Origin of the sequence: Roseofilum capinflatum BLCC-M114 (genome assembly GCF_030068505.1) — a bacterium.
Lineage (GTDB): Bacteria > Cyanobacteriota > Cyanobacteriia > Cyanobacteriales > Desertifilaceae > Roseofilum > Roseofilum capinflatum.
The window spans coordinates 1-57671 of the sequence record NZ_JAQOSO010000120.1; the positions used below are offsets into that span (position 1 = coordinate 1).

Consider the following 57671-nt stretch of genomic DNA (forward strand, 5'->3'; position numbering starts at 1 on the left):
TGTTATCCCCAAACTTGGACGGGAACGAATCGCACGCAATGACATACTATAACTGATCCAACGGACTTGATATAACGTGGCAACAGTAGTTTTAGAAAATGTTTATAAGCACTTTGATCGGGCTGTTTCATCAGCTCCATCTGAGATTGAGGGTAAAAATGCTCAGAACCAGAAGGCTCCGGTTTTGCGGAATGTTAATTTGACGGTGGAGGATGGGGAGTTTTTGGTGCTGGTGGGGCCGTCGGGGTGCGGGAAGAGTACCCTGTTGCGGATTATTTCGGGTTTGGAGAGTTTGACGGGGGGACAGGTTTGGATTGACGATCGCCAAGTCAATACCTTACCCCCCAAAGCTCGCAATACCGCTATGGTGTTCCAAAATTATGCTCTCTATCCCCACATGACGGTTTATGAGAACATTGCCTTTGGCTTGAGACGGGGCAATCCAGAGCGATCGCTGGAACACTGGATGAAACGCGGGGGAGTGGCGCTGACGCGATCGCTCCCTCCCGGTTTGCGCTATCTTTCCCCAGAAGAGCGCCAAATTCAAGCACAAGTGCAACAGGTGGCGCGATTATTGGAAATTGAGACGCTTTTGGAGCGCTTACCGAAGCAGTTGTCTGGGGGACAGAAGCAACGGGTGGCTCTGGGACGGGCGATCGCCCGAAATCCCCAAGTTTTCCTCATGGATGAGCCATTATCCAATCTAGATGCTCAGTTACGGATGCAAACGCGATCGCAAATTGTGCAACTTCAGCGCCAAGTGGGAGTAACCACCATCTATGTCACCCACGATCAGGTCGAAGCCATGACTATGGGCGATCGCATCGCCGTCATGAATCAAGGAGAACTGCAACAGGTAGCTCCCCCCTTAGACCTCTATCATCGCCCCGCCAATCAGTTTGTCGCCCAATTCATCGGTTCCCCACCCATGAATTTTATCCCCGTCGAGCTGTCTGCCCCCCTCTTATTGCGCCATTCCCAATTTCGCTTGACCTTACCCGAAGCCTGGAAATACCCCTTACAGAAATTAGGTGAAACCGCTCTCATCTTAGGCATTCGCCCCGAACACCTTCAAGAAAGTGCCCCCGCGCCTAAAAATTTACCCATTCAGGTGCAAGCCGTAGAGCAACTCGGCCATGAAACCCTAATTTCGGGAACTCTCCCAGAAGACTCCACAAGGCTTAATCTCCGATTAGATCAACCGCGCTCCCTGGAGGTCGGTGAAACCCTCTGGTTCTCCATGATTCCTGAGCAGATCCATGTATTTTCTGCCCAGACAGGATTGGCCATTTTCCCCATTGACAATCAAAACCATAAGAAGTTCTGAACAGTAATCAAAACTACAGCCAAGTCTCTCTCATTTTGTTAATATTTATTTACACTAACAAATTGACTATGAGGGTTTCAATCCATGGACGATCGGGAAACTTTACCAAACCGTAACGCTTGGAAGGTGGGATTCACCCCCCAAGCAGAAATCTGGAATGGCCGTTTAGCGATGGTCGGCTTTGTGGTTGCTCTAGGGATTCAAGTCGCTTCTAGTGATGGATTTCTAGGTGTTTTTGGATTTTAACCAAAAGACGGCAGTTGATTACAGCAGTTTTGATAATCGCTTATATATATCCCGATCCCCCTTGACTTCCTAAAAAAGGTCAATTTTCCGCAAGCGGATATCAAAGGGGGATCGGAATGAAGCGCAGATCGGCAAACCAAGCTGTCAGTGTGCCGTCTATTAGGGTTTTAGATTTAACTCAGTATCAAGTCAATCTTTAGCCGATATATTCCCGTAAAATGCTATTGCGATTGGGATGACGCAGTTTACGCAGGGCTTTCGCCTCAATCTGCCTGATCCGCTCCCGCGTAACATTAAAGATTTGCCCAATTTCCTCTAGGGTTTTCATCCGTCCATCATCTAAGCCATAGCGCAGACGCAAAACATCCCGTTCGCGAGGACTGAGGGTTCCCAAAACGCCTTCTAAGTCTTCCCGCAGCAAACTCTTAGACACATCGTCTTCTGGGGTTTCGCCATCGGATTCAATGAAGTCTCCTAAGCGGGAGTCTTCTTCCTTACCAATGGGGGTTTCTAGGGAGATGGGCAGTTGGGCAGATTTAGCGATGAACCGCAGTTTTTCGATGGTCATTTCCATCCGTTCTGCAATTTCTTCCTCAGTAGGTTTGCGTCCCATTTCTTGGGAGAGCAGTTTAGTGGTCTTTTTAATCCGAGAAATGGTTTCGTACAGGTGAACCGGAAGGCGAATGGTACGAGATTGATCGGCGATCGCCCGCGTAATCGCTTGACGAATCCACCACGTGGCATAAGTTGAGAACTTATAGCCTTTCTCGTGATCGAATTTCTCGGCTGCCCGAATTAAGCCTAAGCTACCTTCCTGAATCAAATCTTGGAAGGATAAGCCCCGATTCATATATTTTTTGGCGATCGAAACGACCAGACGTAAGTTGGACTGCACCATTTTGTCCTTAGCCCGTCTTCCCAGATGCAGACGATAGCGAAACTGGGGTAAAGGCATTCCCACAGACTCCGCCCATTCTGCATCACTAGGCTCTCGTTCTAGCCCTTCTTCTAAATCGTCTCTTAGACGCTCTAATTCTAATAAATCAGCAATTTTACGAGCCAGTTCGATTTCTTCGTCAGCCCTTAACAGTCGAATCCGACCAATCTCTTGTAAATACAGACGAATAGAGTCTTCTGTATAATGCTTTTTCTTGACTTGGGTCTTCCGACGTATCGCACGAACTTTGCCAGACTTACCGCCGTCCTCATCAGGAGTTGTGCCTAGATAATCCTCTAGTTCTTCCTCCTCTATTGCGTACAGTGCCTCTTCAAGTTCGGGGGGTTCGAGGGTTGGGAGTAGGTTTTTAGCCTGGGTCATGCCGCGTTCCTCATGCTCCTTTAAATATCTTAAGAAATCAAGTTGAGAAATTGTCTTGGTGAGTATTTCTTCACCATTCTCTACCAACAAACCTTTCAAGTTTAACAATACTTGAGAGATCTGTGGGCCAGATTTTAGAAAATTCCAGGGTTCTCTCTAGTTTCTCTCCTCCAGGAAGTCTGGGGGAGAGACCCTAAACTTTTCTGAGAGGGTTCACTGACCCCTACTCTATAAAGGCTCCCCCGATCCGGCTACACCAGCATACTCAAAAATCAAGATACTCTGGGTCTTTGGCTAAATTAGCCATTTGGGTACTGGAGTTTTACCAGGGAGTTAAATACAAGGGGAGTAAAAGTTAGGGTTGGCTTTGTCGTACTACAAAAACACGAAAATGTAGTGGTTTTTGTAGATGGACGCTACTAGGGTAGAACCTTACGGTTAACCAGCAATTGAATTGCCCTAGGGATTTCAATTGCCGCCTATTTTCTGTTAAGTTAACTCACTTTTACCCAAAATGGGGGGGGCAATTAGGTTAAGTTAATTGACAAATTTAACGTTTTAGCGGCAAGGTCTGGCTCTCTGGATTCTAAGATGGGGGCAGGACATCTGGCCAGTCGCCGTCTTTGAGAGGACTAGGCAGATCTAAAACTTGGCCATCAATGAGAACGGCTTTAACGATGGGGTCTCGTAAGCTCACCCACAAACTGCAATGCTGGTTGGTAATACTAATGACGACTAGGGTTCCATTTTGAGTGAGTTTACAGCCAAACTGATAGAGTTGGGCCCGGAATTGGGGCGCAACGGTGTATAACCGACAAAACATTTCCTGTTGGTAGTTCATTCCCTCTTGAATCTGGTCATTCAACCAGAATTTAAAGGTAAAAAGGGTGGTTTCTTTGACGACCAGAGGTAACACAATAGTTTGGCTGTAAAATCAACATGCTAAAAGTAAGGCTCCGAGATTTAGGATACAGACATTGTGTCCTAATTGGATCGATGGGTAAGATTAAACACAAACTTGAGTGGGAGAGCGGACATGCTCCACAAAGTTAGAGAGGATTTGTAATCCGGCACGGTCGGATTTTTCGGGATGGAATTGAACAGCCATGAGGTTGTTGTGGGCGATCGCCGCAGCGACCCTTTGAGTTCCATGGGTCACGGTAGCCGCGCAGACCCCTTTATCCTGGGGATCGACATAGTACGAGTGGACAAAATACATCCAAGACGCAGTTGATAGGTGCTTCCATAAGGGGATATGGGGTTGGGTAAAGTGGAGATGATTCCATCCCATGTGAGGAATAGTAATTCCCGGTTCCCCGTGGAAACGACGCACTGCTCCAGGGAGAATGCCAAGACCCGGTTGCTGTCCTTCTTCGCTATAGTCAAACAGGATTTGTAATCCTAAACAAATACCGAGAAAGGGCTTACCACTGGCGATCGCCTCCTTAATTGGATCTTCTAAGTGGCGCGATCGAATATGCTCCACGGCTGGATCGAAGGCCCCTACCCCTGGCAAAACCACAGCGTCTGCTTGCTGGATTTCTGTGGCCAGGTCGGTTACTTTGGGGGTTGCACCGGCTTTTTCCAAACCTTTACAGACCGAGTGCAAGTTACCCATATCGTAATCGATGACGGCGATAACTGACATGGTGTTTTATCCTTACTCAATTGGCGAATACGACCCTATTGTAGGTTATTTTCTCGGTAAAGTAATGTAACTATTTCCGAGAATTTGCACAAATTAGGTGAATTCTAAGAAGTAACCCTATAGGCAAAAACCCTAAGTTGAGCAGCCTATCGGTGAACCCTGTCTCCTGTTGTCACTACACTCAGACTTGACAATGACTCTTCAATTTTTACTCGTTTTTCCCAATATGTTTGGCTTCAAAGGCGGAATCCAAGTTTATTCAGCCTTTCTACTCCAGGCTTGGCAACAGCTCTACCCCCAAGGCCACTATGATGTGTTGCTCAAATACGATCGAGAGATTCCCCCATCCCATAGTTTTCTCCCTCAAACTCGATTTTGGGGTTTTGGCTACTTTCCTCGCTGGGTGCAAAGCCTACTTTTGGCCTTCACCTTGCTGAAACTGAGTTTACAAAAGCCTCCCCAGCTTATGATTTGTACCCATGTGAACTACAGTGTGGTCTTCCATTGGATTAAGCGGTGGTTGGGGATTCCCTATTGGGTTGTGGCTCATGGCACTGAGGTTTGGGAGATCTCGGAACCTGGATTACAGAAAGCTCTGTATCATGCCGATCGCGTGGTAGCGGTGAGTGAGTATACGCGATCGCGTCTTTTGAAAGAACAGGATCTCAGAACAGAACAGGTTGTCGTCTTACCCAATACGTTTGATCCGGGACGATTTGAGATTAAACCTAAACCCCAGTATTTACTCGAACGCTATGGACTCTCTCCAGAGCAGCCCGTTATTTTAACCGTTAGTCGTCTCGGACGTTCCGCTCGCTATAAAGGGTATGGCATCCTCTTAGATGCTCTGGTGCTACTGCGCCAAAGAATTCCCAATATTCATTATGTGTTGGTGGGAAAAGGGGACGATCGCCCCTGGATTGAGGCTAAAATTGATGCCCTCGATCTGAGTTCATCCGTAACTCTAACGGGTTTAATTCCCGATGAAGAACTCTGCGACCATTATAATCTCTGCGATGTCTTTGCTCTGCCCAGTCAAGGGGAAGGATTTGGAATTGTCTATTTAGAAGCAATGGCTTGCGGAAAACCCGCATTAGGAGGAAATCAGGATGGGGCGATCGATCCCTTAGCGGGAGGGGAATGGGGTAGTTTAGTCGATCCCGAAGATGTGGAGGCGATCGCCGATACTCTTTACCAAATTTTACAAAAAAAACACCCCAACCCTCGATTCTATGAACCTGAAGCGCTCCGGAATTATGTGATACAAACCTACAGTCCTGACCAATTTCGCCATCAACTCAATAGCTTACTGTCTTTGCAAGGTCTATGAAGTCATGAAACCCTCTTCGGTTAACCTCAATCAAGGATTCCTGCTTCTCCTGTTGATCTCCTCTCTCCTGTCACGCCTTAAAATTCCGGGTCTGGGGATTGGTATTCATTTTATCCTCATGGGAACCATTGGATTAGCTGCCATTCTCTACAATAGACAGTCTTTTATACGAGTAGTCCAGTGCTATCCCCAGTTAGGGATAATACTAAGCCTTTTCTATAGTTGGATATGGATTTCTGCCTTCTGTAGTGATTGGAGGGCGATCGCCATCCACTATACCTTAAAATACTCAATTTATGGAATCGTGTTATGTGCTTTAGTCGCTTTGCTGGGGTCAAAACTCCAGATCTCAACTGCGGATAAAATTGTTTTATCGCTACTGATGATCATTGGTATCGGAGGATTTCTAGAGCAAACCTTTCCCAATAATGGACTCATTAACCTGTTGAGCTACCCAGACTCCTATCCCCGTATCCGCTCCATCATACAAAATCCCAATCCCTTTGGCGTGCTAATGGCCATCAGTGCTATCATCACCTTGTTATGGAATCGCGATCGCTCCTATCTGCCTCGGCAGTATTGGGTATATCCCTTCATTATCCTCATCGCCTTATCCGGAAGTCGTAATGGCTGGCTCGTCTTGTTCATTGGATTTGTTTTGGTTCAGATCACTCACCAAATTTCAGTTCGATTAGTCACCCATATTTTCCTATTTTTCATTATTTGTTTACTCGTCATTCAACCCTCCTCTGAGCGTCTTGTTCCCCAAATCTGGGCGAATCTAAGTGCCCCTCAAGCCGCCATTGCCCAGACTTCTTCCCTGCCATCCGCAAACTCAGCGATTCTTTCTCCCCCACCCATCCCCCATAGCTCCATAGATGACCGATTAATTTTATGGAAACAAGCCACTAAAACCGCCTTAGAACATCCCATTTCTGGGGTAGGAGTTGGTGTATTTCAAGAAGTCTTTTGCCGTCAAATCTATGGTCACTCTCGCTTTAATACCCACAACCTCTTCTTGAGTATCTGGGTTGAACTAGGCATCGTCGGTGTTTTTTTCTTCCTATTGACTTTAGGGATAGTCCTGAAAATAGCAATTCAAGGCCATCAAACCCTACTTCACTTTATCCCCTTTATTCTATTCTTATCCTCTCAAATGGTTGATTACTTTATTTATGAATATGCAGTAACCACCATAGCCCTTTACTTGTTCGTCCGTCCCCTCATTCTAATTCAGGATCGCACGAAAATAGCATCCGATCCGCTTCAATAATGATAAACTACCCTATAATTGGATACTTATCTAACTCGTCATTTATGCTTAATGAACTCTCTTGGATTTACCTAGCGGCTCCCTTATTTACACAAGCCGAGCAAGAATTTAATACTAAGTTAGCCCAACGGTTACAGTCTGCTGGCAACACTGTTTTTTTACCCCAAGAAGAAGCAAAAAACCTGACTCAAACTGAAGAAATATTTAAGCGTTGTTTATATGGACTCGATCGCGCCCATCTCGTCTTAGTGATATTAGATGGTGCAGACGCAGATTCTGGGACTTGTTTTGAAGTTGGATATGCTTACGCCAAGAAAATACCCGCGATCGGCTTGCGAACAGATTTTAGAGGAACCGGAGATGACTGGGGATTGAATTTAATGCTGCTTCAAAGCTGCAACCATTTACTCCTAGCTCAACGGAAACCACCCCAAAAAATTCCCTCTAATATTACCATTATTTCTCCTGGAGAAGATTATTTTCCCATTTTGCAGAAAATTATTGAATAATTCTCTATATATCATAAGACTGAGCATCTAAATTTTCGAGTTCCATATATTTGAAGTCTTCTTCCAATATGAGGGAAGGATTTTGGATTAAAAACGGTAATCCAGCACCCTCTAATCCACGTTTGATCCGTTCGGGAGTTTCTGGAAAGAGAATAAAAATGGGCAAAATTTTCTCGGAACCTTCGCTAATGATATGAGAATAATTTCGAGGCATCACCCACTGATAATCTCCATCTAACCAAACTTGAGTTTGTCGCCATCGTCCCAAGAGATCAGACACATCTTCACCCGGCCGATGAATAAAGACAAAAATTTCAACTCCAGTTTTAATTTTCCACTCTGGATCGCACATTAAGAAACCTAGATCGCAGGGGAGCCGGGTTAATCCAACCGGAGGCTGATGAATCCCTTCAGAGATGATTTCCCTCGGTTTTAAGTCCACAATGGGTAAGGGGATAGAAATTAAGCTTTCTTCAGGTCGTCTCAGACTGGGCAGAAATTCCACATAGGGGCGATATTGGCGCAATAAGGCGATCGCCGACTTCAGATTACTGTATTCTGCTAATAGCGCTTCATAATGGGATTTTTTGATCGTCATAGTCTTAACTTAAGAATTCAGCATAGCCAGAAACGGAGAATCAATCCCCGATCAGATTACCTTCTCCGTTATCCTTCCAGAGGTTACATGGTCTCAAACACCTTAAACATCGGCAGGTACATCGCCAGCAAAATCGAACCCACCATACCCCCGATGACCACAATCATCACCGGTTCGAGCATACTGGTTAACCCTTTTACCGCTTGTTCTACCTCATCTTCATAGAAGTCAGCCACCTTCATCAGCATCTGGTCAATTTGTCCTGTTTCTTCCCCAATACTAATCATCGAAATCGCCAGGGCAGGAAAAACTTGATACCGGTCAAGAGCCGCGCTAATCATCCCCCCTCCTTGGATTTCTTGGCGGGAAGCTTCTACCGCATCCGCAATCGTCTGATTTCCAGACGTATCCCGGACAATTTCCAAAGAAGTAAGAATGGGAACCCCTGCACGGGATAGGGTTCCGAAAGTCCGGCAAAACCGAGCCGTTGCCGTTTTTTTAATCAAATCCCCAAACAAAGGCACTTTCAGGAACTGTTTATCCATGATTTTCTTACCTTGAGGGGTTTTGTACCAGCGATCGTAGACAAACTTGAGAACAATCAACACCACTACAACAGGAACTGATTGCTGGAAATTTGTCAAAAACCCACTAATTTTCAGCATCATTTGGGTAAACAGGGGTAACTCTACCCCAATATCAGCAAAGATATCAGCAAAAGTGGGAATCAGAAACACCGTTAAGGCAACGAAAATAATCACCGCCAAAGTCCCCACCGTAGTGGGATAAGACATGGCTGATTTAATTTGGTTTTCCAGTCTGGCCGAATCTTCCAGCAACTTCGCGAGACGGTTGAGTACATCATCGAGTACCCCCCCAACTTCTCCGGCTGAAACCATCGCTACATACAGGTCATCATAACAATCCGGGTGTTTACCCATTGACTCAGATAAACTTGACCCCTCTTGCACTTCTGCCGAAATTGCTTTGAGCGCTTTCTTCAGTTTAGGATTTTCACACTGTTCAGTTAAAACCCCTAGACAGCGCACCATTCCCACCCCAGCATTAACCATCGCAGCAAACTGGCGAGAAAAGATGGCTTTATCTTTTACAGTGACACTAGCAGTCGCCGCCGCAAAGTTTTCATTTAGCTCGTCCATGTCAATGTTGGCAAAGTCAAACAGGGGTGCTTTTTTGACTGTGCCTACCTCTAAGCCTCGACTGAGTAACTCAGCACGAGCTGCACCAAGGGAGTCCGCTTTAACGGTTTCTCGCTTGGCATTTCCCATGGAATCTCGAACATCAGCAACAAAGTTAGGCATGGTTCATTACTTCATCAAATAATTGGGGTGAGTAAATGGGTTAAGTGGGTTAAGTTTACAGTTTTTGCTTGGCAGGTTGAACCAGACGCATCAACTCATCGACCTTATTGCATTTACCGATCGCATCTTCATAGGAGACTTTGCCATCATTGACCAATTTCGCCAAGGCCATCTCCATCGTCTGCATTCCCATTTTCCCACCGGTTTGAATCGCGGAGTAAATTTGAGTGGTTTTTCCTTCCCGAATCAAGTTGGCAATAGCTGGCGTATTCACCATAATCTCCTGAGCTGCACAGCGTCCGCCACCAATTTTCTGAACCAAGTTTTGGGAACAAACCCCCACCATAGAGCCAGACATTTGCGCCCGAATTTGGGGCTGTTGAATGGGAGGGAACACATCGAGCAGTCGGTCAATGGTTCCTGCGGCATTATTCGTGTGCATGGTTCCAAAGACCAAGTGACCCGTTTCCGCCGCCGATACCGCCAGACCAATGGTTTCCAAGTCCCGCATTTCCCCGACTAGAATGATATCCGGATCTTCCCGCAGAGCCGCTTTCAAAGCATTAGAGAAGCTCTTGGTATCTTCTCCCCGTTGCCGTTGGTGAAACAAACTTTTAATATTGGGGAAAACATACTCAATTGGGTCTTCCACCGTCAGAATATGTTCTGCACGAGTGCGATTAATCAAGTCCAGAATCGCCGCCATGGTTGTCGTTTTACCCGACCCGGTTTGTCCGGTAACTAAGACCATTCCCCGTGGACGCTCGGACATTTCCCGCATGATTTCCGGAACTCCTAACTTCTCAAAGTTAGGAATTTTAGAAGCCAAGGCTCGCAAGCAAGCCGCATAACACCCCCGTTCCCGATACACATTCACCCGGAAGCGAGAGAGTCCTTTGACCCCATAAGCGCAGTCCAATTCCCAGTTTTGTTCTAGATCTTTACGCTGGTTATTGTTAAGCATCCCAAAGATCAGGCGCTGACAATCTTGAGGGTCAAGCATTTCCCCAAACTGGGGCTGGGGGGTTAATTTACCACTGAGGCGAAAATAGATCGGCGCACCGGCTTGAATGTGCATATCCGATCCTCCTTGTTCAACCAAGGATTCCATCACATCTTCGATCATGTAGTCCATAGGGGTTTCTCCTCCAATCAGTTACACAACAGTTAATCCATTTAAAACCAATACATCTAGATAGAAAAAGGTGATATTAATCACTAAATCTAGGGGTCATACAATAGGGGCAATCGATCCATTCTTGCTGGAGACCCGCTCCACAGACGCGACAGGTCAAGCCCACTTTTCGTTTGGCCTTGAGTTCTGCCTCTAAACCACTATCGGTAAAGGTTACCCGCTCTACTTCTTCCAGGGTAGTCGATCCTTCCCGCACCAGGTTTAAGCTGTAGGCTAACAGGGTAACCATGCCTTCTTCCACGGCTGCTTCTTTAATCCGTTCGGTGGGTGCGCCTTGGTTAATCAGGACTTGTAGATTTTCAGTAATCCGCAGCAGTTCATAGACCCCACAGCGTCCTTTGTAGCCCACACCGTTACATTTCGGACAGAGTTCTCCTTTTTCTTTCAGGGCTGCCCGTTCATCGGGGGCGATGGTGTTGGCTTTATAAAGGGTTAAGTTTCCTTCTTTGGCAGCCGATAATCCAAAGCGAGAGAGTTCCTCTGGAGCGGGGGTATAGGGAATGCGACATTCACTACAAACTCGTCGCATCAGCCGTTGGGCAACGACTCCTAGGAGCGCCCCAGAGACCATGAAGGGTTCTACGCCCATTTCATCTAAGCGGGCGATCGCACCTGATGCATCATTGGTATGCAAGGTCGTCAATACCAAGTGTCCCGTGAGCGCCGCTTCAATCGCCGTTTTTGCCGTCTCCTTATCCCGCGTTTCCCCCACCAGAATCACATCCGGGTCTTGCCGCAAGAACGCCCGCAGAATGGAGGAAAAGTCCATATTTTTTTCCCGAATCACCTGCACCTGGTTAATTCCTGGCAGGGCATATTCAATCGGGTCTTCAGCCGTGGAGATATTGATACCTGGATCGTTCCGTTCAGCTAAGATTGAATACAAGGTCGTCGATTTCCCCGAACCCGTGGGCCCCGTCACCAGAATCAGTCCAAAGGGGCGAGAAGCCATCTCCCGCACCATTTCCAGGGTTTCTGGATCGGTAATTAATTTATCCAAACCCAACTGCGTCGAGGAGTTATCCAAGATCCGCAGTACAATTTTTTCACCATAACGGGCTGGCAGGGTATTTACCCGAAAGTCTACCTTGCGTCCTTGGAAAACCCGGCGAATCCGACCATCTTGGGGTTTGCGTCGTTCGGCAATATCGAGATCCGAGATAATTTTAAACCGGGACGTGATGGCGGGAACAATTTTTTTCGGGAAGGGAGGAAAAGGCTGTTGCAAGACCCCATCCTTACGAAATCGAACCCGCATGTCATTTTCTTGGGGTTCCACATGAATATCGGAGACTCCCTCAGATAACGCTTTCGCCAGAATTTGGTTAACGGCCTTAATCACTGGGGCGCTTTCAGCCTGTCCCAAGGCATCATCCAGGTTAGCATCATCATCATCCTGTGCCTCTCCAAGCTCATCGCCCCCACCAAATTGACTAATATCAATTTCGCCTATCTCTACCTTTTTCGGATCGGGTGCTTTTTTAACTTGTTCGTCTAGATACTTGGAGATAATCGCCTGAAAATCTTCTGTGGTGATCACCATCCGGTTCATGGTTAGCCCCTGGGGACGCAAGACGCGATTGAGGTCATCCTGAGCCGCTAAGTTATCGGGGTCAACCAAGGCCACCAATACGGCTGGAGGATTCGCATCATTTTTTGACAGGGGAACCAGTTGGTAACGGCGACAGAGATCCAACGGAATCAAGGTATCAATGAGTTCACTGACTTGATTTGTATCAATTTCATTAATTTCCGGATCGAGGGAATCGACACCGTATAGAATTTTGAGTTCAAAAAGTTGCTGCTTTTTGTACTGGCGAATCAGGTCTGGGGAAAGTTGCTTACCGGTGAGTTGTTCAAGTACATCAGTAAGCGATCGCTTACTTTTCCGGCTTTCCACCAGAGCCTTTTCCATCTCATCTCGTTCAATAAACCCAGACTGAACCAGTTTATTGCCAAAGGGAGAGAGATTATTAGCCACAGCAATCAAGGCTTTAGACTGCTGTCGGCGTTGCATGGGCGATTTTGTCATAAGGGGTGAAGATCTCCTCTAATATGAATTAATTTAGATATCCTCGGAAGAAACTAGCTCCTGGTTTAGCAGTAGCCTAGAGAGCGCTTGCAGCTAATCCTTCCATGCTACTATTATGCATGTTAGCCAATGGTGAAAGGAAACGACCAGATAAAGACCGACATCTGGAACAAAACTTAAGCCAAAATTTTATGCCATCCTCCCGTCAAACCGTCAAAAGACAGGATAAGCTAAAAAACTAGAGCTACCGTGATGGGTGAAGATCCAGAGCCTTTAGCGGAGTGAAATGATTGTAGATATAGCGAATCAGATTAGGTGACCCCCAATGATGGATGAGTCCAAGCCAGTAGAAAATCCTCAGAGTCCTACCCCCGAAGACCCCTTGCATCAGGCAGAACAAGAAGCCAATGCTTCTGGTGTCGATCTAGAAACTCCCAGAGATCGCATTCCCAGCGATCGCATGGAGAAGGACGCAGATCCAGTTGAAGTCGTGGAAGACGAAGCAGCTCAAGCCACCCAAGACGCAACTTCGGCCCCTTCACCGACTCCCGATCCGGTTGCCCATGAAGCCGACGTTGCCCAAGCGGCCTTACTAGCAGAAGTCTTAGCCAGTAAAGAATCTGAATTGGCAACCTTGAAACAGAGTTACGATGAAGTTAAAGCTCAATACCAACGTTTAGGTGCGGATTTTGATAACTTTCGCAAACGGACGCAGAAAGAAAAAGGGGACTTAGAAGATCAGACCAAGTGTAAGACCCTACAAGAATTACTGCCTGTAGTCGATAACTTTGAACGAGCGCGATCGCATATCAAACCCCAAAACGAAGGGGAAATGACCATTCACAAAAGTTATCAAAGTGTCTACAAACAATTAGTCGATTGTCTCAAGCGCATCGGCGTTTCCCCCATGCGAGCAGAAGGCAAAGAATTCGATCCCAATCTCCATGAAGCCGTCATGAGAGAAGCAACCTCAGAATACCCAGAAGGGACAGTAACCGAAGAACTCATGCGAGGCTATCTGCTCAATGATCGCGTCTTACGCCATGCCATGGTAAAAGTAGCATCAGCTCCAGAAGAAGAGGCCGAACCAGAACCCCCCGTGGAGGAAGAAGCCAGCGAACCCAGCAGTGAACCCGAAGCGGAAAACACTGAGAGCTAAAACCGTGATCTAAAAACTCAACGGTAATTCGGTAAAGTAAAGGGTAATTCTACCAACTTCAGGTCACTATCGAGCTTGAATCCTTACCCCTTACTGCTCACCCATTACCCGTTATTAACCTCAACATCTGGCAGCTAAAATGGGAAAAGTTATTGGGATTGATTTAGGCACAACTAATAGTTGTGTATCGGTATTAGAGGGAGGTCAACCCGTCGTCATCTCCAATGCAGAAGGCGGCAGAACCACTCCCAGTATGGTCGGCTTTGGCAAAGCTGGCGATCGCCTCATTGGTCAACTGGCCAAACGGCAAGCTGTCACCAACGCCGAAAACACCATCTATAGCATCAAACGGTTCATCGGTAGACGCTGGGACGACACCGAAAGGGAGCGCTCCCGCGTCCCCTACAAATGTATCCAGGGTCGCGATAACACCGTCGATGTGCAAGTGCGCGGGCGCAACTACACCCCCCAAGAAATTTCCGCCATGATCCTGCAAAAACTCAAACAGGACGCGGAAAACTACCTAGGAGAACCCGTTACCGAAGCCGTCATTACCGTTCCCGCCTACTTTACCGACGCTCAACGGCAAGCCACCAAAGACGCAGGCAACATCGCCGGCCTAGAAGTTCAACGGATTATCAACGAACCCACCGCCGCCGCCCTCTCCTACGGTCTCGACAAACAAGACCAAGAACAACTGATCCTCGTCTTTGACCTCGGTGGCGGAACCTTCGATGTCTCCATCCTCCAACTCGGCGATGGCATCTTTGAAGTCGTCGCCACCTCCGGCAACAACCATCTCGGAGGCGACGACTTCGATAACTGCATCGTCACCTGGATGATTGACGAATTCAAAGACCAAGAAGGCATCGATCTCTCCGTAGACAAAATGGCCCTGCAACGGTTGCGAGAAGCGGCTGAAAAAGCCAAAATTGAACTCTCCAACATGACGGCCACCTCCATCAATCTCCCCTTTATCACCGCCGATGAAACCGGGCCCAAACATCTAGAAATGGAGCTAAGTCGCTCTCAATTTGAAGAATTAGCCCAAGATATGGTTCGAGGAACCTTAGAACCGGTTGAGCAAGCCCTCAAAGACGGGGATAAAACCAAAGACGATATTGACCGGATCATCTTAGTTGGTGGTTCCACTCGCATCCCCGCCGTTCAAGAAGCCCTTTGCCAATACTTCGACGGCAAAAAACCCGATCGCTCCGTCAACCCCGATGAAGCCGTAGCCCTCGGTGCTGCCATCCAAGGCGGGGTAATGGGGGGCGAAATCAAAGACCTGTTGCTACTCGATGTCACCCCCCTATCCCTAGGGATCGAAACCCTCGGTGAAGTCTTCACCAAAATCATCGAACGCAATACGACCATTCCCACCAGCAAAACCCAAATCTTCTCCACCGCCACCGATGGCCAAACTTGCGTAGAAATCCATGTGCTACAAGGGGAACGGGCCATGGTTGCCGATAATAAGAGCCTAGGAAAATTCCAGCTCACCGGCATTCCCCCCGCCCCCAGAGGTGTACCTCAAATTGAAGTCTCCTTTGAAATTGATGCCAATGGTATCCTCAAGGTATCCGCACGGGATAAAGGTACGGGACGCGAACAAAGCATCGAAATTACCAATACCGGCGGTTTAAGTCAGTCAGAAGTCGAGAAAATGCGGCAGGAAGCGGAAGTTTATTCCGAATCTGACCGGACACGCCGTCAATTAGCGGAACTGAAAAACCAAGCTGAAGGGCTATTCCAAAGTTACTATTCCACATTAGAGCAAAATCAAGACGTAATTCCAGAAGACCTGAAAGTGGAAGCCCAAGGCCGCATTGAGCAACTTCGGGCCAGTTTAGGCGCTTCAGACACCACCGTGGAAGCGGTCAAAGAACAAATGCATGGGCTGCAACAAATCCTATTTACCATTGGCTCATCGGTATATGCCGATTCAGGTTCGACTGATGACTTTAGCCAAGGGGAAACAGTGATTGATTCCGGAGCAGCCACCGTTCAAAGTCCAGTAGAATCAGCTCAGGAGGAAGAAGATTTTAGCTTTGATGAGGAAGACGAAACCGTTTCGGCTGACTATGAAGAAATTGAGTAAATCCTGCAAAGTTTTACCCCCATAGTCAAAACTTCAAGTCAAACTAAGCTGTCTCCCTCCCCAAGAGACCGCTATAATAATGTGCAGTTCTATATGCCCACTTGTTGAGAGATCCCTGAAAGACAGAGCGCCCTATGGCCGACTACTATGAAATTCTCGGTGTTTCCCGCGAAGCAGACAAAGAAGAAATCAAGCGAGCCTACCGCAGGTTGGCGCGAAAATATCACCCGGATGTTAATAAAGAACCGGGAGCTGAAGATAAGTTCAAAGAAATTAACCGAGCTTATGAAGTCCTCTCTGAACCAGAGATGAAAGCTCGATATGACCGCTTTGGTGAAGCAGGAGTCAGTGGCGGAGCTGGAGGCCCTGGTTTTGGGGACTTTGGCGATATGGGTGGTTTTGCAGATATTTTTGAGAGCTTCTTCAGTGGCTTTGCTGGAGGTGGCATGGGAACCCAAGGTGCAAGACGACGGGGCCCAGTCCGAGGTGATGATTTACGATTGGATTTGAAGTTGGACTTCAAGGAAGCTATTTTTGGTGGTGAAAAAGAGATTCGGATTAATCACTTAGAAGGGTGTAAAACCTGTGGCGGTTCGGGCGCTAAACCGGGAACCAAACCCGTGACTTGTCAAACCTGTGGCGGTTCAGGACAAATCCGCCGAGCAACCCGCACGCCTTTTGGAAGTTTCACTCAGGTGTCTGTGTGTCCGGCTTGTAATGGTCAAGGACAGGTGATTCAGGATAAGTGTAATGATTGTGGAGGCAGTGGAAATAAGCAGGTTACGAAGAAATTGAAGATTAATATCCCAGCAGGGGTAGATAATGGCACTCGGTTGCGGGTCTCTAATGAGGGAGATTCGGGACAGCAGGGTGGCCCTCCAGGCGATTTGTATGTGTATTTGTTTGTGAATGAGGATGCGGATTTCCGGCGGGATGGTATTAATGTACTGTCGGAAATTAAGGTGAGTTATTTACAGGCAATTCTTGGCTCTCGTGTGCAGGTAAAAACGGTGGATGGTACGGAAGAGTTGACGATTCCGCCAGGAACGCAACCGAGTACGGTGTTAACTCTGGAAAATCGAGGGGTTCCTCGATTGGGAAATCCGGTCAGCCGAGGGGATCATTTGATTACGGTGGCGGTGGATATTCCGAATCCGAAACAGTTGAATGCTGAGGAGAAGGAGCATTTGAAGGAGTTGGAGCGCTTACGGGGCGATCGCCAAGATAAGGGGGGTGGATTTTTTGGGGGGATTTTTAATAAATGAGTCCCCAGATGAATTTAGGTACTCCTGACACTCAACTGGATTTACGGGGTACGCCTTGCCCTCTCAATTTTGTGCGTACTAAGCTCCAACTGGAAAAAATGGCTCCGGGTTCCCTGTTGGAAGTCTGGTTAGATGCAGGCGAACCCATTGAGCAGGTTCCGGATAGTCTGAAAATGGCAGGCTATCCCATTGAGGGACTAGAAGAATTTAGCGAGGGCAAGGATGAGCCATTTTTTAGACTCCAAGTCCGGAGACCGGAAACGGAGAACTCGCCTTCACCATGAATCAGGTTTGGGTGGGTACGGTGTTAGCGGTTCAAGCGAATTTCTATCAGGTTCAGCTTGATGATCAGGATGAGACTCCTTTGCTCTGTACCCGAAGATCGCGACTGAAGAAGATTGGTCAACGGGTGATGGTGGGCGATCGCGTGCGGGTGGAAGATCCAGATTGGTCGGGTTTGCGGGGGGCGATCGCCGAAGTTTATCCCCGCACCACGGAGTTATCTCGGCCGCCTGTGGCCAATGCCGATCAAATATTACTGGTCTTTTCCGTCGATCGACCGGCCCTCGAACCCTACCAACTGAGCCGATTCTTAGTCAAAGGGGAATCGACTGAACTGAAGGTGTGTCTCTGTTTGAATAAAAGTGACCTGGTTTCGACTCAGTGGCAAGAGCAATGGCATCACCGGTTAGGACAATGGGGTTATGTGCCTCTGTTTATTAGCGTGGTTAGTGGCCAGGGATTAACTGAACTGTCGCAGCAGTTGGCCCAACGAGTCACCATCGTTGCCGGGCCCTCTGGGGTGGGAAAATCGAGTTTAATTAATGCTCTGATTCCTGATGCTCATTTACGAGTTGGCAAAGTGTCCGGGAAACTGCAAAAGGGACGACACACCACCCGTCATGTGGAGTTGTTTAAGTTACCGGGTGGGGGACTGTTGGCGGATACACCGGGATTTAATCAGCCAGATGTCGATTATCCCCCGGAACAGTTAGGCCACTATTTTCCCGAAGTGCGGGGTCTGATGAAGGTCGAGACTTGTCAGTTTAGTGACTGTTTACACCGGGATGAACCAGAGTGTGGGATTCGGGGAGAGTGGGAGCGCTACGACCATTATCTGATGTTTTTGGAAGAGGCGATCGCCCGTCAAGAACAGCGCGATCGCCAAAGCGATCCGGAGTCTACCCTGAAGCGCAAAGGTGATAATAGTTATGAACCTAAGCTGAATACAAAAAAATATCGCCGTCCCTCCCGTCGTACCCAACAACAACAACTGGAAGAATGGTACAAAGATGCTGAAATTGAAGGCTTATAGCGCTTCGCTCTATGATGGGAAATTTTCTAATGGGGAGGCTTTAAGGATTTTTGCAGCTCATGTAAACCGAACCAACCTAGAAAGCAGCCGATCGCATAATGAGGAAAATCCCACCACACAAAGGTTGTTCCTAGGATCAGTTTACCCAACAAGGTCGATCGCATCGCTTGCAGTAGGGGAGGATGCCACAGTTGCAGGACTTCCAGAAAACAGGTGAACAGAAAAACGGCGATCGCCACTTTCCAAAGCTTTAATCTTGGCCAAGCTAAGGTAACTAAAATCATCCACAAAATTTCATAGAGAATACCGCCAGCATAATCATTAATCCACCCTTCTCCCCAACCGCGATAAAACTTCGTCGCCATTCCCAAAGGAATAATCCCCATCAAACTCACAAATAACCAACGCCGATACGCTTTGATTTGCAATTCCATAACCTGAGCTTAACCCTCAACCCTCACCCGATCCGGAAAAGGTAAACACCACACTGAAGAACAAGACACCTCAGAAAAAAGATCTGTGGTTGGTCAATCGAGATGATAAACTATTCTATGGGAAATTTGCGCCTTGTACTTCAGTAATCCTAAAGACAAGACTCGCAACATCACAATCCTGAGCAAGACCTCATCTTGAACGGTCAGTCGAGGTATGGGTGGTAAAAACTCAGACCCAGAACTGTATGCTTGTAAATGCTTGCCATCAGTCTCAGGTCAATGATGCCCACCTAACACTTGTGAACCAATTATCTTCAGTAGATCTTATGACTGCAATAGCCGAAAAGCTCAATTACGACATCAAAGACATTTCCTTAGCCCCTTTAGGCAAACAGCGCATTGAATGGGCAGGACGGGAAATGCCAGTTCTCAAGCAAATTCGGGAACGGTTTGCCAAAGAAAAACCCTTAGACGGAATTCGGCTAGTTGCCTGCTGTCACGTTACCACTGAAACCGCGAATTTGGCGATCGCCCTTCAAGCAGCAGGTGCTGACGCGATTTTAATTGCAAGTAACCCCCTCTCTACCCAAGATGATGTTGCCGCTTGCTTAGTTAAAGACTATGGTATTCGGGTTTATGCCCTCAAAGGAGAAGACACCCCAACCTACAAACGCCATGTGCAAGTCGCCCTAGACCACCATCCCCAAATCATTATTGATGATGGTAGTGACGTGGTTGCTGAACTGGTCAAGGAACGTCAAGAACAAGTTCCCGAAATCATTGGCACAACCGAAGAAACTACCACCGGTATCGTGCGCTTGAAAGCCATGTTCAAGGATGGGGTTCTTACCTTCCCCGCAATGAACGTCAATGATGCGGACACCAAGCACTTCTTCGATAACCGCTATGGAACCGGTCAATCTACCCTGGATGGTATCATCCGCGCTACTAATGTCCTCTTAGCCGGTAAAAACGCGGTAGTCGTTGGTTATGGCTGGTGCGGTAAAGGTGCAGCACTGCGGGCACGCGGTCTCGGTGCAAATGTCATCGTTACCGAAGTAGACTCCGTTCGCGCCATTGAAGCCACCATGGACGGTTTCCGGGTTATGCCCATGGCCGAAGCTGCTCCCCAAGCCGACCTGTTTATTACCGTCACCGGGAATAAGCATGTGATCCGCAAAGAGCATTTTGAAGTGATGAAAGACGGAGCCATGGTTTGTAACTCCGGTCACTTCGACATCGAAATTGACCTAGACAGCTTGGGTAAAATGGCCACGGAAGTTAAGGACGTGCGCCCCTTCACTCAACAATATGTGCTGCCAAGCGGTAAATCTGTGGTGGTTCTGGGCGAAGGTCGTTTAATTAACTTGGCTGCGGCTGAAGGACACCCCAGCGCCGTAATGGATATGAGTTTCGCTAACCAAGCTATGGCTTGTGAATACCTGGTGAAAAACCACGGTAAACTCGAACCGGGTATGCATTCCATTCCCCAAGAAGTTGACCATGAAATTGCTCGCTTGAAGTTGGCCGCTATGGGTATTCAGATTGATACCCTGACCGACGAGCAAGTGGAATACATGAATAGCTGGACGGTCGGAACTTAAGATTGTTAGGGTAGAGTTTAGGTTAGGATGGGACTGATCTAAACTCCACCCTTTACTCTGTTCCCCGTTTATGGCTCAACTTTCGGTCGAATTTAAACGTTATTTTTGGCAAGAAAACCGCTCTTCTGAGGTGACTTTAGCAGAAATGCTGGAACTGGCAGGAGAGCGGGTTTTTGGTTTTTTGTTTGTGTTGTTGTCTTTGCCATCTGCCTTACCCATCCCTGCACCGGGGTATTCGATTCCGTTTGGGATTGTGATGTTTTTACTGGCAATACAGCTTATTTGGGGCGCGAAGCAGCCTTGGTTTCCGAAACGAGTTTTGCATGGAAAAATGCCGCTCAACAAGGTTCAAGGGGTTCTAGATGCGGGGATTCCCTGGCTTCAGAAGATTGAGGGGTTAACTAAACCTCGCCTGAGTGCGGTGTGTACGAGTTTACCGGGTCGAGTGGTGTTGGGAGTGGCGATCGCCCTGATGTCGATGTCGATGATGATTCCGATTCCCGGAACGAATACTTTACCGGCGATCGCCATTTTTGTCATCGGCTTTGGCTTATCTGAGGATGACGGCTTTATCAGTTTAGCCGGACTCGGACTGTCTCTAGCCGGAGCAACGGTTTCCGTGGGGATTATTTTCTTTGGCGTGAGTATTTTAAGTTGGCTGAAAGATCTGGTTTTTTAGGAAAATGGCGATCGCACTGTGGCATCCATTGAAAATGAGATATAATCGATCTTCATCTATGCTACCATCAGGGTGACTTTAACTAAAAAATGCTATGATTACCCTCAATATAAATGATATTCAACAAAATTTATCAGAATTTATCAAGTTAATTGAAGAAGGGAACCAGTTAATCATAACTCAAGCCGATCGCCCAATTGCTGAAATCAAACCAATATCAACCAATCCATCTCAAAAAGAGCCTCGTCCTATTGGTTTGTGCGAAGGTGAATTTGTTGTACCCGATGATTTCAACGATCCCCTTCCTGACGAGATTGTTGACTTATTTTACAATACATGAAAATTCTCTTAGACACTCATATATTTCTGTGGTTGATTACGAATAACCGCCGACTAGATGAGAGATTTCGTAACGGAATTAGCAATCCAGATAACCAAGTTTACCTCAGCGTCGTTTCCGTATGGGAAGCAATGGTTAAATATCAACTCGGAAAATTGCCTCTACCAGAATCGCCGGAGATTTACCTTCCTAAACAACGCGAACAACACCAGATTGCCAGTTTATCAATTCGCGAAACAACGGTAGCTCAATTAGCGAAGTTACCTCCTTTACACAAAGACCCATTCGATCGCCTTTTACTTTGTCAATCATTAGAACGCGATCTGAGGATTATGACCGAAGATACAGCCATCATTTCTTATCCCCTGGCTAATATTTTTTAGCGAAAACGAAACTATAGCATAATATTATTGCCTTGTTGAATAGACTAAGTTCGCGATCGCAGCGCATCTTCAAATTCTCGCATTGCCACACTCGAACCCATTTCCCAGCCGCGCTCAATATACACCGGAATCAGAGCGTTCAGATCGCGATCGCGAAACCAGCGACTGTTTGACACTTCTTGATAACCGTCCGGACTAAAGTGATAAATCTGATTTTTTAGGAAACTGGCGATTTATATGGTAATTCTAAATGATCCAAAATCAGGAACCTAAGAGCGATCGCCTCTCGTCATTACTGAGTTAAGTTGTTATTCAAATACGCTTCAAATTATGAAACCTTATCTGAGCTTACTTCTAAGTTTTACAGCCCTGGCCGTGACCTCTCCGAGTCTGGCCCAAACCTGGCCCCATAATTTTCCTGTGGATACTCGGCCAGCTCCCTCGGAACCCTCTTCTACTGCTCCTACTGAAGGTATTCCAGTAGAAACTAAACCCCGGTTTACCTGCGAAACCCAGCAGGGACAGCCGACGGTAATGTATCACCCCAGTAGCCAACCCAGTCAAGCCTATGCTTGGGCAACTCCCATCGAACTCGGAGGAGGATGGACACCGGAGCGTCGCTGTGCAGAAATTAGCAGACGACTGGAATTTTATCGGGCCGATGGCCTGCTGGAATTGCAAACCGGTTTTGAAAATGGTTATGATACGGTTTGTGTAACCACCCGTGCAGACTCTCGTTGTCGCATTGTGCTGACGGTTCCTCCCGGACGCGATCCAGGGTTAATTCGCGATCGCGTGTTTCAGAATTTGGCGATCGCCGACAGCGGCCAAAGCACCCTCCCCGTTACCACCTTTACCGAAGGACGCAACACCCGCAACTGGTTAGATCTACTCGGCCAAGTCACCAACCGCGATCTATCGGGACTGAACCGCATTCCCAACCCCCAACCCCCAACTCCCCAACCGCGCACCTTATCCAACGGCATCGATCTCCGGCCCTTTCTCGATCCGGCTGATGGGGGTACTGGGCAACATCTGCGTTAAAATTCCCCTATGAAAATCTTCGCCTATGTTTGGTGTGACCCCATCCTCGAATCTCCCCCCGATCCAACCATTTGGGGGTGGGAAGTCGATCGCATCTACCAAGATTTAGGGGACAGAGCGCAACTCAACACCCTCTTTCAAGACCTGGAAAAGGAGGAAGAAACCGAGGAGCTTTATCTCCTGATTCGGCGACTTGAAGAACTCGGTGATACCCTAGAAACCATGGCCCATGCGCTTTTGCGCTTAGAGTCGCGGAACGTCAAAGTGATTGCACTCCAGGGAGAAGAGCAGGGTATAGGGGAAGATAGAGGCGATCGCGCCCAAATTCTGCAACTCTTTAATCATCTTCAAACCTATTATCGCAGCCTCCGCATCCGCCAAGGCCATGCTCAAAACCGTCTGCAAGCCAAACCCCCACCCGGAAAAGCCCCCTACGGCTATAAACGCAGCAAAAATAGCTATATCCTAGACCGCAGTTACGCCCCCGTTGTTAAAGACTTTTTTGACCATTTTCTCCTCTATGGTTCAGTACGTGCCGCCGTTCGTTACCTCAATCAAAAATATCGCAAAAAAATCTCCGTCTCCACCGGAAAACGATGGCTCACTAATCCCGTTTATCGCGGAGATACTGCCTTTAAAAACGGCGAAATTCTCGCCAATACCCATCCCCCCATTCTCTCACGAGAAGAAGCCGCCCAAATCGATCGCCTCCTGCGTCGCAATCGTCGCCTCCCCCCCCGCTCTGCCAGCGCTCCGCGATCGCTCGCAGGCTTAGTTTCCTGTCAAAATTGCCAATCCGGGATGAAAATCACCCGCGTCACCCGTCATCGTCAACCCGGTGAATACCTGTATCTACGCCCCATCCACTGTTCCCGCACCCCTAAATGTAAAAGCTTGCGCTACCAACAAGTTTTAGACGCAACTATCACCAAAATCTGCCAAGATTTACAGCAAGCCATATCTGGACTCACCCTACCGGATCTCGATGAAATTAAATCACAACTTCAGCAAAAAATCAAGCAAAATCAACAGATCTTAAACCAACTTCCTGACCTGAAAGAAAGGCAAATTCTAGATCCACAAACGGCAGATCTTCGTGCTTACAAACTCCGCACAGAACTCTCTCAACTCCAAGCCCGTTTAGCTGAACTGCCTCCAGTTAATTTAGCCTCAGTCGCCCAAGCTGTTTCTATTCCCCAATTTTGGCTCGATCTCTCGGAATCAGAACGGCGATTTTACTTGCGCGAATTTATCCAGCAAATTCAAATTATCCGCTCTTTTGAAACTTCTCCCCCCAATTGGTCACTAAAATTAGTCTTTATCTTCTAATTTCTTTCTCTCCTCATTACAGCAGTTTTCGCTGCTATGGGGGACATTTGAATCGCCCTCAATCTGCCCTTACACAACACTCAGAGGGACTTTCTTACTCATTACTCATTACTCCTTACTCCTTACTCCTCCTAACTTCAAATTTACAATCGACAAGCCCATAATCACTAAAAAGAGAACTAAACCAATCGTGCAAGCATAACTAATTTCTAACTTCTGAAACGCCTGTTCATAAACATAATAAACCAAAGTCTTAGAGCTATTTCTCGGCCCTCCTTGGGTCATAATATACACCTCTTCAAACACTTTGGTGGCGGAAATTGCAGAAATAACGGCCACTAAAAATAAATAAGGTTTCATCAAGGGTAGGGTAATATCCCAATGCTTAATGATGCCATCTGAACCATCAATTGCTGCTGCTTCGTAGAGTTCCTGGGGAATACCTTGTAGTCCAGCTAAATAGATAACCATGTAATAGCCCAGCCCTTTCCATATGGTAACCACCATAACGCTATAAATCGCCCATTGGGGACTGGTTAACCAGGGAATAGTAGGCAGATGCAAATAGGTTAACGTTTGGTTGAATAAGCCATTTTCAGCATAGAGCCATCGCCAGGCAATTCCGGCAACGACCATGGAAATAATGACAGGGGTATAGAAAGCGGCTCTAAAACCACTGATCCCTTTAATTTTTCGATTGACTAAAATGGCTAATCCTAGGGGAAGAATGACCAGTAAAGGGACAACACAGAGGAGATAAAGCAGGGTATTACTGAGGGTTTGCCAAAACAGGCGATCGCTCCCTAGTCGCTGGAAGTTTTTTAACCCGATCCATTGGGTTTGCTGGCCGATCAAATCATAGTTAAATAAACTGAGATAAATGGCTTGCAAAGCGGGCCAAAACACAGTTAAACTTAAAATGGATAGGGCAGGAAGCAAAAATAAATAGGGAGTTAAAACCCTCCAGCGCGTTGCATTCATCTGTTATACCTCTGGCCAGAGTCGCTCTAGTTGCTGTTTCCAAGCGGCTAAAACTTGCTCCCGTTGTTGGGCATTTTGCGATAATTCTCCCATCATCCCTTCTTCATAAAATCGATGCAGGGTTTGTAAAGTCCCTTCTAGGGTTTGTCCTTGGGCTTTGGAGACTTCCACAATCATCCGTAACTGCCGATCTAATTGGGCCTTAAAATAAGGGGTTAAACCTTCTTCTTGCAAGCGAGTTAACCGCCCGATCGCCTCTGCAAAAGGTTCTGGTTTTAAGCTCTCTAATGGGTGGCGATAAACGACCCATATCACCCCTTGATGGATAGCATAGCGAGTTTCTTGGGTGAACTCAAAATTGGACTCTAATAGGTCTTGAAAAAAGGGTTTTGCTTCTTCAACTGGAGCCATCGGTGCTAACCCCATGACCCAGGATTCATCGTCGGAGAGCAGTATCAATAATCGTAAATTTTCCCGATCGATTTTCCAGGAGCCTGGACTGACTTCAGAGATCTGGTCAGCAAATAGTTCATCTAACACATGATTAATATCTTCAGGAGTCATAACCCTAAATTTGTTCTACAATTAACATAATGCTCAAAGTAATCACGGCTGGCAATATTGACCTTCATCTAATGACCCACTCTCCATCTCCTAATCCTCCTGAATCTTTACCCCATCATCACCATCCCCATGAACCCCATACCTTACACCCCCACGTTCATAGTGAAGAGTCCCTACGGCAAATTGTCAATCAGCTCTCGCGGATTGAGGGCCATGTGAGGGGAATTAAGGGTATGGTACAACAAAGTACCCCCTGTCCTGATGTGTTGATCCAATTGGCAGCAGTCCGGGGGGCGATCGATCGCGTTTCTCGAATTATTTTAGATGAACATTTAACCGAATGTATTGGTCGAGCGGCTCGTGAGGGGAATATTGAGGAAGAGCTGGATCAACTCAAGGCGGCTCTCGATCGCTTTTTGCCCTTGGCTAAGAAGAAGCCGAAGCCCAAGAAAGGGAGTTAATTAAACAGAATCATCGTAGGGTGGGCAGGAGGATCAGCTATTATTTCGAGAACTCTAAGCCCTGCTCACCTTACCCATTTTTTGGCAAATAAAGAGCTAAAAGCTATGGGTGAATAGCTTTTAGCTGAAGATGAGAGACTAGGGCTTGTAACCCTAAACGATAGCTTTCTGGGCCGAAACCGCTAATTTGACCAACAACCACCGGTGCTAAATAGGAGTGGTGGCGGAAGGGTTCGCGACGATAAATGTTGCTGAGGTGAACCTCGACGGTAGGAATAGAAACGGCGGCGATCGCATCTCTGAGGGCTACACTGGTATGAGTATAGGCTCCGGCATTAATGATAATGCCTTGATAGCGATCGACCGCCTGGTGTATGGTATCGATCAATTCTCCCTCATGATTGGATTGAAAGGGGGTTACCTCCGCTTGAAGGATTTTGCCATCCTCTTTCAATTGTTGGTTAATCTGGGCTAGAGTCGTCGAACCATAGATTCCTGGTTCTCGCAGCCCCAACAGATTGAGATTAGGGCCGTGCAATACCAAAACGTTCAACAAGTTTTCAGATCCTCAGTTGATAGAACACTTTAGCGTCTCTTTTCGCGGTCATTGACGGGAATGGGAATCGGCTCAGGTTCAGGCTGGACATCTGGCCCTAAGAGGGCTTCAATCAGTTTACGAGCCAATTCTTTGATCTTTTCCCAGATTTCGTCGATATAGTCCATTCAGTATGAAGCTCCTTTCGCTGAACTTTGACCCAGTATATTGACACTGGGTTAGTCAATCAAAGGCTTAATCCTTTCTTCGATCATAACGAATGATCGCAGATGAGCAACCTTTGTAGCTCTGAGTTTTCAAAAGTTTAAGATTTCAGCAAGTGTTGGCGGAGATGATCCAAAGCCCAGGATTGACTGAAATCGCGTAGGATGGAGCGATCTAAGATACTGGCTAACTGTTGGCGATAACTTTTCACTTCCCCGTTGGGTGAGGCTAATCCGATGTAAACTAAGCCGACGGGCTTTTCGGGTGTGCCACCACCGGGGCCGGCAATGCCGGTGATACTGAGGGCCCAATCGGTGTTTAATTTCTGTTGAATACCCTGTGCCATTTGTTCGGCGACGCGATCGCTCACTGCTCCATAGGCTTCTAAATCGTCTGGATTCACCCCTAACAGGCTCTCCTTGACCTGATTCTCATAGGCAATGACTCCCCCCCTAAAATAGGCAGAACTGCCCGGCACGGCGGTAATAGCCGCCCCTAAACCGCCTCCGGTGCAAGATTCGGCGACGGCTAAGGTTTGTCCCGCCTCTAGCAATAGTTTGCCCACTACATCGGCTAAGGTTTGGTCATTGACTCCGAAGCAGTATTCTCCAACCATGGCTCGAATATGTTCTTCTACGGGATTAATCAGGGCTTGGGCTTCGGGTTCAGACCTGACACGGGTGGAAATTCGCAACTTCACCAACCCTTTACCCGCATAAGGGGCGACTGTAGGGTTTTTATAGTCAAAGACTTCGGGGATTTTTTCCACTAGGGCAGATTCCCCAATGCCCCAAAACTTGAGGGTGCGGCTATAAATCATGGTTTCGCCCCATCCCTGCTGTTTGAGGTAGGGAACGGCTGTTTCTTTCCACATGCGATGCATTTCGCTGGGAACTCCAGGAAAGGTCATGAGGGTTAAATGGGGGCGCGGATGCCAGATAATGCCCGGAGCGGTTCCACTGGGGTTGGGTAAAATCATGGCTCCTTCTGGGCTGAGGGCTTGTTTGCGGTTGCTGGGGTTCATGGTGCGCCCCCGTTGGGCATATTTGGCTTCAATGTCGGCGATCACTTCCGGGCGCTCAATTAAGGGGGTTTCAAAGAAGGAGGCAATGGTTTCACAGGTGAGGTCATCGGGAGTGGGGCCGAGTCCTCCGGTAAAGAGTATGATTTCTGACTTGCGATCCAGGGCAGTGGCGATCGCCTGTTTCAGACGCTCCACATTATCCCCCACCACGGTTTGATAGTAGTGGGGAATCCCTAACTGGGCCAATTCTTGGGCTAAAAACTGGGCATTCCGATTAAGAATATCTCCGAGGAGCAACTCTGTGCCCACACAAATAATTTCGGCTGACATACACGCACGCACTAGGTTAGATAATGATTAATTTTATCATTTCAATGAATGAATCGATTACCAAAACAGGAGATCGTGATGTTTAAATGCCATGTTTGCAGTTCAGAACAATATCACTCTGAGCTAATTAGTGAATTTTTTCAGATTGACGGTAAGTTTTATCTAGTAGAACAAATTCCAGTCAAGGTTTGTTCTCGGTGTGGTGAAGAAAGTTTTAATCGAGAAACAACGGAGAGAATTAGAGTGATGCTCCACGGTGAAGCTAAACCGATTAAATCTATTTCAGTTGAAGTATAGTTGATTCAATTAACAGTGAGACACCAACGAGTAGGGTGGGCAGTGCCCACCTTACACATTGACTTACATAATGTCTCATTTTTATTTAAATTGACTATATTTGCTTATCAAGAAGCACTCTAGACCTTTTCTGGGATAGATTTTAGCAGCAATAGAAGTAGTGTCGTGACCGCACTAAAATAGGGCATTAGCGTAGGGTGGGTTAGGCGGCTAAAACTTAGACTCTGACAGCAATCTATCAATCCGCCGTAACCCACCATTTTAGGGTTGTCACCACACGACTCAACTAAAGGGCATCACACCATTGGGTTTGAATTGACTCAATACACTCCTCTAAATACTTGGTGTCGAGCCATCCCACATACCCGGCAAACCGGCATATATTTTGACGGTCAAAGAGATAAATATGGTGAACTTTGGCCACATTTACCACATGGAATAAAACACCACTCCCATCGGATAAGGTGAGCTGAAGTTTAGGTTCATCGTTAATGTGTAGTTTCAGTTTATTCTCAGTCATTCCTTTAACGGTCTTTAATTCATCAATCACCCAATGCAGATAGGTTTGATCTAAAACACTCTGTATAGTCTTCTCTTGAATATGGGCAAAAATAAGTTCGGCAACCCTAGGAGACTGAAAATATCCTTTATGAGATTTACGGGCATCTAAAGCCATGGATGCCATATCTTGACCTAAAGAGCGTGCAGCCATGGCAACCATATTAATATCGGTCTCAACGTAAATATCTTGGACTTTTAAGTTATCTGTTGGCGTTAACTCGAAACTCGATTTTAAAGGATAGGCAATTAAATCAGAAGAAGCGATGAGATTGAGCCATTTTAGACCTGAATTCCCCTGTTTTTTGGAAAAGTCTTTCACCGATTGAGGGTTGACGGCTAACATAGTATTTAAGAAGAGAATCGGCGATCCCATGGTCGTAATGGTTTTCAGGTTGACCATTCTTCGAGTGGGATTTTCTGATAGATGACGGATGATTCTGCGGATGGTATGGGCTGGATCATTGTTGGCAAACCGGTCAGAAAATAAAATATCCCATAAGATGACTGTGCCTAGGGAATGGCAAATGATGTGCAGATCATCTTCTGTGGGATTCTCTTTGAGAAAATCAATGAGTTGCTGGGCTAGGGTTTTGCGAATTTGTAACCCACGTTTGGGATTCAGATAGGTAAATAAATCTCCGGCAAATTGGGAGAGAAGGTCTTCTCTAAAACTGCGATAGCGCAGAGAGTCCTTAATCTCAATTTGAGGATTTTCGCGTTTCAGAGTTTGTAAATCTTGATCGATATAATTCCAAACTTTTTGCATATCGCTGAGGGCATTTCCCCAAAAGCTGGCATAAAAGATGGGGGCAGGTTGGTTTAATTTTTGGCTGAGTTGTTTGAGGGACTTTTTGAGTGCATCAGCGTATTGAATATTCCGCGTGGCGACACCATGAATAAAGAAAATCAGCATAGGAACTCGATAGACCTGTACTCACAGTATTTAAGTATACTCATTCTAGTCCCAACCTGCAAGATTTTTACTGGCGATCGCCTATCCCTGCGTCGGGAGTGTCTTTTTCACTCAACTTAGAAGCCCTTAATCAGATCAAACTTTCCTTACCCTTAGAAACGTTCTCCAGAATAACGCCAATTTCTATTGCAGTAACACTAGCCAGTTCTTTGGGTTCTATTTTGTGCATACCACCACCATATACACGCCCTTCATTAAGCATGACTTTACTTGCGATCTGATTCAAGGCTTTAAGCAAGCTTTTACTCAGCTCCGGGTTTTGATCAATTTCTTTTCTCAAACTTGGCTGGGGATAAAGGATTAAGTAGGAATTTGCAACAATTGCTTTGGAACGATTCAGGATAAAACGAAATGTTTTTTTACTTTGTTTATCAGAACGCCCAATATATGTGAAATAAAAAAGGCTTTCAGTCCTGCTTTCTTGGGAATACCAAATTTTACGACTTTTGCACAAATATCTTTCAGATACACCAGACTGAATGCCTTGATTAAGGTATATGTATAGTGGAGGGTAAAGCCGTTTAACTTCATCAATAGGAAGGTTACAGTTTAATACAAACAAAGGGTTTTTAATGTCAGGAAAACCTTTTTTATCTGCCTTGACTTCAGTGGTATCTAAGTAGCGAGGACTGGGCAAGATTGGCCGGAACTGTTCAAGCGGCAAACCATGGATTTCAATTTGTTCGCGTGTGAGGATAAAAAATTTATTGTCACCTGTCGCAATACCACGCTTCACAGTAAAAAAATCGCCTAACTTTGGTGCATTGGTTTCTTCACGTTCCTTAAATAGTGGAAAGCGTGTCCATTTCTTTTCTGTTGCTAAAATCTCAAGGGGAACATTTTTTTCATCAGCAGGGTTATCAAGGGTTCCACCATAGGTAAACTTTACCTCGTGAGTTTTAGGGGGCTTTTTGTTCTTAAACCAAACAATCGCTGATGAAACAAGAGCATCATCAAATTGAACTTCATTAGGGTCAAATCGATGAATCTGGAGCAAAGTCACTTTATTCAGCAGATAATCTTTAATCGCTTGACCATAATTTACATCCATGAATTCACTGGGAATTAACCAACCAGCAATTCCATTTTTTTTCATCCACGAGTGTGAAAGCACTATGAAATAGCAATAAAGACCAGACAATCCGGATAACTTTATATTTGCAACTGACAAAACTTCCGCTTGTAATCGTTTCTTTTGTCCATTAATATGATGGTGACGAACATATGGCGGATTGCAGACGATCAAATTGTATTTTTCAGCTTCATCAGGTGGCTTTTGTTTTGTAAAGTCTGCTAATTGGTAATTGAGTTTGGTTTTTGACCAAAACTCACATGCAGGTTTTCCATAGTGTTCGTCAATTTCGTAACCAGTTGAAAGTTCAATCTGTTTTGAAGGGAATACAGTGTTTAATGCACTGTACAATGAACCTGTACCAAAAGCCGGATCGAGAAAGCGAACTTTACTGTATTTCGGCATAATTTTCTTTGCATGAGTCAGCATATCCTTAGCAAGGGTAATAGGTGTTGAAAACTGCCCCATAGCATTTCGTTCCTCTTGCGTTTTCAAGCTATCCAGTTTAGCTTGTAATACCTGACGCTCACTTTCAAGTTGATCAAAAATTTTCATTGTTACAAACCCAAAGATGCCATGTCGTCAATTCGGTGTTCCCATACCCAATCAATACCTTCAGCCGCTTCATAGCCAAGATAACCTGAATCAAAATAACCGCACAAAAATAAGTTAAAGGAAATTTTTTCACCATAAGTTTTGCGAAGTTGTTGTATTTTGACAGCCTCTTCCTTTCGCCGTTTATTTGTGTTCGTAAAATCACCAGCAGACTTTGCTTCAAATAGTTCTGGAAAATCCCCCTTTTGAGCATCTTTACGCATGATAACGGCATCAACAGGTATATTGACCTGTTTGCCACCAGCCAGTATTACAGGGATGTTGAAGCGAAATGAAAACGTACCTTTCGGCATCGAAAGGAAATCTTCTGCTTCACCAGGTTCAATTTCACGATAACCACGGGCTTCAAGCCACTGTTTAATGGCAGCCAATTGGCGCTGTTCTTGAGCATTTCTAATGATTGGGTCAACGACTGAACCACAGAGACGGTCAGCAATGATGGTTGACGCACGGTAAATTTCTTCTTTCGTACCTTTATCGCCACGTTCCTTCCACACAAAAATATCAGGGTCAGCCATTTTTGTGATAATCTGCCCGATCATTTCAAGCTGTTCTGTTAATTGAGGTTGCTTCATCTTCGGGGAAACACGGTTGTTAAGTTCCATATTCTTCACCAAGTTAGAAGATATACCCGCTAGACCCACAAGCCGATCGCGTGCAATTGGTGGACAAGTCGTCATACGAAGCATTGCCAATACAGAAGGATGCTTCTGAAGAGTTTCAGGGCGAATGTTAGTCAAGTTTTCAGTCCATTGAAGAGCTTGTTCAACCTGCTTTGTGGTTTCAAGGCGAGTGTCCCTAAATGCCTTGGGTGCAAAAGTCATAAACCAGTAATTGTAAAAATCAATTGACTGGGCAACGTCAGATTTCCACAAGTCTACTTTATCTCGATTAACTGCCACGATCCTCTACTTTCCGATTTCTTATACTTTTATAGCATTCGCTTTTAAATACCGTTAACACAACTTCTTTGAGGTTGGATAGCTATTCCCTCGATAGCGATAGCACTGTAGGAGCCTTTCCAGTTCTTGACCTCAATGATGAAGATGCCACCAGGCCCAATGAGGAGGATATCAATTTCGGTTGGTTTGCCTGAAGTTCCGGGGATGATTGCGTTTTGGAACATTCCCCAGGTATTAGGTAGTTTTGCTAATCTTGTTGAGATTTGGCTTTCCCCCATGAAGCCTTTGAGATCCTTACCAAACTGTTGGAATTCATAGAATGTCTCTCCGATCATGCCAAAGAATCCGTTACCCATAGCCTCTCTGACTGTTTCGCGGCGCTGGTCTACTTTGCGATCGACTTCCCTTTTGAAGGCGGCTTTCAGTTCTGGGGAGTTTTGTCGATAGACTATCATATCTTTACCCTGGTGGTTGGTGGTTGGTTATTATTTTACACCTTCGCAGACATGAATGTGCGGTAGTTAGTAATGTAATTAGTACCCTGTGCTTGCGCTAACGAACCCTACTGGACTGTTTCAGCTAAAATAGGACAATAGGTTTTCTGGAGTGCGAGCGTCTCGCTCGCTAGGGAACATAACAGCGAGCAAGATGCTCGCACTCCTCTATTGCCTCATTGTTCGTGCGGTCACCACACGACTCAACTAAAGGGCATCACACCATTGGGTTTGAATTGACTCAATACACTCCTCTAAATACTTGGTGTCGAGCCATCCCACATACCCGGCAAACCGGCATATATTTTGACGGTCAAAGAGATAAATATGGTGAACTTTGGCCACATTTACCACATGGAATAAAACACCACTCCCATCGGATAAGGTGAGCTGAAGTTTAGGTTCATCGTTAATGTGTAGTTTCAGTTTATTCTCAGTCATTCCTTTAACGGTCTTTAATTCATCAATCACCCAATGCAGATAGGTTTGATCTAAAACACTCTGTATAGTCTTCTCTTGAATATGGGCAAAAATAAGTTCGGCAACCCTAGGAGACTGAAAATATCCTTTATGAGATTTACGGGCATCTAAAGCCATGGATGCCATATCTTGACCTAAAGAGCGTGCAGCCATGGCAACCATATTAATATCGGTCTCAACGTAAATATCTTGGACTTTTAAGTTATCTGTTGGCGTTAACTCGAAACTCGATTTTAAAGGATAGGCAATTAAATCAGAAGAAGCGATGAGATTGAGCCATTTTAGACCTGAATTCCCCTGTTTTTTGGAAAAGTCTTTCACCGATTGAGGGTTGACGGCTAACATAGTATTTAAGAAGAGAATCGGCGATCCCATGGTCGTAATGGTTTTCAGGTTGACCATTCTTCGAGTGGGATTTTCTGATAGATGACGGATGATTCTGCGGATGGTATGGGCTGGATCATTGTTGGCAAACCGGTCAGAAAATAAAATATCCCATAAGATGACTGTGCCTAGGGAATGGCAAATGATGTGCAGATCATCTTCTGTGGGATTCTCTTTGAGAAAATCAATGAGTTGCTGGGCTAGGGTTTTGCGAATTTGTAACCCACGTTTGGGATTCAGATAGGTAAATAAATCTCCGGCAAATTGGGAGAGAAGGTCTTCTCTAAAACTGCGATAGCGCAGAGAGTCCTTAATCTCAATTTGAGGATTTTCGCGTTTCAGAGTTTGTAAATCTTGATCGATATAATTCCAAACTTTTTGCATATCGCTGAGGGCATTTCCCCAAAAGCTGGCATAAAAGATGGGGGCAGGTTGGTTTAATTTTTGGCTGAGTTGTTTGAGGGACTTTTTGAGTGCATCAGCGTATTGAATATTCCGCGTGGCGACACCATGAATAAAGAAAATCAGCATAGGAACTCGATAGACCTGTACTCACAGTATTTAAGTATACAGATTATAGTCCCAAAATACAAGATTTCTACTCATCAGATTTACTGGGTACTGATGACCATTACATGCATCTCAGCGATCGCCTAAAGTCCTATAGTTATGTGGTTGGTGAGGGGGTTGCGAGCTGTCAAGGCAGGGTTAGAAAAGCTGAGTGACAACTAGGGGATTTTGATGAAGTGATAATTTAGTGGTGTTCACTTCAGAGAAGGAGCTTTGACAGATAGCGATCGCCAGGGTAACGATCAGTGCTTCAATGATCATTGAGAGTTTCTTCGATTGCATGGCTTCCACCTCACTCCGTGTAAAATTACATCAGCATAGATCACCCTTTTGTTGCTAGATGTGTAGCTCCTATCATTAGAATATCCAAAATTTTCCCAATATTCCTCCAGGAAATTACTATATTTTTATCATTATTTTATGTTCAAGATTTATTCGTGTTCCTCCAGGTTGTCCGTAATTCTCCGATCGGCTACTCATCTTTATAAAAGATTTAGCTTTGCGCTAAAATCTGACCATTGCAGTTTGCACGAGAAGGCTCAACACTCTACTGTCTCCTGTTTCTGCTTCAATCCCCCCTAGGGGGATGTTACCCTAGGAGAATCCGATTTGAAACCCACTGAGGAAACTACCGTGGTTGCAACTCCAGAAAAATACTCAGAACAACAATCTGTTGGCGATCGCCAAGCGCCTCGCGTCGCGGTTCTGCTAATGGGCTATGGTGAAGTAGAAAGTTATGACGACTTTGCCAACTATAACGAACAAGCCCTAAATCTTCTCACCGCTAAGTTTGCGCCGGTTCCCACTTGGATCTATCCCCCCTTAGCCAAACTCTTAGCGATGTTCGATCTCCATGAATGGAGTCATCAGCATGGCAACTTCATTTCCCCCCACAATGCCATCTTCGAGCGTCAACGAGCCGGAATTGAGCAACACCTCCAGGAAAAATGGGGCGATCGCATTAAAGTGTTTAAAGCCTTTAACTTTTGCGCTCCCTTTCTTCCCGCTCAAGTCCTAGAGCAAATTCAAGCAGAAGGGTTTGATAAACTGCTTATTTATCCCCTGTTGGTCGTTGACTCTATTTTCACCAGTGGCATCGCCGTCGAGCAAGTCAACCAAGCTCTCGCGAAAGATGAGGGGAGCCAACATTGGGTCACAGGAGAGCGCTATATTCCCTCCTTTTACAACGAACCCGACTATATCAACCTGATGGCGCAATTGGTTGAGGAAAAAATCGCCCAGAAATTACGCGATCGCATTTTACCCTCCCAAATTGGCATCGTTTTAATGAATCATGGTTGTCCTCACAAAGCCAAAGGCTTCACCTCTGGCATTACCGAGAGCCAAACCCTCTATGAATTAGTGCGGGAAAAACTCATTTACAAATATCCCCTAATTTCCGTGGGTTGGCTCAACCACGATACCCCTCTGATTGAATGGACTCAGCCCAATGCACAACTAGCAGCAGAAAACCTGATTCAGTTAGGTGCAAAGGCCGTGATCTTTATGCCCATTGGTTTCGTCACCGAAAACCACGAAACCCTACTCGATGTCGAGCATATTATTGAAGCCTTGCAGCGTCAATACTCCGATATCAACTATATTCAAATGGAGTGCGCCAACGATCATCCAGAATTCCTGCATATGGCGGCCCATTGGGCAGATTCTCACATCGAAGATTTACTCTCAGAAGAAGCCTTAGCCGTGAATACCCAACTGGGTGTTGAGCATCATCACCACCACCATCATCATCACGATCACGATCATGGCCATCATCACCATCATCATTAATTACAGCTAGGCAATAGGCAATAGGCAATAGCTTGTAGTGCTTAGGGTCTAAGGCTTCAAGCTGTACTTCATAGAAGAGAGAAACGCTATATAGCAAACCTAAATGAGTTATGTAATGGCTGCCCCTCATCCCCCAGCCCCGAGAAGGGGAGCAGAAGTCCCTCTCCCGTGGGAGAGGGATATAGGGAGAGGGCATTTCCAGTTGCACAACTCATTGAGACTAGCTATATACCCCTCTTCTGTCACTTTCTAAAAAAGGGGCTTCAAACCCTTATTCTTTCGTTAGCGATCGCGGGCTGTAACAACGGAAATTCGTTAGAATTTCCAAGAGTGACAGAAGAGGGATACAGCGCTTCGCGCTGTTATGGTGTACAGTCTTAAAGGCTCAAAGCCATGTACCACAACCCTATTCCCTATTCCCTATTCCCTATTCCCTAGCGCGAAGCGCTATATCAAGTCCGGTGAATGGGAAAAGACAAGCGGGCAAGATGCCCGCACTCCTGGAATCCCTTGATCTTACTGGAGTGGGAGCGTCTCGCTCCCTAGACTTTTAATTAGGGTGTTTCCGCTTCGCGGACATGAATAACCGGACTTGATATTACCCATGACCTATTACCTATTACCCATTACCGCGCGAAGCGCTATATTTTTTTCTAATTAATACTCAAAATCGACCAAATCGCGCTCAAATTTTACCCCTTTGCGCTCAACCACTTCTGTATCATAAACCTGAAAGCCAAACTTCTTAAATAGACCCAGACTAAACCGACTCGCTTCAGCATATAGTCGTTTAATGTTCTGATTTTTCCCATACTCTAATATGGCATTCATTAAAGCAGTACCAATGCCTTGATGCAGACAATCATGGCGCACATAGAGTGAGGCAATATGACCATCCAATCCAATGCCAGCAAACCCTAAAATCTCTGCCTCATTGACTGCGACAAATGTGGTGACATCGAGGATAAACTTACGGAAATGGCGCTTATTTAAGGCAAAGGAAGCCCAGATTTGTGTTTGCTCTATGGTATAGTAACTGAGTCCGTGAGTCTGAACGGTTTGATAGTATAGCTCTGCAAGTTGGGGTAAGTCGGATTCATTCGCCACTCGAATATTCATGATGAAACTGTTAATTCTCCTGCCGTTGTAAGGATTTTATGCGATCGCGCAATTGAGCCGCTTTTTCAAACTCCAAATTCTGAGCAGCCCGTTTCATCTCGGTTTCGAGTTGCTCAATGAGTTCCGGAAGGTCTTCTAAGGGGACTGGTTCTGGGCTGGGGTCTACCCCCTGGGCATTCAGGCGACGAGAGATATCTAGGAACGCCAGGATACTGTTGTCGGCGGATTTTTTGATCGGTTTGGGGGTAATGCCATGGAGCCGGTTGTAGGCCATTTGAATGCCGCGCCGACGTTCGGTTTCGGCGATCGCCTTTTCCATGCTGTCCGTCAGGCGATCGGCGTATAAAATCGCTTGTCCATTTACGTGACGCGCTGCCCGACCAATGGTTTGAATCAAGGAACGATAGGCGCGTAAAAAGCCTTCTTTATCCGCATCTAAAATCGCCACTAGGGAGACTTCGGGTAAATCTAAGCCTTCTCGTAATAAATTGACCCCAATCAAAACATCAAATTTCCCCTCGCGCAAGTCCTGTAAAATCTCAATCCGCTCAATGGATTGAATCTCCGAATGCAGATAGCGGACTTGGATCTCTCGCTCCTCTAAATAAGTCGTTAAATCTTCCGCCATCCGTTTGGTTAAGGTGGTGACTAACACCCGTTCTTTGCGCTTGACACGCTGTTTGATTTCAGCGAGTAGATCGTCAATTTGTCCTTCAGTGGGACGAACCAAAACTTCTGGGTCGATCACTCCCGTGGGGCGAATTACTTGCTCAATAATGCGGTCTTCCGATACTTCTAATTCCCAATCTCCGGGAGTCGCCGAAACAAACACGCATTGATTGACTTTTTGCCAAAACTCTTCGGCTTTTAAGGGGCGATTATCGGCAGCGCTGGGGAGACGAAAGCCATGATCGATTAACACGGTTTTGCGAGCGCGATCGCCGTTATACATGGCTCGAATTTGGGGAACCGTCACATGGGATTCATCTATGACTAAGAGCCAATCTTCGGGGAAATAATCGACTAAACATTCGGGGGGTTCTCCCGGTTGGCGATTGGCTAAATAGCGGGAATAGTTTTCCACTCCATTACAATAGCCGACTTCCTGTAATAACTCCATATCGTAACGGGTGCGCTGATCTAAGCGTTGGGCTTCGACTAATTTTCCGGCGTTTTCTAGGGCTTCCACGCGCTCTTTTAATTCGAGCCTAATTTGTTCGCAAGCCATTTCCACTTGTTCCTTGGGGGTGACGAAGTGACGAGCGGGATAAATATTCAGATTATTGCAGGATTCTAAAGCATTTCCGGTGGTTGGATCGATATAATAGATGCGATCGATTTCATCGCCAAAAAACTCAACTCGAATAATTCGGTCTTCATAGGCTGGAGCAATTTCTAGGATATCCCCTTTTACGCGAAAGTTTCCGCGACTGAGTTGGGTATCATTGCGGGTATATTGAATCGTTGCTAAGTCCCGCAGGAGTTGCCGTTGATCGATTTCTTGGCCAATTTCTAGAGAAATAGCTGCGTTGAGATATTCGGCTGGCATTCCCAACCCATAAATGCAGCTAATGGAAGCGACAACAATTACATATCGATGCTCAAATAAAGAGCGAGTTGCCGAATGGCGCAGCATGTCGATTTCTTCGTTGATGGCGGCGCTTTTTTCAATGTAGGTATCGCTGAGGGGAAGATAAGCTTCTGGTTGATAATAGTCGTAATAACTGATAAAATACTCTACAGGATTGTGGGGGAAAAACTGGCGCAATTCATGGCAAAGTTGGGCCGCTAGGGTTTTGTTGTGGGCCAAAACCAATGTCGATTTACCGATCTGGGCGATCGCCTGGGCAATGGTATAGGTTTTTCCTGTGCCCGTGGCCCCCAAAAGAGTTTGATAGGCATGTTGGCCCTTTAGGGTTTGGGTTAATTGGGCGATCGCCTCTGGCTGATCTCCCGTTGGCTCAAAAGGCGCATCTAGCTCAAATCCGTCCATCAACGATACCGATTAAGAAACCAAAACAACCCGCTTAATCTATAATTACATTTATTTACAGATTTTTGTGTTTTTGCACAATTTTTCGTACACTAGAGACAGTTTAAGCTTTTTTTAAAGTTTGTTAGGTCTATTATTTGCCCCTATATAGCAAACCTAAATGAGTTATGTAATGGCTGCCCCTCATCCCCCAACCCCTTCTCCCGCAGGCGCTGCCCTGCTTGCCCTGAGCGAAGTCGAAGGGAGCGAAGTCGAAGGGAGAAGGGGAGCAGAAGTCCCTCTCCCGTGGGAGAGGGATTTTCCGCCAAGCGGACATGAAAGGGAGAGGGCATTTCCAGTTGCACAACTCATTGAGACTAGCTATATATAGCGTTTTCAGTTGATTGGTGAAGCGACAAGATCTTGCCCTCATCCCCCGACCCCTTCTCCCACGGGAGAAGGGGAGATAAGTCCCTCTCCCGTGGGAGAGGGATTGAGGGAGAGGGCATTTGTCAAGGAGCGCATCTCATTTGAAAATGCTATAAGCAAACTCTCTGAGCGGTAAAAAGGCAATGGGTTATGAGTGACAAAACAAATAACGGTACAACCACCAGCAGCAGTGCAACCCCAGACCAATCCCCCGATCCGGCCTCATCCAGTGCCATTGAGACCCCAAAACCTGTGACATCTCAAGATAAGGAAGAAACTCCCATGACTCAACCTCTGAAACTTGGCTCCAAGCCAGAATCAACAGCAGCAATTAGCGAGCAACCCACCCGTTTTTCCCCCTTACCGGGTAACCGTCCGGTAGGCACAACGGATCTGAAAATCAGTAATACCCTCAAAACCGGGCCTCTTCCAGGGAATCGTCCCATTGAAGCCAGCCACCTGCAAGTCAACAGTACCCTATCTTCTTCAGGCGCTCGTCCAGTGGCCTCTAGCGGCATTAAAATTAAGGAAACCTTTGCCACCTCTGGGAATCGTCCCGTATCTACCACCGACTTAAAAATCAGCCAAAGCATAACAGTAATGGGCAATCGCCCCGTGGCTGACAACACCATAGATGGGCCCGACTTAATGGGATATATTGACTAAAAATTTTCCCATAACCAGCCATCTCTTAGCCCATAAGCAAAAACCTGAGTCAGTTGTACTGCCCAGGTTTTTCTGTCTATTGGGGTTTGGAGAGTCATCTCAAGCCAAATGAATTAGATATTCTCCATAGTTGGGAACCCAGCTCATCCACTTACCGGGAGAAACTTCACACAATAATAGGGCTTCATGGGCGGCCCAATGACTGGGCAGTTCTTCTAAGGTAATCCAGGAACCAGACTGGAGGGAACTCGAAAAGGGAGTAAAACCCGATTGAGTGGCGATCGCCCTTTGACCTTGATGTAAGATCGACATCGTTTAAACTCCTGACCTCATCCTAGAGGCGCTTGCGTATCCTACTACCCTAAATCAAATCTAAAAACTGTATCGCAAAATACAGAAAAAGTTATAAAATCGTAACTTTTACCCCCTTCAATCCTTAATAACTCTTAACAACCTACTCATCTATAGCGCTTCGCCCTAGGCAATAGGCAAAAGCTTGTCTTGCTTAGGGTCTAATCATCCGGAATGAGCAAGAGTGCCCATGTAGCCTGCCCTAGCCTGAACGTCCCTATCTTTAAGGTGTCCATTACCTGTAGATTCACAGAAGTTTGTCCCTCAGTCCCCTCAACTGCCCCAATCTACAGGCATAAATACGGATGTTTTATTTCCGCTATCCGCAGAAATCCGGAAATGGTTACTGAGTCTACGCCCGTCAATCTTCTCCTCAACTGAAAATGCGGCCGATAATTCCGTAAAACTTAGGAATATTTTTCCCATAGTCCTTAGAGGACAGGAGGTTCAGCCGTTTCAAATCTCCGTAAACCACGGAAACTTCACCTCAAAATCAAAAAAAATGCTCCAGGATGAAGAGTTGGTAAAGTGTGGTTTTTTCTGTAGACGTTCCTCTACGAGTTCCCTATGATAGAGACATAAGGAAATGCAGAGGAAAGCAAACAACGCTTTTCCGATGCCCGTTCTAAGTTCTAGGAGTACATATAATGAAATTTGCTATCTCTACCCTAATTAGTTCTACTCTTCTCGCTACCAGTCTCGTGGGCTTCTCTGCTGTTGATGCTCAAGCTAGACCCAACCAGAACACAGAACCAGCAGAACCTTTACTCTGTAGTGCCTCGACCATTACCCTGGCTGGCATCAGCTACAGTGCTTGTGAAGGTCAATTTTCAGGTAATGATACTGGAAATAAAGGGACTCTAGAGGGTGACCTCAACAATGGAACAGTATTTGGTTCCTACGGCTTCAGCAGCGACTGGTCACTCGATGGTAAGTCCGATGGTGGTGGTGGAACCTATGGATTTATCGCAGATAACGGTTCTACTGATGCTACATGGTCTTTAACCAAGAATCTAGACCAACTCTTTGGAAACGATTTAACGGCAACATTCGCGGTTAGCTTCAAAGCTTCTACAGGATACAGTGTTTACTTGTTTGAAGATTTCTCGATTACTCAAGCCCAACTCGACTCTGGTAAGCTTGAGGGTACATTCACCACTGATGGTGTTTCTGTGAATAACAAAGGTAAGGCTCAAGGTTTATCTCACGGTAGCTTCTGGGCTTACAGTGGCGAAGAAGACACCTACGAACCTCCCAATGAAATCCCTGAACCCAGTGCGGCTGCTGCTTTAGGTCTGCTGGCTGCTGGCATGTTGGGCATGAAGAAGAAAGGTCGTAAGTAAGACTCTGGGGTAGTTGAGTTCTGAGGAATGGCTCCTACTTCAAGATAGATGCGTTGAGTGCTTTCAGTAAAACTTGTAGATCGGATGAGGGGGTGAGATTCACCCCCTATTTTTTTTGACAATTAACAATTATCCCTCTTTAGATGAAACAATCCACTACGATGAGTGGCTGTAATTTGACCCATTTTTAATTTTTAATTTTTAATTTTTAATTGATTTTTCCGCCAGGCTTGAATGCCTCCTTCTAAACTCACGGCTTCAATACCGGCTTGTTCGAGGATTTGTTGGGCTGTACCGGAGCGAAACCCGGAGAAGCAATAGAGGATGACCAGGCGATCGCCCGCTAATTGACGAATTTTCTCAACGCCTTCTCCCGATCGAATCTCTGCCATGGGAATTAAAGGACTCTCGCCAATGCGATCTTGGGCGTATTCTTGAGGCGTGCGAACATCAATCAATAGGGCTTGCTCGGCGAAGGTTCCCGGTGCTTCAGCCACCAGTTGCTGCACCTGAGCGACACTAATTTCGGCGATCGCCTCTTGGCTATTCCCAGGAAGGGCGCAACCGGCGATCGCCGCACTTAAATACAAAGCAGATAGAACTAAAATCCAGCGCTTCCCTTTCATCATATTAACTCTCAATTTGAATACCTTGTTGGAACAGGCGATCGCGCGATCGGGATCATTGTAATCGATAGATCTAGGAAAAAGGGGAAAATTAAGAGAAAATAGACCAGAGTTCAGGTAACTTTTATGGGATTTTGGTCTGAAATCACCGATAGTCTTCTCAATCTATTTTTGCGCTCCAATTGTCCCCTGTGCGATCGCCCCACGGATGGGGATATATTGTGTTCCTCCTGCGGCCGATCCTTGCATCAACTGCAATTTTGCCCCTCCCGTCGCCGTCTCTATACTTGCCCCTCCTCTCCGATTCCCGTTTGGGTTTGGGGAAAATATCAAGGACAGCTCAAACGGGCGATCGCCAGCTTAAAATATGACAACCATCCGGAAATTGCCCGCCCCTTGGGGCAATGGTTGGGGGAAGCCTGGAGCGCTACAAACGTTTCTAAGCAGGTTTCTCCCCTCGTCATCCCCATTCCCCTACATCAAGACAAACTCAAACAACGGGGATTTAACCAAGCCGAGCGCCTAGCCGCCAGTTTTTGCCAAGTTACAGGCTTTCCTTTATCTGCAAACGGTCTGATTCGGTCACGTCAAACCGAAGCTCAATTTGGTAAAAGTGCCCATCAACGTCGTGTTAATCTTAAAGATGCCTTTACCGTAAACACAGCTCAGATTTCCCGGTATCCATCTTCCTCTGTGCTATTGTTGGACGATATCTATACCACAGGGGCAACGATTCAATCCGCGACCCAAGCTTTGCGTCATCAGGGGATATCCGTTTATGGTGTAGTGGCGATCGCCACCACATCCGTCACCCAACCTCCCGTGTAAATTTTTTCCTCAATTATTATCGAGCGCCATTACATTATGTCTGCTGCCCCAGAACACCCGACCCCCTTAAGGGTTCTCATTGTTGAAGACGACCCCATGATGCAACTCGGCTTAGAACAAACCCTCACCGAAGTTCCCCACTTGGAAATTATCGGTCAAGCCGAAGACGGTTATCTAGGGGTGCAAGCCGCCCAAAACTTGCAACCCGATCTCGTGGTCATGGATATTGGTTTGCCTCGCTTAGATGGCATTGCCGCCACCCAACAAATTAAAGCCCAACTCCCCCAGACCAGGGTGGTAATGCTCACCTCCCATACCACCGAAAATGAAATTATTGCCGCCCTCTCTAGCGGGGCAGATGCCTATTGTATTAAAGGAGCCAATGTAGACCGACTCTTGGCCGCCATTTCTGCTGCACAGGAAGGCGCGACCTATCTTGACCCACAAATTGCCCGCCAAGTGATTAGTCATCTCAAACCCCCCACTCCCCAAGGCAATATTGCCAATTTATCAGAGCGGGAGTCGGAGGTACTCAAGTTAATGGTGGAAGGATACAGCAATCCGCAAATTGCCGAGCAACTTTACCTCAGTCCCAATACCGTTAAAACCCATGTACGGGGCATTATGAACAAATTAGCCGTTGATGACCGGGTACAAGTGGCGGTTAAAGCATTGCGAGAGGGGTTGGTGTAGGGAGTAATGCCCCTCTGTTGGTATCGGTCTCAGGGATTTCTAAGCTATCTAAGCCTCTCGATTCTTTTCTGTTAATCCTAATCCGGCCACTTCCATCAGCAGAGCAGTACCGGTTAATCCAGGAGGGACATTGTTCAGGGCTAAGAGTCCTGAAGCCACACAGCCTCCACCAATTAGAAAAAGAGCCACGCCACCGGAGACTAATCCTTGGGCTACTTTGGTTTGCAGTTCGCGTTTCATACAGTGTTTTAAGTTTCTTGTCGATTGTGGGCAATTTTGAGGGATCTAATGTTAAGCAATGATAAGTCTTTTTCAGCGTTTTGTCATCTCATGGATGGATTGACATTTAACAGAGATCGATCAAGAGCCTCAACCCAACCTTACAGAGTTACTCTCAAAGTTATTAACTTTTGTCATGAGTGGGATGGTAAGTTCTAGATTTTATCGTCTTTTGACCGCGATCAAACGGATGACCGGTCTAAAGTTAGATACCCTTAAGAAGATAGTCCTTAGATGTTCGACTAGGGGCGATCGCAATTCTCAACCACTTCCAATCAGCAACTGCTATGAGCATTCAGCCTCCTAATTCCGATCTCTCTTCCCTAAATTCTGCCGATAGCTCGCCCAAGCTCGACTCCATGGTTCAGCAGCGCACGAGTCAACTCGAGCAAGCCTTAGAGTTTGAAGCCATGCTCAAGCGAATTACGGATAAAGTCCGAGATAGCTTAGACGAGACCCAAATTTGGCAAACGGCGGTTCGAGAATTAACCGTAGTTTTGGGAATTAAGGGATGTAATGCCTCTTTGTATGATTTAGAAAAGGGAACCTCAACCATTTGTTCGGAATATGCTGCCACGATTCCTGCAATTCACGGCCGGGTGGCCAAATTGGCGAAATTCCCGGAACTGTATAAACAGTTGCTTAGAGGGCAGTATTTTCAATTTTGCTCCCTATTGCCCAATCCAGAACGGGGGCGATCGGCTATGTTGGCCTGTCCGATTTTTGACAATCAAGGGGTCTTAGGGGATTTGTGGTTAGTTCACCATGCTGACTATGAGTTTAGCGAGCTAGAACTTCGCTTAGTGCAGCAAGTCGCCAATCAATGCGCGATCGCCATCCGTCAAGCGCGTCTGTTTCAATCATCACAAGCTCAAGTGCAGGAGTTAGAGAAACTCAATAATCTCAAAGATGATTTTCTCAGCACGGTTTCCCATGAACTCCGCACTCCCGTGTCGAATATGAAAATGGCGATTCGGATGCTCAATATCTCCTTAGAACGGTATATGACTGCTGCTCCCCCAGAAAGTGGGAACACTCAACAAGAAGCCTTAGAGAAAAAAGTGAACCATTATTTACAAATTTTGGGGGCTGAATGCGAACGGGAAATTAATCTGATTAATGACTTGCTCGATCTCCAGCGATTGGAAAATCAGGAAGCCCCCAGCGATTTGGATCGGATTAATTTAGTCGAGTTTATGGACAAGATTCTACCCTCGTTTCGCGATCGCGCCCACAGTCGTCAACAACACCTTTCAATTGAAATTGCTGATGACATTCCCGATTTTCTCTCCGAGACATTTAGCTTAGAGCGGGTGATAGCCGAACTTTTAAATAATGCTTGTAAATATACCCCTCCAGATGAATCGATTCAATTTAAGGCATGGTTAGAGCAACCCCCAGAATTTTTACCCGCCGATCCCGAACGGGTGGTGAGCAATCGTCCGAAGCTATGGATAGAGGTTAAAAATACAGGAATAGATATTTCTCAATCTGAATTAGATCGAATTTTTGATAAGTTTTATCGCATTCCCAGCGCCGATCCTTGGAAGCAAGGGGGAACAGGTTTGGGACTGGCTTTAGTGAAAAAATTAAGCGAGCGTTTAGGCGGAAAAATTCAGGTTAACAGTGGCAGTGCATTTGTTTCTTTCACGGTTGTATTACCCATACAGACTGAACATAGATAGTTGATAGAGCCAATCTTGGGGAATACGGGGCTTTGCGCTGTATCGGTGGACAGTAGGAAAAGATCCCCCCTTGCCCCCTAGGGAATAGGGAATAGGGAATAGGGAATAGGGAATAGCCCTCTTCTGTCACTTTCTAAAAAAGGGGCTTCAAACCCTGATTCTTTCGTTCGCGATAAAACTCCGTTTTCGGCTGTCGCCGACATGAAACGCTTCGCGATAAAACTCCGTTTTCGGCTGTCGCCGACATGAAACGCTTCGCGATCGCGGGCTGTAATGGCGGAAATTCGTCAGAATTTCCCAGTTTAACAGAAGAGGGGTATTACTCATTACTCATGACTTGTTAGGGTAAATGGAGATAATAGGGGATCGGGAGTACCGGTTAACTGCTTGGCAAACCGAGGGGCGATCGCCGGAACTAAGGTAATGGGAGCAGTAAACCCAGAAAAAACATATAACCCCTCTTGGTTAGGTACAGCCCCCATCAGGGCAAAATTCTGATGCACAAACGCCACCAAACAAGAGTGCCAAGTTCCCGCTTCTTGGGCTAAAGCGGGTAAGATTTGGCCAACTTTTTGGCGAATTTCTTGCTCGCTTTTTTGAGGATTAATCTGAGCCTGGGGATCGGTTACGGTGCGGCTCAATTGTCCCAATAAGAGTCTACCGTCTTGAAACTGTACTGCACTGGTATCGACAATGGCGGGGGCTAACTCATGTCCGGGTTCATCCCAAAGGGGTTCTAATTCTGGACTACTAGCATAGGTTTCAAGCTGATAAAGTTGGGTTTGGGAAGGCATAACAAATGTGGATAACCGTTGATGAGGGTTGAGAATTTCCACCAGTTCTGCATGGGTAAAATAAATAGGGATATCAATTCCCGCTTGTTTGAGCAGTTGGCGAGTCCATCCCCCAGCACAAACGACTGCGTTTTTCCCTCGATAGGTATCTTCAGATGTGGTGACAGAATAGGAACGATCGCGATGGTTTTCTAATTCCTGGACTTCACCCATTTCCATGACTCCCCCTTGACGAATCAGGGCCTGTTGATAGGCTTGATTGAGGAGAATGGGGTTAACTTGGCTCTGCTCTAAGGTTAAAGCATGAACGATCGCCTCTGGATTCAGCAGAGGTTCGATTTCACAGGCTTCTTGGGGCGTTAAAATCTGAAAGGGATCGCTCATCTGCTCATAAGCGGCGATCGTTCGTTCCACATCCTGCCCTGGATCAATGGTAAGGAGCAGATCTACGGATCGAAACTCCGTATCCATGCCTAACTCATCGGATAATTGCTCGTGTCTGCCTTTTCCTTCGTGGAACAATTGCCCGATATCTCCCGAAGTGCCATACCAGAACACTCCGCCATAACTATAGCGAGTTGCGCGATCGCCATCAGCATTTTGATCCAAAAGAAGTATGTCTAATCCTAGCTTACTGAGTTCATAAGCTAGAGCGCTTCCGGTAATGCCTGCTCCAATTACGATCCAATCATAGGTTTTTGTCATCTTCCCCTACTCCCTTCCCTAATTGCCAACATTTTTTGCACAAAACGCCGAGGAATATCCAGTCGATCGCCCCAGTGTAAATGCAAATAGGATGCATGAAGATTATAAATTTGCCATCCTTCGCTTACGGGGAGCTTATGGCGATCGTATCCTTTTAATTGAAATAAGGGAAGCGTGTTTTCTTCTCCCCTGGGGAAAGGGGGAGTCAGTTGGGAGCGGTGAAACTCATGCCCTTGAAGGGTTGTACCCGCTTCTACCAAGGGACTATCATTCACGACGGTGGCTTGTCGATAGCCGAGAGTCAGCTTTTTCTCCATGGTGACATCAGCAGGAAGAATTCCTATCATCTCCCAGGTTTTGCCTTCAAAGGAGGTAATACTTTGGCACAGAACCATTAAACCCCCACATTCGGCATAGGTGGGCATTCCCCTTAAGATGGCTTGATAGATGGCAGTGCGAGCGGGTTGATTTTCTGCTAATTGTTCGGCGAATACCTCCGGAAATCCTCCCCCGAAGTAGAGTCCATCGATATTCGGGGGAAGGGTACGATCGCCCAGAGGACTCCAGGGAACGAGTTCTGCGCCTAGGTTTTGCAAGAGGTCTAAGTTATCGGCATAGTAGAAGCTAAAAGCTGGATCTTGGGCGATCGCCAATCGGACTTTAGGCTTATCGCGCTCCGCGCTAGGGAATAGGGAATAGGGAATAGGGAATAGGGTTGGGGTAGATGGATTTGAGGCTTGACTTTGTGCTGTATTTTTATCAGGCGCGTTCGATCCCCCTAAATCCCCCTTAGAAAGGGGGACTTTGAGAAATTGCTGCAATTTTTGCCAATTAAAATGATGTTTGCCTAAGTGGGCTAATCGGTCTAAAATCCGGTTCAAATCGGGTAATTCAGCCGTGGGAATTAGCCCTAGATGGCGGTCTGGGATGGTAATTTGAGTTTGACGGGGAAATACGCCTAAAATGGGCAGATTCAGGGGTTCTAGCGCCGCTTCCAGGTATTGTTGATGGCGACTACTACCCACCCGATTTAGCACAATTCCGGCTAAGTTAAGACTGGGGTCAAAGGTTTTGAAGCCATGGGCGATCGCCGCCACCGAATTCGACATCCTTCCACAATCTAACACCAGCATCACCGGCAAATTGAGCAGTTTTGCCACATGAGCCGTAGAGCCGAAAAAGGGATCATTCGGGTAGCTATTATAAGGCAAACCATCAAACAACCCCATCACCCCTTCCACCACCGCACAATCAGCCCTTTGCCGATGATAAAAATAACTGCTTTGCACCCATACAGGAGACGTTAAAACCGGGTCTAAATTGCGGCAGGGGCGACCCGTAATATAAGTATGAAACATAGGGTCGATATAATCCGGCCCCACCTTAAAGGATTGCACCGATACCCCTTGCTCTCGCAAACTCGCCAAGAGCGCCAAAGTAATCGTCGTTTTCCCCACTCCGGAGCGATCGCCCGCAATAATCAACCCCATAATCCATTAACAATTAACAATTAACAATTAACAATTTTAGATGCAAACGATCTTTGTGTTCTCTCTATCTTTGTGGTTAACCTCCTTCATGCTCATACCAGAATCAGACGATGTTAAGCTAAGGAATAGCAATATTGTCTGGGAGATGAGCAGAAGATGGGCGTTGCAGTATAAGCAGCGAGCAAGATGCTCGCACTCCTGAAAGCTTTAATATCAAGGAGTGGTTGCAGTATAAGCAGCGAGCAAGATGCTCGCACTCCTGAAAGCTTTAATATCAAGGAGTGGGAGCGTCTCGCTCCCTAGATTTTTTTCCTAAATTTTTCCCTAAATTTTTCCCTAAATTTTTAATTAGGGTGTTTCCGATTCTGAGCGAGAAACCGGGTTTCTTAGAAAACTGGGTTTAACCATCGCAAAATCTCGGCTTTTAACCGGGTAATATCCTTATAAATAAACTCCTGTTTCACCCATTGACCCATGGCATCTAGGGGACTAAATTCTCGTCCTGCTTGCCAATTGATATCCTGTCCAAGGGGCGTTAAATGATTACCCGGCAGCCTTTGCAAAGTGACCATATTGGCAAACTTGGCTTGCAAAATTTCAATTAACCGCGAACTTTGATCGATATCGTCTTTCTGAAAGCGAATTAATAGATTGCGGCGAATTTGATAATCTGTTTGGATCAAATTTTCCATTTCTTCTGGAGAGGGGGTAAATTCCAATTGAAACATGCGGGAAAGATTGAGTTCTTGACCCAGAGGAATCGATTGATTAACAGGGTAATTATTATAAGCAATCAGGATATTTCCGGCGCGATTAATTTTGGGTAAAGTGCCGATTATCAGGTGTAGTTTACAGCCCATGCTATGGCCTAAACCATAAAGGGGTAAATAGCGCCGCCGCAGTTTTCCTAATCGTTCTAGTTCACTTAGAGTATGATTCAATTGCTCCAAAACCGATCGCGCAATCTGATAATGATCGAAGGTATTGATAAAGGGGGTAGTGACGATAATATAGCCTTGATTGGCGATCGCCTCCAACAGCCAGCGATAGGTCACATGGGGAGCAGCACCAATAAACGCACCGCCCAAAAAATGAACCACGGCGATCGGTTTTGGGGGCACTAAAACCCAATTGTCATCAATCTCTAACCAGTTCATACACTCAACTTACAAAGACCGACGACGACGCAGTTGGGGAGATTGGGGATATTTTAAGGGTGGTTGTGCAGTGGGGGTGGGGGATTGAGGCTCAAGATTCAGGGGAATAGATAGGGGACGACGAGGAACAGAATCCATCGATAAAGGAGCTTGCATCCCCTTCAGACTCTCCAACAGAGCATCGCGCACCACCGGTTCTTGTTCCCGACTGAGCATTAACCTGAGCGCATCGAAAATCATCCCCGACTCCTGTTGTCCATAGCGAGTATAGAGCAACCGATTCACCCGACGCACCGCCAACAACCGTAGCAGGGGTTCCGGGTGAGTCAAGTCCATCAATACCCGGTCGAGTTCCAATTCCTGCTTTTGAGACTGGGAAAGCAGCGATCGCCCCACTAAAAGCCCTAAAATCGCCAAAATACCCAACCCTTCCAAAATCTGGCTGGCAGCAACCCAACCATTTTCCGCTTCTATCCAGACCGAAATCGCCATATAGGTAGCTAACGTTACACCACTTCCCCCCGTGACCGCAAACGCCAAGTGACGATTGGGCCCAGTCATCCAGCGTCGCAGGTGGGCCCATTGCCGTTGCCAGTCCCAGGATTGCATCCGATACAGAACCACCATCATCGTAATCCCTAAACCGGTTGCCAACACCAGTCGCCAGTTCCAGGCCATTAATACAGCAATCAGGGTGAGGAAAAACAACCAACTTCCTGACCCCTGAAATGGGGATTTCCTCATCGGGTTAACCTTTGCCTTCCATAGTTGCTCGTAATTGCATCTGTCTATCTTAACCTGACTTCGCAGAACATCAGAGAGAATTCAGCTCAAATCCTCATAACTTGACGATTGTAGGCGAAACATCTGGGCGTAAATCCCATTCAAGTCCATCAGTTGCTCATGGCTTCCCATTTCTTGGATCGAGCCATTTTCCAGAACAATGATGCGATCGGCCATGCGTACCGTAGAAAATCGGTGACTGACTAGGAATGTAATTTTACCGGCGGCCAGTTTGCGGAAACGCTGAAAAAGGTCATATTCGGCGATCGCATCTAAAGCAGCCGTCGGTTCATCCAAAATCAGAATCTGGGCAGGAGTCATAAACGCCCGCGCCAACCCCACTTTTTGCCATTGCCCCCCCGACAATTCCCGCCCCCCTGGAAAGATTTTTCCTAACAGGGTTTCATAGCCATCTTCTAATGCTTCAATCACACTATCAGCCCCCGCATCCACCCCCGCCTTGCGAATCCGTTCCTGATTATCATATTCGTCAATATTGCCAAAACCAATATTATCACTGATACTCAAATGATAACGGGCAAAATCTTGGAAAATTACCCCAATATTCTGCCGAAGATCCTTGAGATCCAATTGATTAATGGGAATATTATCAATCAGAATTTCTCCAGACGTGACATCATAAAACCGAGTCAATAACTTGAGTAAAGTCGTTTTCCCTGCTCCATTTCTTCCCACCAACGCAATACTTTCCTCTGGCGCAATCGACAAATTAATATTCTTTAACGTCGGTTTGCTGGCTCCTAAGTAGGTGAAGCTGACATTCTTAAACTCTAATCCTTGGTGCAGAGGACAGGGAAAAGCCTGGGGATTTGGGGGATTTTTGACATAAGGTTTCAGGGCTAAGAAATCAAAAAACTGACTCACATAAAGATTGACTTCATATAATTTAGCTATTTCTTCTAACAGTCCTTGAATCGAGGATTGAGATTGACGAAATGCCCCCGAATACATCGTTAAAGACCCAATTGTAATTTCAGCACTCAGGGTAGCCGCAATAATCCAAACATAGGTAAAATAAAATCCCAGTTTCGAGATCAGATTAGAGCTAATCAGAGCAAAAACTTGTTGACGGGACATTTCTTCCGCCTCCATATTAAATTCCCAGCGAATCTGTCGCCATTTCTCTAACAAGTGATTGCTTAAGTTAAACAAACGAATTTCTTTAACAAAATCTTGATGGGTTAAAATGCGCTGTAAATAATCAGCAAAGCGCCCACTTTGGGTTTGTTTGCGGAGAATCTTAAACCGCTTCCCGGAAAATTGCACACTAATCATAAATGCGGGAAAGGAACTTAGCATTAAGATGATCGTAGCCAGGGGACTAAAACTGATAATAAGGCCCAAGAGAGTCAAGAGTTTCAGGGTTTGGCCCAGAAAGCTGGTGAAGTAGGTCAGGGCGCGAACTGGATAGGTGCTACCGCTTTGTTGGGCCCGGCTTAAGAGATCGTAAAATTCGGGGAGTTCGTAATGGGCTAAATCGAGATAAACCGCTTGTTTGAGCAGGAGCTGACTGGCATAGAGATTAAAGCGATCGCCTAAAATTTGATCGGTATAACTCGATAATGACTTCAGACTATCACTCAACAGATGGAGGCCAAAGACTGTGAAGACCAGTATAAAGATGGGAGACCACTCGGAACTCGGCTGTCCAATCGTATCGATGATGCGATCGATAATTAGCTTACCAATATAAAGTTGCACAGCCGGTAATACAGAAGCACTCAGGGTAGTCAGCAAAGACAATAACAGCCACCGAGGACTCGCAGACCACACTAAGCGCAGCAGTCGAGGGGTATTACCGAGGACAGAAAAAAAGCGTAAGGACACTGGAATTCTAATGAACTCTATACAAGCTAGTAGTGTCGTGACCGTGCTAATTGGGTGCTTTAGGAATGCGTTAGCGTAGGGTGTCCGTTCATGTCCGCGAAGCGGAAAAGACCAACATCTTGCTCGCTGTTGCCCTAGCGAGCAAGATGCTCGCACTCCTCTATTGCCTCATTTTTAGCGCGGTCACGGGAGTAGTGGACCGGCAAGCTTAAAATTGGGGGTAAGAGTGTAGGTTGGGTTGAGGAACGAAACCCAACACCCGTCTGACGAAAGTTGGGTTTCACTTCGTTCAACCCAACCTACAGTTTTAAGCTTGCCAAGCCAGTAGGGTGGGCATTGCCCACCTTACAACCTAATTAACTGACAAAATCTTGGGGCAACCCCTAAAGAGAACTCATCACTTTCCGAGCCGCTTCCAGAGTCTTGTCAATATCTGCTTCCGTATGAGCCAAAGACGTAAACCCAGCCTCAAACTGAGAAGGAGCCAGATAAATCCCCTGCTCCAACATGCCCCGATGGAAGCGGCCAAACTTAGCCGTATCCGACTGTTTCGCATCCGTGAAATTATGCACCGGGCCAGCCGTAAAGAACAAGCCAAACATGGCACTAATGGAGCCGCCACAAGCCTCATGGCCCGTTTCTTTAGCAACAGCCAGCAAGCCATCAATCAGTTTTTTAGTCATCTTCTCCAAACGCTCATACTGGCCATCTTTATTCAAGATTTCCAGAGTTTTAATCCCAGCCGTCATCGCCAAAGGATTTCCTGATAAAGTTCCCGCTTGATACATGGGGCCAGCCGGAGCCACCAAAGACATAATATCCTTACGACCGCCATAGGCTCCCACGGGTAATCCGCCCCCAATCACCTTACCCAAGGTGGTCAAATCCGGAGTTACGCCAAATTTGGCCTGCGCTCCACCGTAAGAAATCCGAAATCCGGTCATCACTTCATCAAAAACCAATAAAGCGCCATGATCTTGGGTAAGCAAGCGTAACCCTTCTAAAAATCCGGCATCGGGGGTAATGAATCCAGAGTTGCCCACAACCGGCTCTAGGATGACTCCGGCAATTTGGTCAGGATTGTCATCAAAGAGAGCTTTCACCGCTTCTAGGTCATTGTAGGGGGCGGTGAGGGTATTGGTAGTGGTAGATTTAGGCACTCCAGGAGAGTCGGGTAGGCCTAGGGTGGCGACCCCAGAACCGGCTTTCACCAGGAACATATCAGCGTGGCCGTGGTAGCAGCCTTCAAATTTAATAATTTTTTCCCGTCCGGTGAAGGCTCGCATCAGGCGCAGGACGGACATACAGGCCTCGGTTCCAGAGTTAACAAACCGAACCATTTCAATGCTGGGAACGGCGTTAATCACCATTTCCGCGAGGACATTTTCTTGGGCACAGGGAGCGCCAAAGCTGGTTCCTTTGTCGAGGGCTTCATGCAGTGCTTTAATGACATCGGGATGGGCATGGCCGCAAATGGCAGGGCCCCATGTGCCAACATAATCGATATATTGGTTGCCATCGACATCCCAGATATAGGCTCCGTTTACCCGGTCAAAAACGATGGGTTGGCCGCCAACAGATTTAAAGGCCCGCACGGGAGAGCTTACCCCACCCGGCATGAGATTTTGGGCGGCGGTAAAGATTTCTTGGGATTTTGTGGTGTTTAGTGTGGTTGCAGTCAAGGTTATCTCCTTGGTGAAAATACTGATTATTTGGGGTTTAACGCTCAGGTTGTTTTTTGGCAATAAGGGTTAGATTACACTAAAATTTAGGCCCTTCGTTACTGGCTCTGTTAGAGAAGGGGTAAGATTGGGTAAGGATGCTTACAAGGTTTTCGAGCTACTGCAAGCGATCTGTTGTTTGTTGGGGTAATTGATTAATTTTTATGTCTGTTGAGTCTTTTCCGTCCCAGGCGATTCCGGTCGATCGCATTCAGTATAACGATCGCGGTTTAGTTCCTGCCATTGTTCAAGATGCTCTCGATGGCACGGTGCTGATGATGGCTTGGATGAATCAAGAATCCCTACAAAAAACCCTAGAGACGGGGGAAACTTGGTTTTGGAGTCGTTCCCGTTCCCAGTTGTGGCATAAGGGGGAAACGTCGGGTCATCTCCAGAAGGTGCGATCGCTTCGTTATGATTGTGATAGCGATGCCCTGCTCATTGGAGTCGAGCAAATCGGTGATATTGCTTGCCATACCGGAGAGCGCAGTTGTTTTCATCAGGTGGAAGGAGCAATTTCTGCTCCTCCTGCGGATATGCTCTCTCAAGTCTATGAGGTGATTTGCGATCGCCGCGACAATCCTACGCCAGAATCCTACACTTGTAAATTATTAGCCGATGGAGACAATAAAATATTAAAGAAAGTGGGTGAGGAAACAGCAGAAGTCGTCATGGCCTGCAAAGATGACGATCCAGAGTCCATTGCTTCAGAGGTTGCCGATTTGTTCTATCACACCTTGGTCGCTCTTTCTTATCATGGTGTGCCCTTAAAGGAAGTGTATCGACAACTGCAACAGCGTCGCGGCTAAATCTATTCTCTCAACACTTAACTTTCAACTATGCATCTTTCTCTTGACCTACCCGATGCACAAGCGACCAAGGAATTGGGAATTAAACTCGGTCAAATTCTCGCCCCTGGAAGCGTTGTCCTCTTCAATGGGGATTTGGGTACGGGTAAAACTACGTTAATTCAGGGACTGGGTAAGGGACTGGGGATTGAGGATCTCATCGACAGTCCCACCTTTACCCTGATTAATGAATATGCCGATGGCAGAGTACCCCTCTACCATTTCGATCTCTATCGCCTCAGTCCAGCTCAAGTGCCTAACCTCAATCCAGAACTCTATTGGGAAGGAATAGAAGTCCCTCCTGGTATTGTGGCTATTGAGTGGGCCGAAAAGCTCCCCTATTCTCCCCCAGAGGTGTTGATCTTAGATCTCAGCTACCAGGGTGACCAAAGACGGGTTGAGTTGTGGTCTAAAGGGCCGTTAGGAAAAGCTGCTCTAGAAGCTATTGCCCAAGAAGAAGGCAAGAGGCAAGAGGCAATAGGCAATAGGGAATAGGTAATAGGGAATAGGGAATAGGCAATAGGGAATGGGCAATAGGGAATGGGCAAAAGGCAATAGGCAAGAGGCAAAAGGCAAAAGGCAATAGGTAATAGGCAAGAGGCAATAGGCAATAGGTAATAGGCTATTTCCCCATTCCCCCATTCCCCCACTCCCCTAGAGCGGATAACGCTCGGCAAACTGCTCGGCGCAGCGCACAAACAGTTCTACCCCCATCTGTAATACAATCTCGTCGAAGTTAAAGCGGGGATGGTGATGGGGATAGGCCAGATCTCGCTCTGGGTTGGCTGAACCCAGGAAGAAGTAGCATCCAGGCACTTCTTGTAGGAAGAAGGAGACATCTTCGGCGGCTAGGGTTTGATAGTCAGGCAGCAGTTTATCAGAGGTTTCGACGACTTCTTGGGCGACGGAATATACAAAGTTAGCCATGCGGCGATCGTTGATGACGGCGGGATATTGTCGCCAATAGTTGAGATCGTAGGTTGCTCCATGGATCTGACAGATCCCGGCTATGGTTTGGTCGATACGTTCTTGTAGATAGCCTTGCAATTGGGGATCGTAATAGCGAACAGTTCCGCTTAGTTTGGCCGTATCCGCAATCACGTTATGGCGGGTTCCTGCATGGAGTTCACCCACGGTAACCACGGCCGATTGTAAGGGGTTGACGTTGCGGGAGACAATGGTTTGCAGCCCATTGACAATTTGAGCGCTGACGATGACTGAATCGATGGTTTGATCGGGCATGGCTCCATGGCCGCCTTTGCCCATAATCAGGAGTTTAAAGGATTCGACGGCGGCCATAAAGGGGCCACTGCGAACGGCGACTTTACCCATGGGTAGAGAATTCCACAGGTGTAGACCGATGAGGCCATCCACATCTGGATTTTTCAGCACCCCGGCTTCGATCATGGGTTTAGCACCCCCTGGCCCTTCCTCTGCGGGCTGGAAAATGATTTTTATGGTTCCGGAAAAGTTTTGTCGGTGTTGGGCTAAATAGCGGGCGGTTCCTAGGGCGATCGCCGTATGGCCGTCATGGCCGCAGGCGTGCATTTTGCCTTGATGCTGCGATCGATACGGGACTTGATTGAGTTCGTCAATGGGTAAGGCATCCATATCGGCACGAATG

At 46.5% G+C, this 57671-nt stretch carries 57 protein-coding genes (1 of these 57 running past the window's edge); 26 read left to right on the forward strand and 31 right to left on the reverse strand.

All coding sequences use genetic code 11. The annotated features are described in order from the left end of the window. The first annotated feature begins 76 nt into the window (after nt 1-76). On the forward strand, nt 77-1327 hold the full coding sequence (locus PMG25_RS23835) for an ABC transporter ATP-binding protein (RefSeq protein WP_283769383.1): 1251 nt from the start codon (nt 77-79) through the stop codon (nt 1325-1327). Between the two features lie 84 nt (nt 1328-1411). Then, on the forward strand, nt 1412-1573 hold the full coding sequence (locus tag PMG25_RS23840) for a chlorophyll a/b-binding protein (protein WP_283769384.1): 162 nt from the start codon (nt 1412-1414) through the stop codon (nt 1571-1573). A 196-nt stretch (nt 1574-1769) separates the two neighbouring features. Here the strand turns inward: PMG25_RS23840 and rpoD are convergent, their stop codons facing one another. The 3 genes from rpoD to hisH form a co-directional block, all read right to left on the reverse strand. Further along, the gene (gene rpoD, locus PMG25_RS23845) at nt 1770-2891 is read right to left on the reverse strand and encodes an RNA polymerase sigma factor RpoD (protein WP_283769385.1); all 1122 of its coding nucleotides are present in this window, start codon (nt 2889-2891) and stop codon (nt 1770-1772) included. Between the two features lie 586 nt (nt 2892-3477). Then, nucleotides 3478-3807, reverse strand: a complete 330-nt coding sequence (locus tag PMG25_RS23850; protein WP_283769386.1) for a hypothetical protein — start codon at nt 3805-3807, stop codon at nt 3478-3480. A gap of 90 nt (nt 3808-3897) precedes the next feature. Next, on the reverse strand, nt 3898-4539 hold the full coding sequence (gene hisH / locus PMG25_RS23855) for an imidazole glycerol phosphate synthase subunit HisH (protein ID WP_283769387.1): 642 nt from the start codon (nt 4537-4539) through the stop codon (nt 3898-3900). A gap of 193 nt (nt 4540-4732) precedes the next feature. On the opposite strand from hisH, the gene PMG25_RS23860 reads away from it, so the two are divergent. The 3 genes from PMG25_RS23860 to PMG25_RS23870 are packed head-to-tail and all read left to right on the forward strand — an operon-like array spanning nt 4733 to nt 7651. Next, the gene (locus PMG25_RS23860; RefSeq protein WP_283769388.1) at nt 4733-5869 is read left to right on the forward strand and encodes a glycosyltransferase; all 1137 of its coding nucleotides are present in this window, start codon (nt 4733-4735) and stop codon (nt 5867-5869) included. Between the two features lie 4 nt (nt 5870-5873). Further along, nucleotides 5874-7142, forward strand: coding sequence for an O-antigen ligase family protein (locus tag PMG25_RS23865; protein ID WP_283769389.1), 1269 nt, complete (start codon nt 5874-5876; stop codon nt 7140-7142). A 44-nt stretch (nt 7143-7186) separates the two neighbouring features. Then, nucleotides 7187-7651 carry a nucleoside 2-deoxyribosyltransferase gene (locus PMG25_RS23870; protein WP_283769390.1) on the forward strand — a complete coding sequence of 155 codons (465 nt, stop codon included), beginning with the start codon at nt 7187-7189 and terminating at the stop codon, nt 7649-7651. A 4-nt stretch (nt 7652-7655) separates the two neighbouring features. Here the strand turns inward: PMG25_RS23870 and PMG25_RS23875 are convergent, their stop codons facing one another. The 4 genes from PMG25_RS23875 to PMG25_RS23890 all read right to left on the reverse strand — a co-directional run bounded on the left by PMG25_RS23875 (nt 7656) and on the right by PMG25_RS23890 (nt 12798). Further along, on the reverse strand, nt 7656-8249 hold the full coding sequence (locus tag PMG25_RS23875) for a hypothetical protein (RefSeq protein WP_283769391.1): 594 nt from the start codon (nt 8247-8249) through the stop codon (nt 7656-7658). A gap of 83 nt (nt 8250-8332) precedes the next feature. Next, on the reverse strand, nt 8333-9571 hold the full coding sequence (locus PMG25_RS23880; protein WP_283769392.1) for a type II secretion system F family protein: 1239 nt from the start codon (nt 9569-9571) through the stop codon (nt 8333-8335). A gap of 55 nt (nt 9572-9626) precedes the next feature. Then, nucleotides 9627-10706: a type IV pilus twitching motility protein PilT gene (locus tag PMG25_RS23885; protein WP_283769393.1), complete on the reverse strand. Its 1080-nt coding sequence runs from the start codon at nt 10704-10706 to the stop codon at nt 9627-9629. A 76-nt stretch (nt 10707-10782) separates the two neighbouring features. Further along, the gene (locus PMG25_RS23890; RefSeq protein ID WP_283769394.1) at nt 10783-12798 is read right to left on the reverse strand and encodes a GspE/PulE family protein; all 2016 of its coding nucleotides are present in this window, start codon (nt 12796-12798) and stop codon (nt 10783-10785) included. A 325-nt stretch (nt 12799-13123) separates the two neighbouring features. Here PMG25_RS23890 and grpE point away from each other — a divergent pair, with 325 nt between their 5' ends. The 5 genes from grpE (at nt 13124) to rsgA (ending at nt 18638) form a co-directional block, all read left to right on the forward strand. Next, nucleotides 13124-13957, forward strand: coding sequence for a nucleotide exchange factor GrpE (gene grpE, locus PMG25_RS23895; RefSeq protein WP_430540983.1), 834 nt, complete (start codon nt 13124-13126; stop codon nt 13955-13957). A gap of 139 nt (nt 13958-14096) precedes the next feature. Further along, complete coding sequence (dnaK, locus tag PMG25_RS23900; RefSeq protein ID WP_283769396.1) at nt 14097-16058, forward strand: molecular chaperone DnaK; 1962 nt, start codon at nt 14097-14099, stop codon at nt 16056-16058. 134 nt (nt 16059-16192) lie between these two features. Then, complete coding sequence (gene dnaJ, locus PMG25_RS23905) at nt 16193-17323, forward strand: molecular chaperone DnaJ (protein ID WP_283769397.1); 1131 nt, start codon at nt 16193-16195, stop codon at nt 17321-17323. Then, nucleotides 17320-17607: a sulfurtransferase TusA family protein gene (locus PMG25_RS23910; RefSeq protein WP_283769398.1), complete on the forward strand. Its 288-nt coding sequence runs from the start codon at nt 17320-17322 to the stop codon at nt 17605-17607. The genes dnaJ and PMG25_RS23910 overlap by 4 nt, the downstream gene beginning before the upstream one ends. Beyond that, nucleotides 17604-18638: a small ribosomal subunit biogenesis GTPase RsgA gene (rsgA, locus tag PMG25_RS23915; RefSeq protein WP_283769399.1), complete on the forward strand. Its 1035-nt coding sequence runs from the start codon at nt 17604-17606 to the stop codon at nt 18636-18638. Before PMG25_RS23910 ends, rsgA begins: the two co-directional genes overlap by 4 nt. Before the next feature lie 26 nt (nt 18639-18664). Here rsgA and PMG25_RS23920 read toward each other — a convergent pair whose 3' ends face one another. Next, the gene (locus PMG25_RS23920; RefSeq protein WP_283769400.1) at nt 18665-19072 is read right to left on the reverse strand and encodes a ribosomal maturation YjgA family protein; all 408 of its coding nucleotides are present in this window, start codon (nt 19070-19072) and stop codon (nt 18665-18667) included. Between the two features lie 326 nt (nt 19073-19398). Here PMG25_RS23920 and ahcY point away from each other — a divergent pair, with 326 nt between their 5' ends. The 4 genes from ahcY to PMG25_RS23940 all read left to right on the forward strand — a co-directional run bounded on the left by ahcY (nt 19399) and on the right by PMG25_RS23940 (nt 22078). After that, nucleotides 19399-20676 (forward strand): adenosylhomocysteinase, encoded by a 1278-nt coding sequence (gene ahcY, locus PMG25_RS23925; protein WP_283769401.1) that lies wholly within the window; start codon nt 19399-19401, stop codon nt 20674-20676. Nucleotides 20677-20746: 70 nt separating this feature from the next. Further along, nucleotides 20747-21355 carry an exopolysaccharide biosynthesis protein gene (locus PMG25_RS23930; protein ID WP_283769402.1) on the forward strand — a complete coding sequence of 203 codons (609 nt, stop codon included), beginning with the start codon at nt 20747-20749 and terminating at the stop codon, nt 21353-21355. 94 nt (nt 21356-21449) lie between these two features. After that, nucleotides 21450-21695 (forward strand): type II toxin-antitoxin system Phd/YefM family antitoxin, encoded by a 246-nt coding sequence (locus PMG25_RS23935; RefSeq protein ID WP_283769403.1) that lies wholly within the window; start codon nt 21450-21452, stop codon nt 21693-21695. Then, a complete protein-coding gene (locus tag PMG25_RS23940) occupies nt 21692-22078 on the forward strand; it encodes a type II toxin-antitoxin system VapC family toxin (protein WP_283769404.1) in 387 nt (128 codons plus the stop codon). The genes PMG25_RS23935 and PMG25_RS23940 overlap by 4 nt, the downstream gene beginning before the upstream one ends. A 44-nt stretch (nt 22079-22122) precedes the next feature. On the opposite strand, the gene PMG25_RS23945 is transcribed toward PMG25_RS23940, so the two are convergent. Beyond that, nucleotides 22123-22254: a hypothetical protein gene (locus PMG25_RS23945; protein WP_283769405.1), complete on the reverse strand. Its 132-nt coding sequence runs from the start codon at nt 22252-22254 to the stop codon at nt 22123-22125. A gap of 154 nt (nt 22255-22408) precedes the next feature. Here PMG25_RS23945 and PMG25_RS23950 point away from each other — a divergent pair, with 154 nt between their 5' ends. Next, the gene (locus PMG25_RS23950) at nt 22409-23122 is read left to right on the forward strand and encodes a COP23 domain-containing protein (protein ID WP_283769406.1); all 714 of its coding nucleotides are present in this window, start codon (nt 22409-22411) and stop codon (nt 23120-23122) included. Nucleotides 23123-23131: 9 nt separating this feature from the next. After that, complete coding sequence (locus tag PMG25_RS23955) at nt 23132-24451, forward strand: recombinase family protein (RefSeq protein WP_283769407.1); 1320 nt, start codon at nt 23132-23134, stop codon at nt 24449-24451. A gap of 108 nt (nt 24452-24559) precedes the next feature. Here the strand turns inward: PMG25_RS23955 and PMG25_RS23960 are convergent, their stop codons facing one another. Then, nucleotides 24560-25432, reverse strand: a complete 873-nt coding sequence (locus PMG25_RS23960) for a carbohydrate ABC transporter permease (RefSeq protein WP_283769408.1) — start codon at nt 25430-25432, stop codon at nt 24560-24562. Between the two features lie 3 nt (nt 25433-25435). Continuing rightward, the gene (locus tag PMG25_RS23965; protein ID WP_283769409.1) at nt 25436-25996 is read right to left on the reverse strand and encodes a type III secretion system chaperone family protein; all 561 of its coding nucleotides are present in this window, start codon (nt 25994-25996) and stop codon (nt 25436-25438) included. Between the two features lie 71 nt (nt 25997-26067). Between PMG25_RS23965 and PMG25_RS23970 the strand changes: the two genes are divergently transcribed. Then, entirely contained in the window at nt 26068-26457 is a 390-nt protein-coding gene (locus PMG25_RS23970) for a metal-sensing transcriptional repressor (RefSeq protein WP_347178937.1), read from the forward strand. Between the two features lie 103 nt (nt 26458-26560). Here PMG25_RS23970 and aroQ read toward each other — a convergent pair whose 3' ends face one another. From aroQ to PMG25_RS23985, 3 genes are all read right to left on the reverse strand, one after another. Continuing rightward, complete coding sequence (aroQ, locus tag PMG25_RS23975; RefSeq protein WP_283769411.1) at nt 26561-27013, reverse strand: type II 3-dehydroquinate dehydratase; 453 nt, start codon at nt 27011-27013, stop codon at nt 26561-26563. Nucleotides 27014-27042: 29 nt separating this feature from the next. After that, complete coding sequence (locus PMG25_RS23980; RefSeq protein WP_283769412.1) at nt 27043-27180, reverse strand: hypothetical protein; 138 nt, start codon at nt 27178-27180, stop codon at nt 27043-27045. 137 nt (nt 27181-27317) lie between these two features. Beyond that, nucleotides 27318-28571: a competence/damage-inducible protein A gene (locus PMG25_RS23985; RefSeq protein WP_283769413.1), complete on the reverse strand. Its 1254-nt coding sequence runs from the start codon at nt 28569-28571 to the stop codon at nt 27318-27320. Between the two features lie 78 nt (nt 28572-28649). Here PMG25_RS23985 and PMG25_RS24595 point away from each other — a divergent pair, with 78 nt between their 5' ends. Beyond that, nucleotides 28650-28868 (forward strand): YgiT-type zinc finger protein, encoded by a 219-nt coding sequence (locus PMG25_RS24595; protein WP_347178935.1) that lies wholly within the window; start codon nt 28650-28652, stop codon nt 28866-28868. Between the two features lie 286 nt (nt 28869-29154). On the opposite strand, the gene PMG25_RS23990 is transcribed toward PMG25_RS24595, so the two are convergent. The 5 genes from PMG25_RS23990 to PMG25_RS24010 all read right to left on the reverse strand — a co-directional run bounded on the left by PMG25_RS23990 (nt 29155) and on the right by PMG25_RS24010 (nt 34880). Next, a complete protein-coding gene (locus tag PMG25_RS23990; protein WP_283769414.1) occupies nt 29155-30342 on the reverse strand; it encodes a hypothetical protein in 1188 nt (395 codons plus the stop codon). Nucleotides 30343-30472: 130 nt separating this feature from the next. Further along, nucleotides 30473-32029, reverse strand: a complete 1557-nt coding sequence (locus PMG25_RS23995) for an Eco57I restriction-modification methylase domain-containing protein (protein ID WP_283769415.1) — start codon at nt 32027-32029, stop codon at nt 30473-30475. Nucleotides 32030-32031: 2 nt separating this feature from the next. Further along, complete coding sequence (locus PMG25_RS24000; RefSeq protein WP_283769416.1) at nt 32032-32991, reverse strand: XamI family restriction endonuclease; 960 nt, start codon at nt 32989-32991, stop codon at nt 32032-32034. A 44-nt stretch (nt 32992-33035) separates the two neighbouring features. Then, the gene (locus PMG25_RS24005) at nt 33036-33446 is read right to left on the reverse strand and encodes a nuclease-related domain-containing protein (RefSeq protein ID WP_283769417.1); all 411 of its coding nucleotides are present in this window, start codon (nt 33444-33446) and stop codon (nt 33036-33038) included. A gap of 246 nt (nt 33447-33692) precedes the next feature. After that, on the reverse strand, nt 33693-34880 hold the full coding sequence (locus PMG25_RS24010; protein ID WP_283769414.1) for a hypothetical protein: 1188 nt from the start codon (nt 34878-34880) through the stop codon (nt 33693-33695). 672 nt (nt 34881-35552) lie between these two features. Here PMG25_RS24010 and PMG25_RS24015 point away from each other — a divergent pair. Further along, nucleotides 35553-36710: a ferrochelatase gene (locus tag PMG25_RS24015; RefSeq protein WP_347178938.1), complete on the forward strand. Its 1158-nt coding sequence runs from the start codon at nt 35553-35555 to the stop codon at nt 36708-36710. Nucleotides 36711-37367: 657 nt separating this feature from the next. On the opposite strand, the gene PMG25_RS24020 is transcribed toward PMG25_RS24015, so the two are convergent. Both PMG25_RS24020 and uvrB read right to left on the reverse strand, forming a co-directional pair. After that, a complete protein-coding gene (locus tag PMG25_RS24020) occupies nt 37368-37829 on the reverse strand; it encodes a GNAT family N-acetyltransferase (protein ID WP_283769419.1) in 462 nt (153 codons plus the stop codon). Nucleotides 37830-37839: 10 nt separating this feature from the next. Further along, nucleotides 37840-39822, reverse strand: a complete 1983-nt coding sequence (gene uvrB, locus PMG25_RS24025) for an excinuclease ABC subunit UvrB (protein ID WP_283769420.1) — start codon at nt 39820-39822, stop codon at nt 37840-37842. Nucleotides 39823-40380: 558 nt separating this feature from the next. On the opposite strand from uvrB, the gene PMG25_RS24030 reads away from it, so the two are divergent. Continuing rightward, nucleotides 40381-40896, forward strand: coding sequence for a hypothetical protein (locus tag PMG25_RS24030; protein WP_283769421.1), 516 nt, complete (start codon nt 40381-40383; stop codon nt 40894-40896). Nucleotides 40897-40995: 99 nt separating this feature from the next. Here PMG25_RS24030 and PMG25_RS24035 read toward each other — a convergent pair whose 3' ends face one another. Next, nucleotides 40996-41208 (reverse strand): hypothetical protein, encoded by a 213-nt coding sequence (locus PMG25_RS24035; protein ID WP_283769422.1) that lies wholly within the window; start codon nt 41206-41208, stop codon nt 40996-40998. Between the two features lie 686 nt (nt 41209-41894). On the opposite strand from PMG25_RS24035, the gene PMG25_RS24040 reads away from it, so the two are divergent. Then, nucleotides 41895-42590 carry a PEP-CTERM sorting domain-containing protein gene (locus PMG25_RS24040; protein ID WP_283769423.1) on the forward strand — a complete coding sequence of 232 codons (696 nt, stop codon included), beginning with the start codon at nt 41895-41897 and terminating at the stop codon, nt 42588-42590. 194 nt (nt 42591-42784) lie between these two features. Here the strand turns inward: PMG25_RS24040 and PMG25_RS24045 are convergent, their stop codons facing one another. After that, nucleotides 42785-43219: a rhodanese-like domain-containing protein gene (locus tag PMG25_RS24045; protein WP_283769424.1), complete on the reverse strand. Its 435-nt coding sequence runs from the start codon at nt 43217-43219 to the stop codon at nt 42785-42787. A gap of 123 nt (nt 43220-43342) precedes the next feature. On the opposite strand from PMG25_RS24045, the gene PMG25_RS24050 reads away from it, so the two are divergent. After that, the gene (locus PMG25_RS24050) at nt 43343-44044 is read left to right on the forward strand and encodes a ComF family protein (protein WP_283769425.1); all 702 of its coding nucleotides are present in this window, start codon (nt 43343-43345) and stop codon (nt 44042-44044) included. Between the two features lie 36 nt (nt 44045-44080). Continuing rightward, nucleotides 44081-44737, forward strand: coding sequence for a response regulator (locus tag PMG25_RS24055; RefSeq protein ID WP_283769426.1), 657 nt, complete (start codon nt 44081-44083; stop codon nt 44735-44737). 48 nt (nt 44738-44785) lie between these two features. On the opposite strand, the gene PMG25_RS24060 is transcribed toward PMG25_RS24055, so the two are convergent. Then, on the reverse strand, nt 44786-44977 hold the full coding sequence (locus PMG25_RS24060) for a hypothetical protein (RefSeq protein ID WP_283769427.1): 192 nt from the start codon (nt 44975-44977) through the stop codon (nt 44786-44788). Between the two features lie 326 nt (nt 44978-45303). Between PMG25_RS24060 and PMG25_RS24065 the strand changes: the two genes are divergently transcribed. Next, nucleotides 45304-46701 (forward strand): GAF domain-containing sensor histidine kinase, encoded by a 1398-nt coding sequence (locus tag PMG25_RS24065; RefSeq protein WP_283769428.1) that lies wholly within the window; start codon nt 45304-45306, stop codon nt 46699-46701. A 326-nt stretch (nt 46702-47027) separates the two neighbouring features. Here PMG25_RS24065 and PMG25_RS24070 read toward each other — a convergent pair whose 3' ends face one another. The 6 genes from PMG25_RS24070 to hemL form a co-directional block, all read right to left on the reverse strand. After that, a complete protein-coding gene (locus tag PMG25_RS24070; RefSeq protein WP_283769429.1) occupies nt 47028-48200 on the reverse strand; it encodes an NAD(P)/FAD-dependent oxidoreductase in 1173 nt (390 codons plus the stop codon). Next, nucleotides 48197-49690, reverse strand: a complete 1494-nt coding sequence (locus PMG25_RS24075) for a cobyrinic acid a,c-diamide synthase CobB (RefSeq protein ID WP_283769430.1) — start codon at nt 49688-49690, stop codon at nt 48197-48199. The genes PMG25_RS24070 and PMG25_RS24075 overlap by 4 nt, the downstream gene beginning before the upstream one ends. A gap of 386 nt (nt 49691-50076) precedes the next feature. Then, nucleotides 50077-50847, reverse strand: a complete 771-nt coding sequence (locus PMG25_RS24080) for a DUF1350 family protein (protein WP_283769431.1) — start codon at nt 50845-50847, stop codon at nt 50077-50079. Nucleotides 50848-50856: 9 nt separating this feature from the next. Then, on the reverse strand, nt 50857-51591 hold the full coding sequence (locus tag PMG25_RS24085; RefSeq protein WP_283769432.1) for a hypothetical protein: 735 nt from the start codon (nt 51589-51591) through the stop codon (nt 50857-50859). Nucleotides 51592-51672: 81 nt separating this feature from the next. After that, on the reverse strand, nt 51673-53478 hold the full coding sequence (locus tag PMG25_RS24090; protein ID WP_283769433.1) for an ABC transporter ATP-binding protein: 1806 nt from the start codon (nt 53476-53478) through the stop codon (nt 51673-51675). 383 nt (nt 53479-53861) lie between these two features. Beyond that, entirely contained in the window at nt 53862-55160 is a 1299-nt protein-coding gene (gene hemL, locus PMG25_RS24095) for a glutamate-1-semialdehyde 2,1-aminomutase (RefSeq protein ID WP_283769434.1), read from the reverse strand. A gap of 203 nt (nt 55161-55363) precedes the next feature. Here hemL and hisIE point away from each other — a divergent pair, with 203 nt between their 5' ends. Beyond that, nucleotides 55364-56008 carry a bifunctional phosphoribosyl-AMP cyclohydrolase/phosphoribosyl-ATP diphosphatase HisIE gene (gene hisIE, locus PMG25_RS24100; RefSeq protein WP_283769435.1) on the forward strand — a complete coding sequence of 215 codons (645 nt, stop codon included), beginning with the start codon at nt 55364-55366 and terminating at the stop codon, nt 56006-56008. Between the two features lie 30 nt (nt 56009-56038). Then, nucleotides 56039-56542: a tRNA (adenosine(37)-N6)-threonylcarbamoyltransferase complex ATPase subunit type 1 TsaE gene (tsaE, locus tag PMG25_RS24105; protein WP_283769436.1), complete on the forward strand. Its 504-nt coding sequence runs from the start codon at nt 56039-56041 to the stop codon at nt 56540-56542. A gap of 159 nt (nt 56543-56701) precedes the next feature. Here the strand turns inward: tsaE and PMG25_RS24110 are convergent, their stop codons facing one another. Continuing rightward, nucleotides 56702-57671: the 3' portion of a M20 metallopeptidase family protein gene (locus tag PMG25_RS24110; protein WP_283769437.1), read on the reverse strand. 254 nt of this gene lie beyond the right edge of the window; the window shows 970 of its 1224 coding nt (coding positions 255-1224); its start codon lies off the right edge, out of view — the gene reads right to left on this strand; its stop codon occupies nt 56702-56704.

Coding starts and splice junctions, on each gene's coding strand:
- PMG25_RS24045 (WP_283769424.1), bottom strand. CDS start 43,219: ATGATGAAAGGGAAGCGCTGGATTTTAGTTCTATCTGCTTTGTATTTA.
- PMG25_RS24040 (WP_283769423.1), top strand. CDS start 41,895: ATGAAATTTGCTATCTCTACCCTAATTAGTTCTACTCTTCTCGCTACC.
- dnaJ (WP_283769397.1), top strand. CDS start 16,193: ATGGCCGACTACTATGAAATTCTCGGTGTTTCCCGCGAAGCAGACAAA.
- PMG25_RS23930 (WP_283769402.1), top strand. CDS start 20,747: ATGGCTCAACTTTCGGTCGAATTTAAACGTTATTTTTGGCAAGAAAAC.
- ahcY (WP_283769401.1), top strand. CDS start 19,399: ATGACTGCAATAGCCGAAAAGCTCAATTACGACATCAAAGACATTTCC.
- hisIE (WP_283769435.1), top strand. CDS start 55,364: ATGTCTGTTGAGTCTTTTCCGTCCCAGGCGATTCCGGTCGATCGCATT.
- PMG25_RS24080 (WP_283769431.1), bottom strand. CDS start 50,847: ATGAACTGGTTAGAGATTGATGACAATTGGGTTTTAGTGCCCCCAAAA.
- PMG25_RS23875 (WP_283769391.1), bottom strand. CDS start 8,249: ATGACGATCAAAAAATCCCATTATGAAGCGCTATTAGCAGAATACAGT.
- PMG25_RS24075 (WP_283769430.1), bottom strand. CDS start 49,690: ATGGGGTTGATTATTGCGGGCGATCGCTCCGGAGTGGGGAAAACGACG.
- PMG25_RS23950 (WP_283769406.1), top strand. CDS start 22,409: ATGAAACCTTATCTGAGCTTACTTCTAAGTTTTACAGCCCTGGCCGTG.
- rsgA (WP_283769399.1), top strand. CDS start 17,604: ATGAATCAGGTTTGGGTGGGTACGGTGTTAGCGGTTCAAGCGAATTTC.
- PMG25_RS23980 (WP_283769412.1), bottom strand. CDS start 27,180: ATGGACTATATCGACGAAATCTGGGAAAAGATCAAAGAATTGGCTCGT.
- PMG25_RS23960 (WP_283769408.1), bottom strand. CDS start 25,432: ATGAATGCAACGCGCTGGAGGGTTTTAACTCCCTATTTATTTTTGCTT.
- tsaE (WP_283769436.1), top strand. CDS start 56,039: ATGCATCTTTCTCTTGACCTACCCGATGCACAAGCGACCAAGGAATTG.
- PMG25_RS23840 (WP_283769384.1), top strand. CDS start 1,412: ATGGACGATCGGGAAACTTTACCAAACCGTAACGCTTGGAAGGTGGGA.
- PMG25_RS24085 (WP_283769432.1), bottom strand. CDS start 51,591: ATGAGGAAATCCCCATTTCAGGGGTCAGGAAGTTGGTTGTTTTTCCTC.
- PMG25_RS23940 (WP_283769404.1), top strand. CDS start 21,692: ATGAAAATTCTCTTAGACACTCATATATTTCTGTGGTTGATTACGAAT.
- PMG25_RS23910 (WP_283769398.1), top strand. CDS start 17,320: ATGAGTCCCCAGATGAATTTAGGTACTCCTGACACTCAACTGGATTTA.
- dnaK (WP_283769396.1), top strand. CDS start 14,097: ATGGGAAAAGTTATTGGGATTGATTTAGGCACAACTAATAGTTGTGTA.
- grpE (WP_430540983.1), top strand. CDS start 13,124: ATGATGGATGAGTCCAAGCCAGTAGAAAATCCTCAGAGTCCTACCCCC.
- PMG25_RS24595 (WP_347178935.1), top strand. CDS start 28,650: ATGTTTAAATGCCATGTTTGCAGTTCAGAACAATATCACTCTGAGCTA.
- PMG25_RS23985 (WP_283769413.1), bottom strand. CDS start 28,571: ATGTCAGCCGAAATTATTTGTGTGGGCACAGAGTTGCTCCTCGGAGAT.
- PMG25_RS24010 (WP_283769414.1), bottom strand. CDS start 34,880: ATGCTGATTTTCTTTATTCATGGTGTCGCCACGCGGAATATTCAATAC.
- PMG25_RS24020 (WP_283769419.1), bottom strand. CDS start 37,829: ATGAATATTCGAGTGGCGAATGAATCCGACTTACCCCAACTTGCAGAG.
- PMG25_RS23965 (WP_283769409.1), bottom strand. CDS start 25,996: ATGACTCCTGAAGATATTAATCATGTGTTAGATGAACTATTTGCTGAC.
- rpoD (WP_283769385.1), bottom strand. CDS start 2,891: ATGACCCAGGCTAAAAACCTACTCCCAACCCTCGAACCCCCCGAACTT.
- PMG25_RS23865 (WP_283769389.1), top strand. CDS start 5,874: ATGAAACCCTCTTCGGTTAACCTCAATCAAGGATTCCTGCTTCTCCTG.
- PMG25_RS23990 (WP_283769414.1), bottom strand. CDS start 30,342: ATGCTGATTTTCTTTATTCATGGTGTCGCCACGCGGAATATTCAATAC.
- hisH (WP_283769387.1), bottom strand. CDS start 4,539: ATGTCAGTTATCGCCGTCATCGATTACGATATGGGTAACTTGCACTCG.
- PMG25_RS23920 (WP_283769400.1), bottom strand. CDS start 19,072: ATGGAATTGCAAATCAAAGCGTATCGGCGTTGGTTATTTGTGAGTTTG.
- PMG25_RS23890 (WP_283769394.1), bottom strand. CDS start 12,798: ATGACAAAATCGCCCATGCAACGCCGACAGCAGTCTAAAGCCTTGATT.
- PMG25_RS24005 (WP_283769417.1), bottom strand. CDS start 33,446: ATGATAGTCTATCGACAAAACTCCCCAGAACTGAAAGCCGCCTTCAAA.
- PMG25_RS23995 (WP_283769415.1), bottom strand. CDS start 32,029: ATGAAAATTTTTGATCAACTTGAAAGTGAGCGTCAGGTATTACAAGCT.
- PMG25_RS24055 (WP_283769426.1), top strand. CDS start 44,081: ATGTCTGCTGCCCCAGAACACCCGACCCCCTTAAGGGTTCTCATTGTT.
- PMG25_RS23970 (WP_347178937.1), top strand. CDS start 26,068: ATGACCCACTCTCCATCTCCTAATCCTCCTGAATCTTTACCCCATCAT.
- PMG25_RS24050 (WP_283769425.1), top strand. CDS start 43,343: ATGGGATTTTGGTCTGAAATCACCGATAGTCTTCTCAATCTATTTTTG.
- PMG25_RS24035 (WP_283769422.1), bottom strand. CDS start 41,208: ATGTCGATCTTACATCAAGGTCAAAGGGCGATCGCCACTCAATCGGGT.
- PMG25_RS23880 (WP_283769392.1), bottom strand. CDS start 9,571: ATGCCTAACTTTGTTGCTGATGTTCGAGATTCCATGGGAAATGCCAAG.
- PMG25_RS23935 (WP_283769403.1), top strand. CDS start 21,450: ATGATTACCCTCAATATAAATGATATTCAACAAAATTTATCAGAATTT.
- uvrB (WP_283769420.1), bottom strand. CDS start 39,822: ATGGACGGATTTGAGCTAGATGCGCCTTTTGAGCCAACGGGAGATCAG.
- PMG25_RS24070 (WP_283769429.1), bottom strand. CDS start 48,200: ATGACAAAAACCTATGATTGGATCGTAATTGGAGCAGGCATTACCGGA.
- PMG25_RS23860 (WP_283769388.1), top strand. CDS start 4,733: ATGACTCTTCAATTTTTACTCGTTTTTCCCAATATGTTTGGCTTCAAA.
- PMG25_RS23870 (WP_283769390.1), top strand. CDS start 7,187: ATGCTTAATGAACTCTCTTGGATTTACCTAGCGGCTCCCTTATTTACA.
- PMG25_RS24065 (WP_283769428.1), top strand. CDS start 45,304: ATGAGCATTCAGCCTCCTAATTCCGATCTCTCTTCCCTAAATTCTGCC.
- PMG25_RS24060 (WP_283769427.1), bottom strand. CDS start 44,977: ATGAAACGCGAACTGCAAACCAAAGTAGCCCAAGGATTAGTCTCCGGT.
- PMG25_RS24030 (WP_283769421.1), top strand. CDS start 40,381: ATGAGTGACAAAACAAATAACGGTACAACCACCAGCAGCAGTGCAACC.
- PMG25_RS23955 (WP_283769407.1), top strand. CDS start 23,132: ATGAAAATCTTCGCCTATGTTTGGTGTGACCCCATCCTCGAATCTCCC.
- PMG25_RS23885 (WP_283769393.1), bottom strand. CDS start 10,706: ATGGACTACATGATCGAAGATGTGATGGAATCCTTGGTTGAACAAGGA.